Raw genomic sequence first — 57,671 nt, 5'->3', positions numbered from 1 at the left:
TAAGCGTTCTATTAGGCATAGAGGGCTTTCCGGAATTCTCATTCGTCGATATTCTGACAGATATCATCTACCCTATTTTCAGTGAGGCTACTGAATTTTATCAAATCCCAGGTGGAAACGACCAGCTTCCAAGGGCTTTTTTGCCTGAACTCGGTGATCGTATCTACCTGAACCAGGAAATAACTAAAATTATTCAGAAAGATAAGGAGATACTGTTTCAAACCAAAGACAGGATGACAGGAGAGTCCCATTGTTTTCACGGCGATTTCGGAATCACTACCATTCCATTTACAGCTTTCCAGTTCATCAAGGTAGAGCCCTATGATTCCATTTCTTTTGAAAAATGGTCAGTCATTAAAGAATTGCCCAATATCCCTTCTGTAAAAATAGCCCTTGAGTTCAAGAGCCGTTTTTGGGAGCAACAAAAACTCGGGAATATCATATCCGATACTCCGCTGCGATTTGCTTATGTACCCAGTCAGAATATTGGAAAACCAGGCCCCGCCGTCCTGCTGGCCAGCTATAACTGGGGACATAATGCTCTCTTATGGAACAGCCGTCCCAAAGAAGAGCATATCCGGCTGGCATTAGATGGACTTGCGGAAGTTTACGGTCCGCAAGTGTACAACGAATTTATTCAGGGAGTCACTTTTAATTGGAGTCAAAATCCCTTTTCGTCTGGATGCTTTACCCTGTTTACCCCTAACCAGGAAGTTAACTATGCGGATATCATCCCTCTACCTGAACAGCGACTGCACTTCGCGGGTGAACACACTTCCTCTTTTCATGGATGGATCGAAGGAGCGATTGAATCTGGAATTCGTGCGGCTTTTGAAATACATAATCGTGACTAAGCTGCTCATAATTCTAAAGTAGCTCCTCCGGTTCGCTTCACGCCTCTCATAGCTGCCATTTCCTCGACCAGCTGAAGCAGTGCCCGATCCTTTGCTTTTGCTTCGACCATAACGTCAACAGATCGGCCGTTACGTTTCAAGTCTGTGATCAACGGCTGCAAAAAATCGAGACTCACATAATCCGCATGGCTTCGAAACGCCTGTTCAGACTTAGGAGAGGAAACATGAATTTTCGGGCGATGGGGAGAATGATCCCATGTCTTCATAAAGCGTGGAAGAATAGTCTCCAGGCTCTCCCCCTCCTCATGATTAGCTATATAATGATGGTAATCAAACATTAGCGGAATCGATTCTTGTTCACAGATACCCAAAGTTTCGCCAGCAGTATAGGTTTTATCATCGTTTTCTAAAGTCATCTGTTTTTTTATGTGGCCTGGAAGCTGAAGCAGGTTGTCATGAAACCTGCCGACGGCTTCTTTTTTATTTCCATAGGCACCGCCTACATGAATATTAATGGATAATTCTTTTGCCAGCCCCATTGCTTCAGCTACACTATAATGATATTCCATATCCCGCACGGCATTACGCGTCACATGCGGTTTGTCACTTGTAAATAACGTAAATTGATTAGGATGGAAACTCGTTCGGATTTCATGTTTTTTCACCAACGCTCCAATTTCCTCATAAAGCTCCCGGAATGGTGATATGTAATCCCAGTTCACATCCTCGTGTGTGGCTAATGGCACAATGGAGGATGATAATCGATACAGCTTGATTTCATGAGCAATATTATAATGGAGTGCCCGTAACGTATGATGGAGGTTTTTCCTCGTGATTTCATGTAATTTGTTAGTTCTTTCCTCTTCCCCTAACTGCTTCCAGCGGGAAAATGTCATGGTTTTCTGCGGAGAAGCATCCCACAGGTTCAAAGCATGAGCGACATAACCGAACCGAATGATCAACACATTCACCTTCTCTATAGGATAGTACTTGCTCCATGTAAGTTTTCCACTATGAATCCTTTCTAAACCAAAACATCTCCTCTTACAGTTCTCCTCAAAGGGCAGTTCTGGGCTGGTTTTTCATTATTCAATTAAAGGACTGAAAAGTCGAAGACTTGATTTCGAGATATTGGTTGGAGGAGCGGGGCGTGGGGGAACGAGTCGCTTTCCACGGGAGTTCGGTGAGACTCCTCGAAAATGCTACGCATTTCCTTCGTGCGGTGTCGTTTCAAAGAAGTATTTCAAAATCCTGTGGGATGAAAATGAGCGGTGAGATCCGCAAGGCTAATCCTAGAAAGTTCACAACATGCCCACGGAAAGCGATCCGTTTTCCCGGCCACCATAACCGCAATCAAAAGTCTCGAAATTGAGTCTTCAGCAACTGGGAGCTTTTCTGTAAAACCAACAGAGAAAATAATAAATATGTTAGGAACAAATACTTATTTATGCAGGCTTATTTTACTGAAAATTCATAATTTATTGTTAATAACACCCAGCTAGGATATACTGAATTTGGAAAAACCCTCCAACCCGGGAATGGAGAATAATACAGATCATTCAGGAGGTTTCCATTTTGAAAAAGAAACGGATATTGAACTTGACCTTAGCTGGAGCGTTGACATTTTCCCTGGTTCCCGCCACAGCGTTCGCCCATGATGAACTGGGCGGTGGAGGAGAAAAAGGTGAAAACCTGGAAGGTGAGGAACTTTCGGTTCCACTCTTAGAAGGAACTAAAAATGTCGGCCACTGGAAAGAAGTTGCTGCTGTAGAGCTGCAGGAAGTGAAGGATGGAGTGAAAAATTCTACAGCTGACGTTTACAGCTACAAAGGCTATGCTTATCTTGGAACCCACACTCGCAATGGCGGAGAAGGCGGTGTGCGGGTCTTTGATATGAAGGATCCTGCCAATCCGAAAGAAGTCACTTCTTTTGGCCATCATGAAGGTACCTGGCAGGAAAAAGTGATCGTAAAATCCGTAAACACACCAAACTTTAAAGGCGATCTGGCTGCTGTCAGTGTGCAAAAGCTCGACCGTGATTCTGATGCCACCGGTGGTTTCCTTTTATATGATGTAACCGATCCTGAAAATCCTGAAAAACTAGGATTTTGGGAAGATACATCCGGAGCCCGCGGCACACACGAACTATACTTATTCGTCCAGAATGGAAAGCCATATGTGATGACAGCCAATAACTATGCTGACTACTATTCCCATGGCGAACAGATGGACGTTCATTTAGTCGATGTCAGTGACCCGGCGAACCCTGAGTCTATATATCAATTCGATCCAAGGGATCACATCGATGAAGTCAGTGATGACAACTATGATGGCTATAATTGGACGGATGAAGACGGTTTAAGCCGTGCCGCTTTCGCCCATAGTGTTATGACAGATAATAATGGCGACACCGCTTACCTCTCTTATTGGGATTTAGGAACGATTATTCTCGATATCAAAGATCCTGAAAACCCTGTATATATGGGAAGAACAGACTTCGCTCCGACTGTTCAGGGAGCAGCGCACTCTTCCACACTTGCTAAAGGCGGAAATGTTCTGATTGAGACGAGAGAAGTATTCGGTCCTGTTCGTGAAGGCTTTGAGTCAGCCTATGGTTACACAATGATTTATGACATAAAAGATAAGACAAAACCTACCTTGCTAAGTTCTTTTAAAACGGATTTTACTGAAACAATACCAGGCGGCGCTACCGTCCACGACCCGAAAGTAAGAGGCAATACGCTTTACTTGTCCCACTATTCCGGGGGTGTACGGGCAGTGGATATCACCGATCCGGCAAATCCAGTTGAAACGGGAGCTTATATACCTAGTCGTTCTAATATCTGGGGTGTTTATGTAGACCGTAACTACGTCCTCGCTTCTGATATGGGCCAAGGTTTGAAAGTATTACAAAAGACACCTGATAATGACGCTCCGACTGAAAGTGAATAATGTAAAAAGGCGGCCGTTTGGGCCGCCTTTATTTGTTGTCCTGATTTTCCTTTATCATCGCTTTCAGTTCGGCAATTTCTTTTAATAGCATCTCGTGATCCACTTCTTTTTTTCCTTCTTTTTCTTTCTCCTTCGCTTCATACATCTCATTAACCTTCTGGACATTATTGACAATTTCTCCGACAAACAAATTAAGAACGATGAAGGTGCCGATCAAGATGAAAGAAATAAAATAAATCCACGACCATGGATCCTCTTCAAATATTGGCCGGAACACACCACTCGCCCAGGATTCCAGTGTAACTACCTGGAACAATGTCACCATGGATAAATGAAGAGAACCGAAGTACTCAGGTGCCAGATCACGATATAAAATGACACCAATCACAGCAAACACATAAAACACAATTGCTAATAGCAAAAGGATGTTGGCCATAGCAGGCACAGTTCGTAACAATGCAGTGGTCAGACGCTGCAGTGACGGGCTGACGGAAACAGTGCGCATGACTCGCAAAACACGAAGAATCCGTAAAGCAGAAATATAATGAGTACCACTGAAAATCAGTACCCCGCCGATAATAATGAAATCGAAGATATTCCAGCCATTTTTAAAGAAATGCAGCACAGGCCGGTGGGCAATTATTCTTAAAATGATTTCTATAGTGAAAAACCAAAGAAAAAAACCTTCTATTACAACAAACCAGTTTTGATATTCCTTAAAAATCCCCGGATAAGTTTCCAAACCGATGGTGATTGAATTGATAAAAATTAAGAATAGTACGGTGTTAGTAAAGTAAGGATGGTGAACTAAGCCATATAGTTTTGAGCGGACACCTGATCCTGAATTTCTCTTCATCACGTCTACTGAAACCTCCAATAAATAGGCTTGCTAGCTTTCTAGTTTATCACATATTCCTTACGCAGGTCATGATTTGTTACCTCTATGTAACTTTACGATTACTATTTTGTAATAAAGGGGAAGATACAAATAGTAGCAGTTATTCTTTTTACAGGAGGGTATGTTTTTTTATGGAAAAGAAGACGGAAGACATTATTGGCAGATCATTGAACGCACTACTGGAAGACGAAACGTTTTTACCGGACTTACAAGGCGACTCTAGACGCCAGGCATTCAAATCCTTGGTATCCATACTTTCGACTCCAAACCATATCAATAAATCGTTTCTGAGGATCGCCCTGGAAAATGGGACCGTCGTCCGCATCCCCGCTTTCCGGGTTCAACATAACAATACATTAGGACCTTACAAAGGAGGCATCCGTTTTCACGAATCTGTAAATGAAGATGAGGTTTCCAACCTTGCTAAACTGATGACTTTAAAGAACGCGCTTCATGAAGTACCTTTCGGTGGAGGAAAAGGCGGAGTTATTATCAACCCGCGGGAATATTCGCCTAAAGAACTAAATTTGATTTGTAAAAAGTATGTGCAATATTTCAGTGATATTTTAGGTACGGAAAAGGATATACCAGCCCCCGACGTCGGGACAAGCGAACGGGAAATGGATTGGATGATGGCCGAATACAAAACCATCCACCCAGGCCAGACTTACCGCGGCAGCTTTACGGGAAAAAGTGTCATCAACGGAGGTTCTTTAGGCAGACGGGAAGCTACTGGTAAAGGGGTATATTTTACTTTCCGATATATGATGCACAACTTTATCAAAAATAACGAAACCTGGATGGAAGACAGTGACAACCGGTTTGCCAGAACAGCCATGGCCCATTATGGCCGTCCGCTGACAATAGCCATCCAGGGATTTGGAAATGTGGGCTCTGTGGCTGCTCTTCAAGCTTATCAATGTGACTACCTGCAAAATAAAGTTGTGGCCGTCAGCGACCACAACGTCATGCTCTATAATTCAGATGGCTTAGATATTCCAGCTTTGATTGAGTATACGATGGACCATGAAGGGGACCTCCCTGCCGATGAAGAAGCGTTGGCCGAACATGCTATTAAAGCTACTGTCCACGATCGTGATGATTTACTCGAACAGGAGGTAGATGCTCTGTTTCTGGCAGCCTTAGAAGATCAGATTCACCCGGGTAATATGAAAAATATAAAAGCCCGTTTGATTGTGGAAGGCGCCAATGCCCCGGTTACAGAAGATGCAGATGAGTATTTAAGTGAAGATGGAGTGCTTATCGTTCCTGATATACTCGCTAATGCCGGTGGTGTCATCGTTTCTTACTTTGAATGGATGCAAGGAAGGGAAACACAATTCTATACAGAAGATCAGATTTTTGAGTTGTTATACGATAAAATGCAGCATACGTTAGACACGATCTTTCCGCAATTTTTTAAAGATCCATTCCCATTACGGCAGAATTGCTATATCCATGCTGTAACTAAACTATCGACTATTCTATACCGACAAGGAAAGCTGTTTTAAAATCTCAGTAAAGACCATCGACCTATCCCCGGTGGTCTTTTTTTCCTTAATTAAAGACTGGTCTCTAGGTAAATTGTCGAAATTTTATATGTATTTAAATAATCAGCTGATGATTTATGTTATTGTGGTAAATACCAATTATACTGACCAAGGAGGTAAAGAAATGAATCTGATGAATAGCGCAACTGCTGTGTGGAAGCGGATGTGGGTTTTGCATCATGAAGCAAAAAACCTGATGAAGTTTTCTGTAAGCGGAAACAACTCCCAGTGGGATACAGAATCCGCTGAAAGCACACGCCATAAGCAGGAAGGGGATGAACCCCCTTCCGGATTCGATCCCAGACAAAAAATTGGTCTATGGCTGGGACCACTCTTATTTTTATTAACTTTACTATTCGTGAAACCAGAATCCCTCTCTGCAGAAGGGGTGGCTATTTTAGCCTCTACCCTTTGGATTGCCACCTGGTGGATCACAGAAGCAATACCTATTCCCGCCACATCCCTGCTTCCCATTGTCTTGTTTCCATTGACTGGCGGACTCGACATGGATGCAACAGCTTCTTCCTATGGATCAGATACTATATTCCTGTTCATGGGTGGTTTCATCATCGCATTGGCAATGCAGCGCTGGAATTTACATAAACGAATAGCGCTGTGGATCATTTCTTTGATCGGAACCAGTACAGAAAAAATCATACTCGGATTCATGGTCGCAACTGGCGGGTTATCCATGTGGATTTCAAACACAGCCACAGCCATGATGATGGTTCCGATCGGTCTTGCAATCATTTATCAAGTTTCCGATTTATTAAAGGATGACGACTCCATTGATACAAGCCCTGAAAATTTCAATTTCGGTAAAGCGCTGATGCTGGGTATCGCCTACTCCGCTTCCATCGGGGGGCTGGGAACATTAATTGGGACCCCACCGAACACAATATTCGCCGGGGTAGTATCGGAATTATATGGGGTTGAAATTTCCTTTGCCCGCTGGTTGTTATTTGGAGTGCCAATCTCCGCGGTATTCTTAATTATCGCCTGGATCTACCTGGTGAAGGTCGCTTATAAAATGAAGTTCGACCAGCTGCCTGGAGGACAAAAAGTCATTCGTGATGAACAGTCAGCCTTAGGTAAGATGGTGCCAGAAGAAAAGGCAGTAATGACTGTCTTTACATTTGCAGCACTAGCGTGGATCACCCGATCATTCCTATTGGCCGAATTTATTCCGGGCATCGATGACGCCATTATTGCTATTTCTGCTTCCTTAATTCTTTTTGTTATTCCTTCCAAACGCTACCGAGGGGAAGCGTTAATAGATTGGGATACTGCCAAACAATTGCCATGGGGGATCCTTTTGCTATTCGGTGGAGGGCTCGCAATCGCTGCCGGGTTTAGTCAGTCCGGTCTAGCCGAATGGTTTGGGGAACAATTGACTGTACTTGCCAATGTAAATTTCTTTATTATTCTGATCGCTGTTATCGGTCTCGTCATTTTCCTGACTGAGATCACCTCCAACACAGCTACCGGAACGATGATGTTTCCGATTATGGCTTCTCTCGCAGCAGCAATCAATGTTCATCCATATAGTCTGATGATAGGTGCTGGACTGGCTGCTTCGTGTGCTTTTATGCTTCCGGTTGCCACCCCACCGAACGCTGTTGTCTTCGGGTCCGGGTATCTAAGGATTCCTGACATGGCAAAAGCCGGTTTCTTATTAAACATACTGGCGATATTCATCATTGCGATATTCATCTATTTACTGATGCCATTAGTCTGGGGCATTGATATTACAAGTTTTCCGGAGCAATATAGATAACCCCTTAAACAGGTGACCTTTCTTATTATTGGGTCTCCTGTTTTTTCTTTTTCCAATATGTTTCAAATATAGCCGATGGGGTAAAGGTATTAATAATGTGACCGGCCAAGTCCAGTTCTCCCCTTTTACAGATAAGTTGTAATTTTATGAAGATTATATGTAGAATTCCCATTTGCTCCATTTCCAAGCTAAATAGCTTTTAAAATGGGGGTAATAGTAGTTGTAACAACTAGACGAGTTATCATGAACGAAAACTAGCTCCTTACTCGTAAAATCGTAGGTTAATCTGGTTAGAATGATTACTGCTAAACAAAAACCAAACCAGAGCTACATTACGGAAGGAGCTAGTTATTATGAAGGATACCATTAAATACGTTGGTTTAGACGTATCAAAGGAAAAAATTGCAGTCGCTATCGCTGAAGAAGGGCGCGAAGCGCCCAGGTACTGGGGGATGATACCTCATACACCAGAAGCAATTAAGAAATTGGTGAAAAAACTTGGGGATCCAAAAGCCTTACGGTTTTGTTACGAGGCTGGCCCCACAGGATATGCATTATATAGGCTTTTCCTTACCCTGGATGTTCATTGTGAGGTTATCGCGCCGTCCTTAATTCCCCAAAGACCTGGTGAGCGTATCAAAACAGATCGCAGGGATTCTATTCGTCTCGCTCAATTATATCGAGCTGGGGAATTAACGTCTATTTATGTTCCCACCCCTGAGGATGAAGCACTTCGCGATCTAGTCAGGGCACGTGAAGACGCTAAAGAAGATGAGCTAAGGGCGAAGCATCGTTTAACTAAATTTCTCCTGCGCAATAATATTCAAGCACCCCCAGGAGTTAATAGGTGGACCAGAAAGTATCGAGATTGGCTGGATGCACTAAAGTTTGAACGCTCTTCCTTACAAGTAGTTTTTCAGGAGTATTATCATCAAATACAAGAGTTAGAACAACGAATTTTAAGACTGGAAGAAGAAATAAGAGTTCAGGCAACCGAAGGTGTGCACGCGCCAACCATTCAAGCTCTTCAATCATTAAGAGGGGTGGCGCTGATTACAGCAGCAAGTCTTGTAGCTGAAATTGGTTCTTTCAAGCGTTTTCCTTCTCCTAGACAGTTTATGTCTTATCTTGGATTGATTCCAAGTGAATCTTCAAGTGGGGAGAGTAGGCGACAAGGTGATATTACGAAAACAGGAAATCGCCACGCACGACGTTTATTAGTAGAAGCGGCCTGGAGTTATCGTTATCGACCTGCAGTAAAAGGAGAATTAAAAAAGAGACAACATGGTCAAGCCCCCAATATCCAATCAATATCCTGGAAGGCACAAAACAGGCTTCACAAGAAGTATTATCGATTATTATCCAGAGGTAAAGAAAGCGGTAAAGCTATTACTGCAGTGGCTAGAGAATTAGCTGGTTTTGTTTGGGCGATCACTCAAGAGTTAGAAGATGTTTCAAACATTTGAAATGTAGAGGTTTAACTGAATTCATTATAAGCTTCATTTAAATTAGATAGATGGATGAGAATAGGGCTCGAAGGCAAAGAGGTAATACCGGAAAGGAAAACCCACGTGCCTCCTCTGTGCTATTTCTATAAGAATAACGCACGTCTCGAGTTAGTGGATTAGTCCTTTATACGGAAAGATAAATTGTGAAAACCCACGGATATCAGAATGCAAACCGCAGTAGAGATTTTTGCCTTCGTGCCGTGTTCTTACCCTCTATTCAACTGTTTAAAAGGAATAAAAGGAGGGACGAACCGACGTTATCTTTAGCTTTAAAGTAGGGTCTCACCTCGCAGAAGACCAGTCAAGGAATACACTTGACAGCCCTTCTGCGAGGTGAGAGGTAATTGGTAAGCTAAAGGTAAGAGATAATTTAGCCAGAATGGCTAATAAGAGTAACCAAAGAAAGAAGCCAAAACAGCTTCTCTTCTTAAAATTGCCCAAAAATAATTTAAAAAACCTTGGAGAGTGGGAGCCTTGACAGTTTCGTTCATATCAGGAGGTTGGTAATAATGTTCAAAAACAAATGGTTATTTTGGATGCTGCTTTTGATCATTGTCAGCATTGCAGCTTGTTCAAACAATGATACATCTACTCCATCCGCACCTTTTGACCAGACACCAGAAGAACCAGAATATGATCCTCCTTCTACCGATGATTTGGATCCGGATGACCCAATGACCGAATACATCAAATTAGGAGAAAAAGCCTTTAATGAGACAAATACTGTCTTATCTGATGAGGTCGGTAATGAGCTTTCCTGTCAAAGCTGCCATGCTGATGGTGGTGTTGGCCAAGGTTCATCCATGGTCGGTGTTTCTACCCAATTCCCACAATACCGTCCAAGGGAAGGAGCCGTTTTCACCTTATCTGACCGGATCAATGGCTGCATGGTCCGAAGCATGAATGGGGAAAAACTCGATCGTGAAAGTGACGAATTGCGAGGAATGGTCGCTTACTTAACCTACATATCCGAAGGTATCGATCATGGCGCAGATATTCCTTGGCGTATGCAAAACACAATGGAAGAAGTACCGGAACCAGATGTTGCCAGTGGTGAGGAGTTGTACGAAACCAAGAACTGCATGTCCTGCCACGCCCAGGATGGTTCAGGTACAGGAGCAAACTCTGGACCGGCACTATGGGGAGAAGATTCTTTTAACGACGGAGCCGGTATGTCTCGATTATCGAAAATGGCAGGTTTCCTCAAACGAAATATGCCACCTGGTGATGATGAGGAATTGACTGACCAGGAAGCTGCCGACCTGGCTGCCTATATCCTTTCACAGGATCGCCCCGAATGGGAAGGACATGAGGATGATTGGCCAAATGGCGGTCGCCCGTCTGATATCATCGACCAGGAACGTCGCGAACAAATTCAAAATGGAGAATTTGACTGGACAGAAATTGAAAATGTTGTCCCGGCAGACTAATGTACGAAGTTAACAAGAAAAGGAGGCAGTTGCATGTGGAAAAACAAATGGCTGATCGCTCTATTACTTTTAATTATTGCAGCATTTGCAGCTTGCTCTAATAATTCTGAGTCCGAGTTTGACACACCAAACCATTATGAAAGTACACTAGGCGAACTGGATCCAGATGATCCAATGACAGAAGAAATCCGTTATGGCGAGAAGTTAATGTATAATACGAACACGATGCTTGCTGACGAGGTTGGCAACGAACTTTCCTGTACAAGTTGTCACGCAAATGGCGGTATCTCTAATACGAATTCATTTATGGGAGTTGCAGGACAATTCCCAGTTTACCGTCCACGCTCAGACACCATTTTCACCCTGGAAGATCGTGTGAACGGATGTATGCAACGAAGCATGAATGGTAAAAAACTGGATCATGACAGCAGGGAAATGCGTGCTATGGTCGCCTATATGACATACTTATCCGAAGGGGCAGAACAGCATGGAGACGATATGGAAGGCCTTCAAACACCGACTTTCGATAAAACACCAGAGCCTGATGTAGCCCGTGGAGAAGAGTTATATGAAACGAAAGGCTGTATCACCTGTCATGGGGCTGATGGAGCTGGAAGAAGCCCTAACTCAGGACCTGCGTTATGGGGAGATGGTTCCTTTAATGATGGCGCCGGTATGGGCCGCCTCAGCAAAGCAGCCGGCTATATCCAGGCCAACATGCCTAAAGGAGACGAAAATACACTGACGAAACAGGAAGCAGCAGACTTAGCTGCCTATGTCCTGTCCCATGACCGCCCAGTCTGGGATGATCACGAAAATGACTGGCCAAATGGTGATGGTCCACCGGACATCATTACTCAGGAACGCCGTGAGCAAATCCGTGCCGGCACATTTGACTGGTCAGAAATTGAAAACGTGGTACCGAAAGATTAATTGCAAAGCCCCTGGCAGTATTGCCAGGGGCTTTTTAGTAATGTCGTATCGTTGTGTTCTTTCTCTCAATAACGAGCCTACCTTTATTTAAACGCATCCAGAAACTGGAGAATGGCTGGCCCCAGCAGAATAATAAACAGCGTAGGAAAAATGAACAACACCAAGGGAAACATCATTTTGATCGGGGCTTTCATGGCAGCCTCTTCCGCTCTTTGCTTCCGCTGTTCCCGGATGTCTTCGGTCTGGACTCTTAGTACAGAAACCATTCCTATTCCGAGCTTCTCCGCCTGGACAATATTATAAATCAATGACTTCAGCTCTTCTGCATCAAGCCGTTGATTAATGCCGTTTAAAGCTTCTTTTCTTGTCTTTCCTAACCGGATTTCTTCCAGACACACTTTGAATTCATCCGATAACACCCCACGCTTTCTTGCTACCACTTTACTTAGTGCGGCATCAAAACCAAGCCCTCCCTCTAAACTGATGGTCAATAAATCGAGGGTATCTGGTAATTCTTTCACAGCTGTTTTACTTCGCTTCAAGGCTCTCGCTTTTAAAAAATGGTTGAGTAGCACAGTGATAATCCCCGCACCAAGTACAGCGAATAAAATGATGAATGCCAAACTTGTACCAGCCAGCATACCTGCTGCTGCCCCAATCAGGAAGAAAAAGCTGACAAGTACGAGCTGGAATATTTTAAATTCTACAGGAGTAAACCCAAATGGCTCCCCTGCCTGTAAAAGTTTAAGTTCTAATTTGGAGGCTTTTTCTCTCCCTAGCCGTCTCTGGTAACGCCGCTTCAGCTTTTTCCACTCCGGTGCTACTATCCGTTTATAAAAGGAAGGATCTTCTGTTTCCATCTCCCCACCCACACCTGCAGGGGCTGTTATAAAATCATCGATTCGCCTTTTCACCAACCATTTCTTTTCTGCGCGTAATGCTGCCAGTGCATAGGTAAGCAGGAACGAAAATAGGAAAAAGCTTATATAGATAAACAGCATAATTTACACCTCGATGGTCGTTATTTTCCGAATCAACATAAAACCGATGATCCCCCCAATGCCTGCAGCGACGAGCATCCCCTGACCGATTGGATTGGTGAAGAGTGTACCGATATAATCAGGATTCATCATATAAATGATAATACCAAGCACTACCGGGAGCAGGCTTATGATGATGCCCGACAGCCTTCCCTGGGCAGTCAGTGTTTTAATCTGGTTTTCAATTTTTGTCCGTTCCCGGGTCGTTTCTACAATTTTATCAAGCAGATAAGCAAGGTTTCCGCCGACCTGCCGCTGAATGAGGATGGCTTCGACTAATAAGGATAAATCATCGCTCGGCATTCGCTTTTTCCAGTCAACCAGAGCGTCCTCGATACTTGTCCCGTATTGCATCGCCTTCAATACATGCTGAACTTCTTCTTTTATCGGCGAATAAGACTCTTCTCCCACCATTTGCAGAGACTGAGGAAAGCTGAATCCGGCACGAAGCGAACCGATAATCGAGGTCAGCATTCCTGGCAGACCAGCATTGAATTCCTTCAGCCGCTTTGTCTGCTTTCTCTTAAGCCAAAGTCCCGGCAGTAGCAGTCCGATAATTGCGCCTACCAATACCAGGAATAAATCGTTAAAAATCAAATGGAAAATGCCCCCGGTGATAATGACGGCGAACCATTTGAATATAAGGAATTCCTCCACTTTCATCGAAAGACCGGCTGCACTGATCTGCAGTTCCAGGCGCCCTTTTTTCCTGGTTGTTTTCTTTTTCCTGAGCAGCAGGAGCTTCAGCTGCTGGTTCGCTTTTTTCAACGTATCCTTGAATGTCAGTGGGTTATTTTCTGCATGAGTATCCGTGTCTGATGGATTCCGCATCGTAATTGCCAGCATGATGAGAAAGATCGTAAAGAATAGGGAGATAAGTAAAATCCACTGCATCTGTCATTCTCCTTTTTCCATAAAAATAGAGGCAGGGAGATGGATGCCTTCATGTTCCATGCGTTCATAAAATTTAGGACGGACTCCTGTTGGCACCAGCTTTCCAATAATCTTTCCATTATCATCGACGCCAAACTGTTTGAACGTAAAAATGTCCTGTAATACGATAATATCTCCTTCTAACCCCTGCACCTCTGTAATATTGGTGATTCTTCGCGAGCCATCCTTCAGGCGGGATTGCTGAATGATAACATCCAGAGCCCCGGCAATTTGTTCCCGGATTGCTTTAACAGGGAGTTCCATACCGGCCATCAATACCATCGTTTCCAGTCGGGCGACCATGTCACGAGGGCTGTTCGAATGGCCTGTCGCCAGTGATCCATCATGTCCGGTGTTCATCGCCTGCAGCATATCAAGCGCTTCCCCGCTTCGCACCTCACCGATGACAATTCTGTCCGGTCGCATCCGAAGCGAATTCCGGACAAGGTCACGTATCGTAATGGCGCCTCTTCCTTCAATATTAGGGGGCCGTGTTTCCAGCGATACGACATGCTCCTGTCCCAGCTGAAGCTCGGCGGCATCCTCAATTGTCACAATCCGGTCTTTGTTGGAGATGAACGAGGATAATACATTAAGGGTTGTCGTTTTTCCGGAACCTGTTCCCCCACTGACAAATATATTCAGCTTCGCTTCGACACAGGCTTTGGTGAAGGCTGCCATTTCTTCCGTCAACGTACCAAACCTGATTAAATCATGGATGGTGAAAGGATCTTTAGAGAATTTTCGAATCGTAATCGTCGGACCGCCCAACGCCAGCGGTGGTATAATCGCGTTTACCCGCGATCCGTCTTTAAGCCGTGCGTCTACCATCGGGCTGCTTTCATCCACTCTTCGTCCAAGCGGTGCCACGATTTTTTCCAGTACAGCCATGACATGGTCGTTATCACGGAAAGTAATATCTGTCAGCTCTAACCTCCCGCCCCGCTCGGCATATACTTGTTGGGGGCCGTTCACCATCACCTCTGTTACTTCCTCATCAAGGAGCAGTGGGTTGATCGGGCCGTACCCGGTCAAATCATTGGTGATTTCTGCTTTTAATTGGTCAAGGTCGTTGACTACATTCAAGTCTTCATTTTCATTAAAAATTTCTTCTATAATATCATCCAAATCAGAAATGATTTCTTCCACATCTTCATTCTGACGTTCCTTCAAAATGTACTTAAAAATCAGGTCTTTCAGCTCTTTATGCTCATCTGCTACTTTTTCTGCTTTCACTTGTTTTCTTTCTTTCTTCTTCGGCTTGATGGGATCAAGGGCAGGCGCAGCTTCTGTTGTTGCCACAGGCTGATGACCTTTTTCTTCAGGTACTTCTGCAATCACCGTTGTACGTTCCGTCGTTTCAGCTTCCCCTTGATGTTTTGATTGCAGTTTTGCTAATAAACTCATCATCTTTCCCCCTCAAACCTAAGCTTTTTGGTAAGTCGCCTGGCCAGTGTTTTATGTCCAGGCGTATCCGATAATGCAGGTGGAAACAAGTGCCCATTGATTTTAGCTAATTCTTTAGAAAACGGAAGCTTGGGGTGGCTGATCACCACTGGTATTCCTCGTTCCATAGCAAGCGGAACATGCTTATCTTCATCCGGTAAATAAAAGGCTTCTTCCACTTGTAACAGCTCAGTAATGTCATGGACATCCATTAACGTCATACCGGTTGATTTATTGACAATTACGCTCGCCTTATCTTTCCATCCGAGAGCATCCAGCGTTTCTATCATTAATTTTGTATTTTTCAATGCAGCCATACCTGGCGTCGTCACAACCAGAATACGGTCCACTTGTTCTAAAAGCTGGATATTATGTTCTGTCAGACCAGCCTGAACATCCACCAGTAACAATTGCGCATGTAAAGCCGTCGCTTCCAGTACTCTGACAAGGCTGGCCGGTGTAATTAAATCCGCATACTCTGGACGTGTTGGCGCAGCCAGTAACTGAACTCCACTCTCATGCTTCAGGCAATAGTCCTGACTATTGGCAAAATCATTCCTCTCTACGATGTGCTGGATGGTATTTTCACCTTTCAAATCCAATGCCATCGCCGCATCTCCAAATTGCAGGTCACCATCGAGAATAGTGACCTTCTTTTTGTTTTTGGCAGCCAGGGCTGCCAGATTGACTGCGATGGTTGTTCTTCCCATGCCGCCGGTAGCACTGCAAACGGCAACTACCTTATTTTCAAAACCGGAATCGATAGCTTGTTGATGCTCCATCGTACCTGTCAGCCCCTTCTCCATTTATTCACCCTTATACTTGATGATTCTTGAGCTGATCCAGCCTTCCTGCTGATCAGGTGTTTCTACCTTCAACCAAATCCGCCCATCTCCATCGGTTTCTTCCTTCTCTAAATCAAGCAAGACGGTACCTTGATCGACGACTGTGATGACTCCTTGATCAAGCCCTGGGCCCGAACGAATGACTGACCTGGAAGGCAGCGGATCCAATTCCGCACTTGTTTCTTCCTGCTCTTTTTCCTCTGCTGCTTCCTTTTCCTGTCCTGTCACTTTACTGTGAAGCGCTAAATGCAGCCTGCCTCGCTCGCTGGCATTGATTACTTTCACCGTATCTTCCTGAGTCAGCTCCAGCGTAACGGCGTGATACTCTTCATCTGGTGCATCTGGTTTCTTTTCCACCATCCGCTTTCCGACCGCTAGCACCCTGACTTTTTCCTGAATAAGTTCCGAGGTAGTTGCTTCTTCTTTTCCAACGCTAACTACGATATCAACATAATCCTCTGGCTCTATCATATTGGAGACGGATTTCACGTAGTCAACCTCGATAGAAAAACCCCTGTTTCCTTCCGTCACTTTTCTGGCGATGACTTCTTCCTCATCTTTCCCGCTTTGCACCCGATGCTTCATCAACGGCTCCCCTGCCTTGATTTCCGTAATAGCAAGTTTACCGGTTATTTCAGCTGTATCTTTGATTGCCTCAGGGTGAACTTCGCTTTCTTCTACTTCTCTGGTAACAAGCTGTTCCTCTGTGATTGTCTGATTCTTCTCTATGTCCTCACCAGCGACAACAATCTCTACCATTGCTGCTTCCTTTTCGACTGAACTAGAACTAGCCTGGTTCATAAATAGATAAAAGATGCCTGTTGTAATAAGACCTGATAACAGCGCGAGCATTAATATTCTTTTCGGTTTCATGTCTGTTCACCTACTCCATTAATCGTATCGCATACGCCCCGCGATCAGGCGTACCTTCTCCGCCTGCCGTGCCATCTCCTGCGCGCCGGATGAAGACCCCTTGGATGGAATCAACATTTTGCCCCATCCGCTCCGTTACATAAAAATAAGCAAAACCGGTTATCCGAACACTTTTCAGCTGATTGGTCGCCTGTTCTTCGGGCTTGTACACGATGACTTTCATGATTCGCTCACAATCCCGCATTTGCAGGTTCCCTTCTGGATTCGGACATTCGTTGATTCGAAAATCAATCCCTCTTCTTGTAGCTCCTGCGATATTACCTGTCTGGGTGTTAATCACATCCCCGACTTTCAAGTTTTCGTCAAACCCGTGCGTCAAACTGTCTTCATACGATTTCGCACCCGGACCTTCGAGAGCAAGTACGCCAAAATTACCGGCTTCCGAATCGCCGGCATCTACTTTCAATTCATAAGTGTTGCCATAAATAAGCTCAACAGACTCATCGATTCCAAGCGGGACAGCACCCTTCGTTTCTCCCATTGGGTTTATGCCTGCTTTCGCTTCTGCAGATACAGGTAAGTGCTCGACTCCGAACAATGACGAAAAAAATAATGGTACATCCCGTTTTAATTCCACCAGTAACAAACGGTCACTATCAATGGTTGCATGCAGTAAACTTTCTGCTTCCCCATGGGCATCGAGCACCTCATCAACAACTGTAGTGACTGCTGTCTCCTCATTCACAAGTTCCTGGGCACCGGACAATGCTGCTGCATTAGCTGTCTTTTGCAAGTGGCTTTTATTCATGAATAAATGGCCGCCATCGATGACCAGCCCTGTTAGTGCAATCATCCCTCCCATTGCCAGAGCAACAAGAACGATCGCATTGCCATTTTCCTTTTTTATCATGCGGTTCCAAAATCTTTTCATAGTCTTTTCCCTCATTCGACTCGTATCGTTGAACTGGTGGTAACGGTATAAGGAATTGATGCATTGCCAAGCGGCTGTAAAAGTGTTTCCGGATAGGTTAACGTCACCTTCACATAGTCACCGGAACTGCGCTCGGCAGCTGAAGGTGTCACCGTGACATTCAATTTCTCCACATCTCCAGCGTGAAAGCGCTCGGCTGCATAAGATTTGATTGCTTCATCTCCCAGACCAAGCCCGCCCAGACGGACTGCTTCCTGAGCGACAAGCTCCATTTGCAGGTGGGTATACAGCACCCGCCCAAAATCAAAGATTCCCACCACCAATAAGAGAAGTAACGGGAGGACAAGCGCAAATTCTACGAGCGACTGCCCGTCCTCTTTCCTTACCATGGCAGCAGCTTCCCTTCTAAAGCCATTCCCACTACCGCTCCGAGAGCAATTGCCACGCCATATGGATACGTTGCCGTCAGCGACCCTCTGGCTATACCGCCAGGAAGCTTGACACCGCCTCGTAAACTGGCAACATAGTAAAGAATCGATTTAAATATTCCCCGCCGAAAGACGAGTATCAACACTGCCATCAAAGCGCCAATTAAAGCGATATAGAGGAACGACTGGAACACAAAAGCGCCACCTTTGATCGCTCCGATCAATCCAAGCAGTTTCACATCCCCCGCCCCCATTCCTCCCAGGAAATATGGGATCAGTAAAATGCTGAAGCCAATCAAAAAACCAAGGAAAGAATGGCTGAGTCCTGTCCATCCGCTGACTGCGAAATGAAAGATGAATGTAAACAGTAAGGCAGGGTAAATCACCTTGTTGTAGATTTTTCTGTTTTTAAAATCTGTGATGACACAGATTAATAGAATGATAAGCAGGAAAACATCCAGCATAACGGCCATCCTTTCATTCGTTTTTTGATAAATTTTTTTAAATAGGTTAGACCCCCTACAGAAGGTCTAACCCATTTAATTTATTCAAGTTCAGTGTTTATTTTAGTAAAGAATTCACTAATCTTATCACCCAAAATCGCTAAAGCACCAATTACGCCAACAGCGATAAGACCCAAAATCAAACCGTATTCTGTCATCCCTTGACCTTCTTCTTCAACTAGCAACCCTTTGAACATTTCTAACATGTAAACCTCTCCTTTTTATATAAATGTATAATGACTAACCTACTTTACAGCACGCCTGCTCAACTTTCCTTCAACAAATACTACTGTTTGGCCCACAGCGACCTCCGTCTGGGCCACTTTCCCTGCTGGCAGCTCGATAACTGAGTGTCCACCAGAGAATCGCTTTCCCAATTTTCCCGGCTGAAGGTTTTCTTCGATGCCAATGACCTGATTGTTCTGGTCCAGGTACAGGACATCGATTGGAAACTTCATGAAGAAGGTATGGATCGATGGACAAGGGACGATATGAAGAGCGAAATCATCCGGGATGCTTTTCCTTCCCATCAACCCCTTGAATCTCGTCCAAAACTTATCCGCTCTTGTTACTTCTTCAACGATTATCTGGTTCGTATCGAGATTGATAACTGCCATGCCAGTTCACCTCCAGCTTGTATCCGGCGTTGAGCTTGTAAGCGACAACTTACGAGTTTTATTATGCAATGTTTCGACAGGAAAACCTATCCCCCGCCATTCCTGTTATCAAGATTCCTGCCTAATAAGAATCCATTCCTATTCCTATCCTGTTTCCGCCCTCCTTCCTATAGGAAGTCCTAGTAATAGAAAAAACCTCCCGAAATGGGAGGTTCATCGATTACTGTGCTGGTATTTCAATTGGTAGACCTTCGATATGGCATGTGCACGGTCAGGCACGTCGAGTTTCTGGAAGATTTTTGTCACGTGATTTTTTACCGTATGGCCGCTGATATACAATTCTTCTGCAATCTCTTTGTTATTCAACCCCTGGATGACTAATTCCAACACTTCCTGCTCCCGGGGCGACAGGCTCATTTGTTCTTTCACCGCATGGTCCGCGACCATCAATTCCGGTGTGCTACTACCCTCTTCCTGGAGAGTGAATTCCTGCTCCGATACTTGTCTTTCTTTTACAAAGGAATGAAATTCTTCCACGATCCCTTGTTCGCTCGTCAAGTCAGCATGCCATGCACCCTCATTTGTTTCCTGTGCAATTGCCAATGCGACTACCTGGCTGCCGATACTTGCGTCATCCCATGCGATATTTCCACCGGATTGCAATAAGTTTTTCCCTTCTTCCACTATATCCGGTACTTTGCTATCCGGAAGCATGTCCTTCAAAAAGCCCGGAGAGTAGCAGGAGAGCTGGCAGGCGGCAATAATATCTTTCACCAGCGGGGCTGGCAGCCCAATTTTATGAGAAAAGTCTCCGGCCAGTGCGGCGGTTGTTTCTGCCTTCGCAAACGCTTCTGCATCAAACTGACCAATCGCTCGATATAACGCCTCCGCCTGCCCTGCAGCTGTTTCTGAGGCCTGTTCTTGTTTTGCCAGTTGCAGGGAAGTAGCCCCTATTATCGCCAATGTATCTAAGAAAGTCTGGTGCTCTTTTAATTGCTGCTCCGTCGTGTCTCCCGCTCCGACACATAAGACACCAAGCAGTTCTTCTTTATAGTAAAGGGGACATTCTATCACAGTCGTCCGCCATTTCGCATCATACAATTGAGCTGCTGTAACAGTCCTGGATTTATAATGCCGTTTGATGACCTCCTGGACATAGTCTTCCATGCTCGCAGGAATTTCTCCACGGGAGACCAGCTGGACCCGGTCATTATCCGGATCTTTTAAAATGACCGTTGTAAATGGTCCCTCGACAAGATTCAAACTGATGTCAACTAGAATATATAGAATTCGCTTCACATCGGGAGTGGCAGCCATCAGTTTGCATATTTCAATCAAGGAGGAAAGACGATTTACCTGATGCATATTTTCTTGTTGCAAGTCATCCGTATATAAACCGGCTTCCAGCATGGATGCCATGAATTGTCCTGTTTCCATCATCTGCTTAGACACTTTTGTATCAGACAGGCTCCCTCCAAACAGGACAGCCGTTGTCCCATCATAACGCTGAATTGGAAAACAGCTCATTGTTTTTGGATAGGAGTGTCTCCGGTGAAAGAAAAAAGCCCGGGGATTTTTTTCAATGTCTTCCCAATAGGCAGCCTCTTTCGTTATGGCGATTCTGCCAAGGAATCCTTCCCCTGGTGCGAATAAGGCCCCACGCAAACCCTCCATTTCTCTTCCCGCTACGTGTGTGATGCTGTATTGCTCTTCTTCCTGCGCTTCTGCTAATCCAATAAATTCGTAATCATCCCGTTTTTCAAGAAAAAGATGAAAAAGTTCCTCCATGTCAGTGACCCCAGTTCCTATTCCTTGTTGCAATAAAGGGTACTGCCAGGCTAAGCTGTCTTCCTCACTTGCCCCTTGAAGTAAAGCCTGGCCAAGTCTGGAAAGCTTGGCACTTCTATGTATCCACCAGTCTTTATTCTCTGGTTGGATGACAGGAATGGCTGTTAGCAGCTTTTCCCAGTCAGCATCAGGACCATAACGCTTTTTTAATTGTTCTTTCGTAAGCGCATGCGTTCCTTCCTCAACCATTACTCCTGCCCAAATTAAATAATCGCTGCCATTCCTATCGTTTATAGGAATGATTAAAAAATAAATCCCAGGAAGAATATCATAAAATGCTGGTTTTGTTATTTCCCAATCCCATACAGCTGCCTCCTGGATATGGCACCATAAATCCCCATGCTCCAGGAGGTGGCCGCACAATGCATTGTCACCAGTAATAGTAGAAACCCGTTCGCCATTTTCATCTGTGATCAAAATGGTAAGTCCGAATCGCTCCGCATAAACGTGCTGCAACTCTTCTAAAAGCTCGGCGTTTTTCATCATGGACTCTCCAACTTATCAGGAATAGTCATTTCGGTAATGATATCGGGCTCTTTATAACGGTATAAGTATTTTGAATCCTTCCCTATTTGGCGGATGATCCCTTGTTGGACTAAAATCTCCAGGATTGGTTGAAGGTCTTCTTTTCTTCTTCCTAATTTGTTTTCCAATCCAGCTAATGATTCAATCATGTATGGATTAGACTGGAAGAACATCGTACATTCCATCTGAAGCGGCAAAGCCTCTTTTTTCTCCATCGTTTTCCCCCCTAAATCAAGCGGATAAACGGGTGCTCTTTCATACTCTCAAGTAGATAAGGTTCGGACAGCTGCCCATTAGATGCCTTGGTAACCTGCAGGTATTGATTCGACCCATCAACCCATGTCTTAAATACACCATTTGTGGTACGTTCCAGGAACGAAGCCACTTGTTCTCCTACTTCTTTGAAATTACATAATACCAGTACCGTCATTCCAAGCGACCTCGCAAAAGCCGCTTCTTTCGCAAATGAACTTAGTACATAATCAGTACCCCGCTCCGTGATAATCGTGTTCAAATCATAATAAACAAACCATTCCTTTTCTCCATTATGGAGCAAGGGATAACACTGATTCTTTAAAAATTGATTGTAATCATCGTTAGACAATTGATCCACATAGAATACGGAGTTCTCCCAGCCATCAGGTACAGAACGACGATAATGCTCGATAAAGTGAATCCGTTGCTTTCTGACCACTTCTTCTACATCAATATGGTGGTGAGAAAGCAGCTTATTTAAGTCGTCTATCGTCTGAGTGCTTGAAAGTACCGTCAACACATTGTCGCCGATTCTTAACCGCTCAGAAAGAATGGAGCCAATGACAGGCATATAATTGGCACGGCTGTTGGTATCAAGCATGTAAACGGCTCCCCGGTCCATTCCACCATAAAGCTGGCGGTCAAGTCCCTGGATCCCTGTAGAAACCTTTTCTGATTCAGCGCCCTGATAATCCATTACAGTTTGAGCAGCAATCATTGGATAGAGCCCACGATCTGTAATCTTGTAGGTGTGTTCTCCTTCAATCACTCGTGTTCCTCGCATTTTGACCACTTCAAGTGTCCGCTTCCGAAATACATCTAAATGAGCACGGACGTTTAAGCGTATCACACCATCCACAATGAAATAAGAATCCGGAACATGACTGATATTCAAGTCAGATCTTTCCTGAATCAACAAGGAAACCAAACCGAATTTCCGTAAAATATTACGAAGCTGATACAATAAACGTCGTTCATCAAAACTATCTTCCTTAGCTAAATATCGGAATAAGCTGATGCTGTCAATTACGATTCGCTTGCACTCTATTTCCCTGATCATTTGTTCCATCAACCCATCAGGTTCCAACAACTGCTCCATAAAAATATCGGGCGACATCCCTATGACTCTCAACTTCCCTGCTTTCTCCTGCTTCATTAAATCCCATCCGAACGATGATTTCATATCATCATAGATTTGATCTGGAAATTCTTCAAATGTAATCAATATCCCCGCTTCATCCTTTTGCGCAATTCCTTCATATAGGAATTGTACGCCCAAAGTCGTTTTTCCTGTTCCTGGTGCTCCATCAATAATGACGGTAGATTGTGCGGGAATTCCCCCGGATAATATAGTATCCAGTCCATGAATACCTGTAGTGATCTGTTTTTGCATCCGTTCACCTACTCCATCTATCTTTATATTTCTGCTCTTTGGATTATATGGAAAGGTGTCAACCTCATCTTAACTGACCCCCGTTAAGATACATATCCCCTACCATTCTTATTTGTTATATCTAGGAGCAGATTTTTATGTAAGAAGACAACATTTTGTTCTGACTGCCATCCTCATCCCTCTCTCTTCCTCACTATTAAAACTTTACCCTTCTCTTTTCCTATAAATCGGTCCTTTCGCTTCAAATAAACCAATACTTTCGACCTATTTTTTGCGTCGATTCGACATTAACTGACTTAGAAAATACAGGTTTATTTATCTTTAAATACACAAAAGGACTCCTCCCTTTTGAATAGGAATGGAGTCCTTTTGCCGCTAAGTATCAATACTCTGGATGATCTTCATCGGAGAAGTTAGGAGTCTCAGGGGTATAGGCTGCGCTGTCATTCATTGGAGTACCATAAACCGCTGCTGTGCTGACGATTAGGAGTAATAACACTTTCAATAGTCCTTTTTTCAACTGATTTCACCTCCTTGATTTAATATCAATTTGTAAAACTCATTCGCTTTTTTATAATGAAAATTTTCTTCATAATATAGTGCAGCTTTTTGGCCATAGCGACTAATACTTTTTTTATCATTTACTTTCAAAAAGTAAGGAAGTGCGATGTCGTTGATATATTGATAGTAATCATCGCTTTCTCCCGCCAACTCCAGTTTCTTGAGCTTAAATTGGATGGTCGTATCCGGCTCATGATCATCATTTTCAAGCACTTCGTCGACCCATGCCATGGCCTGTCCGGTTTCTCCGCGCTGTTGATGGGCATGGATGACGCGTAGCACGGTGCTATAGTACCCTTTGCTGTATTCCTTCTTAATTTCCAGCGCTTTGTAATAGTAACTTAGCGCTGCCTCCAGTTCCCCCTTTTCAGCATAGAGAAAACCGAGATTATGATATGTCTTTCCGACCAGCTGTGTATCGTTGATCGATTGACTGATACGGAGAATATCTTTGAAAACTTTCTCCGCACTGTCATACCTTTTTATTCTCAAAAAGTTGATTCCCAGGATAACCTGACAGTCTACTCCCCGGTGGATGTTCATCGTCTGATCAAAATATCGTTTGGCAGATTGACTGTAGTAGATAGCAAGCGAGGAATGGCTGATGTGACTATAGGTAAGCGCAAGGTGATAGAGTAGCTCCGATTCATGGATACCTTGTTCTTTAGCGAATTCTTCAGCCTCATGAAGTTTCAGCAGTCCATCCTTGTAATGCTGCTTCAAGCAATCTATTAATCCTGAAAAGTAAAGATAGTAGAAAGTCTGGTAACGATCCAGCTTATTTTCTTTTGCAACAAGCTTTTGGAGGGACATTTCAGCCTGTAACGTGTCGTGTTTACGTATGAAATAACGAATAGCAATCAATTGGAACCAGATTGTCAAATCAGGATAATAGTGCAAAGGAAGAGATTCCAGTTTCTGATAATAACTTTCCATTTGGCTGTCATTTTTACTTGTTATACAACTGTACCAATGTTCCATATCTTCCAAAACTTCCTGGACCCGTGATACCTGAGACCGATAATCAACTTTCAGTTTTTCAAGGAGAAGGGAAACTGTCTCAGGATTGGGATCAGAAATCCGCTGATTCTCCAGCTTGCTCAAATATGGTACGGAACATACGCCGCGAGAAAGCTCGTTTTGGGTCAATCGTTGTTTCACACGCTCCAGATAAATAAGCTTTCCATAATCTACTTTTTGGTATTTATCTGTTAACTCCACGATACCCCTCCGATTATTCAATTGGTAGAAAAATGTCGATTTTTCCTTACTATCATTGTACCGGAACCCCACAGATAAAAAATCAGAAGGTAGACTTATGTATGTAGGTATATAGGACTATTAATGGATTAAATCACTTTCGAAAATCGGCTTCATTCCCCCTTTTGAGGCCCACGATTCTGCCGGTTTTTCTCAACAAGAATCAGCAGGATTCTCCCTCGTTCTGCGTGAAGTTGTATAGTAACCCAAACAAAGGAGGAAGTAGTATGAAATTAAAGAAAGTTGCTGGTTTGTCCCTGTCACTTGCACTGTCACTTGCTGTATTACCTGCCGTAGGAGAAGCATCACCTAAGGTGGACCTTACAGAATCCAACGCCTCTCCAATGAAACAGGTTGAAAAAGGCACAGTAGATTATGTAAAAGGGGAAGTGGTCGTAAAATTTAAGGATAATGTGAAGCAGTCAGCCAAAAAAGAAGCGATCGCTCAGGCGAATGCCAAGGTGAAGCCTGATGTGGATGCGGTGGAATCGGAATTCGATGTTTTGGAAGTAGGGAATGTCGAAGCTGTTGTGAAAGCATTGAACAATAATCCTAACGTGGAATATGCAGAACCAAATTATAAATTCAACGTCACTTGGACGCCTAATGATACTTACTATAGCGGCTATCAGTATGGTCCGCAAAATACAAATACGGAACAAGCCTGGAACGTCACCCGGGGAAGCAGCAGCCAGGAAATTGCCATTATCGATTCAGGCGTCGATTATAACCATCCTGATTTAGACGGAAAAACTATTCGTGGCTATGATTTTGTTGATAACGATTATTACCCGATGGATGAAAACGACCACGGCACACATGTCGCCGGTACTGCTGCTGCTGAAACAAATAACTCCCAGGGTGTTGCCGGGATGGCACCAAACACCAGAATCCTGGCGGTACGTGCACTCGATGCCAATGGTGGCGGATCCCTCGCTAACATAGCTGATGCCATTACTTATTCTGCTGACCAGGGAGCAGAAGTCATCAACCTGTCCCTTGGCTGTAACTGTGATACCACTACATTAGAAAATGCGGTGAACTATGCCTGGAATAAAGGTTCCGTTATTATCGCTGCCGCTGGTAATGATGGGGTATCCACAACATTTGAACCGGCTTCCTACGCTAATGTCATTGCTGTTGGTGCAGTCGATCGTTATGATCGTAAGGCTTCTTTCTCCAATTATGGCACGTGGGTAGATGTCACAGCCCCTGGTGTTGATATTGCCTCCACAGTTCCTGGTGGCGGTTACGCCTATATGTCCGGTACATCCATGGCTTCTCCTCATGTAGCCGGCCTGGCTGGACTGTTGGCCGCACAAGGCAAGAGCAACTGGCAAATCCGCCAGGACATTGAACAATCCGCAGATGCCATCAGCGGAACCGGCTACTACTTTGAGCATGGTCGTATCGATTCTTACGGCGCTGTTTTAAGATAATTTGAAAAATCACAAGCCTCCTTGCGTACAAGGAGGCTTGTTTTTGAAAGAAAATGCAAAAGCCATAATTACTCCCCGATTGTCCGGACAATCTTTTCCGCAATCAAGTGAGGCTGCAAATCGCGGTCATAGTTTTCAGGAGCTGTTGACCCCTTCTCAACAGCTTCTAAAAATGCAGCGGTCACACTGTGGAACCCTCGCTTTAACAGGGTCGGCTCCCAGTCATCGCTTCCATGGTTTAAAATACTTTTATCCTTATGGGTGGTAATATCACTTACATTCATGACGGTACGTGTCTCACTCACACTCATAACCTCCACTTTTTCCTCCGTGGTCCCTGCTTCCCGGTTCATAATTCCGATGGCTATGCCCTCTTTCGCTAACAGCTGAATGACGACATGATGAAGCTTTCCATCCTTCTTTTTTCCTTGTATGTTAATATCCTGGATTGCGTATGGAAAAAGGTAAAGCAGCGTATCGATCACATGAATGAAATCATCAAAGACAAATGTGCGGACATCAGTCGCCTGGCGGCCACGATTTTTCTGCATGACAATCATATTCGGGTCCGCCAACTCTTTCAGCTTTTGATATGGCGGTGCAAATCTTCTGTTAAAGCCTGTCATCAATATCAAACCTTTATTCTTCGCCTTTTCCACTAATCGCGAAGAAACTTCTCCATGATAACTGATAGGCTTATCGATATATACATGAATGCCATGATCAAGCAATTGGTCTACTATCATTTCATGGGAGTCCGTGGAAGAATGGACAAAAGCTGCTTCCATGCCACTAGCCAGCCAGTCATCCATGCTATGATATGTATGGTTGAGATGATATTTAGCCGCGACTTCCTCCAGTACTTTCTCATTTCTTGTACACACATGGAGTTCAATACCTGGGACCTGGCTCAACACTGGCAGGTACGCCTTTTGCGCAATATCCCCAATTCCTATCATTCCAATCTTCACGTTAACACCCCTCACTTTTGATACTACCATTCTAACGCTGTTTCCCATGGTTATCCAATAAAGGGCTGTCTAGTAAATGACGAATCCGTCGAGTAAAAACCAAATAATGTCTAGTAATATTCCCATTATGTCGAATAAAAACTTCAAAGTGTCTAGTTAGTCTCCATAATTGTCTAGTAACCACATGGTGGAGTCTAGTATGGAAACTTTATTGCTAGTAAGAGCCAGCTTTTCGTATGCAAAAGAGGACAGCCCCATGGCTGCCCCCCTATCATTATTTCTTTCCAGCAGTTTTATCCAGTCCAATGGCGGTCCCTTCCCGGGTAGAATCCGCGGCTCCGATAAAGCTGCCGTCCTCCAGTATTTTTATAGCCTGGACGTTCCCAATGTTCACAGGCGAGCGCTGCCATTCATGACCCCATGCTTCCATGGTTTCTCTTGTGCTCGCTGGTATCCCTTCTTCCCACCTGATTTGTGGGTAGGAGGAGCTGTAAATTCTCGGTTCTTCAATAGCATCCTGCAATCCCATGTCGTAGTCGATGACATTGATAATTGTCTGCAATACCGAGGTGATGATTGTCGGGCCGCCCGGTGATCCCACCGTCATGAACGGTTCGCCATCTTTAAACACAATCGTCGGGCTCATACTGCTCATCGGACGCTTATTTGGCTCTACCTGATTAGGTCCACCAGGAACCGCATCAAAGTCAGTCAGTTCATTGTTCAACATAAAACCATAGCCTGGCACCATGATACCCGTTCCGAATACCTGTTCAATCGTAGTCGTGTAAGAAACAAGATTTCCCCATTTATCCGCTACAGTAAAATGAGTCGTTTCTCCAATTTCACGATCATCCGGCTGAGCTGCTGCCTCAGCTGGCTCGCCATCCTGATAAGCCCATGGATCCCCTGGCTCGACATTGTCATTCGCTTCCCAAAGTTCAATCAGTGACCTTCTTTCAGCCAGGTAGTCTTCGTTCAACATGCCTTCCATCGGCACATCAACAAACTGTGTATCGCCTATATACGTGTTGCGGTCAGCATAAGCAAGGTGCATAGCTTCCGCAAGCAGGTGGTACTTTTCCGGGGATTTCACGTCATAGTCGGAAAGATCGAATCCCTCTAATATTTTCAACATCTGCAGGATAGTTAATCCACCTGAGCTTGGCGGCGACATAGAAGCTATTTCATAGCCACGATAAGTTCCTGTAACAGGCTCATCGATAGTAAGTTCATAATTTTCAAGGTCCTGGCTTGTCATACTGCCGTCAAAATCCTGGACCGTATCTGCAAGGGCCTGGCCGATTTCTCCGCCGTAGAATGCATCTACCCCATCTTTACGTATCTTCTTAAATGTATCAGCTAAATCCCTTTGTACTAAAATATCACCTTCCTGAAGCGGTTCTCCATCTGGCATGAACACTTCCGCAGCGGCACTCCTGGCCAGTTTATCCTGGTTGTCGGCAATCGCATCGGCAAGTACGCCATTCACTTCTACACCACTGTGAGCAAGCTTAATCGCAGGGTTAATCAATTGATTGAACGGCTTTATGCCCCATCGTTCATGGGCTTCCATCAAACCTTTCAATGTACCAGGGACACCCACAGCGTCACCGCTGATGTGACGTTCAGAGAAAGGGATGACATTGCCGTCTTCGTCTAGAAACATATCAGGCGTTGCACCAGCAGGAGCTCGTTCACGGCTGTCAATGATCGATACATCATCTGCTTCTGCATCGTAGACCATCATAAACCCGCCACCGCCAATTCCTGACATCATCGGCTCGGTTACATTAAGTGCAAACTGGATGGCTATGGCTGCATCCATTGCTGTTCCACCTTTTTTCAGCACATCTGCCCCAATTTTTGACGCATCAGGATGTGCAGTGGCCACCATACCTTCTGATCCATAGGCCACCTTGTCACCGGTTCGGTCCGGAGCCTTGGCAAACAAATCAGCAGGAAAAGACATCGAGAACACTAATGCTAATAGGACAAAAATGGATAAAAAGCGAGTAATCTTCTGATTCACTTTACTTTCCTCCTTTCTAGTCTACCTTTAATTTTACTGAAAATTCTGAACTAAATACTACTACGTTAAGACCTATTTTGTTAGTGCTAAAGACACAATTTTCTCCAGTACAACTGATTTTTCTGCAAAAAAAGAGAAGTCCCGACAACGGAACTTCTCTCTTCACTACTTATTTTTCTTTATACGTGTTCGGTTTTCTCTCCCAGGCTTCTAAATTCTTGATCCCTGGAATGCTATTTTTATAGAAGACAGGTGTTTGGCCGAGCTTCCGTTGTCTTTGATAATCATCAAGGGCAGCGACTGCTATCTTAGTCAATAGAGCAATAGCGATCAAGTTGACGAGCGCCATGGAGCCCATGAATAGGTCTGCCAGTCCCCAGATGATTTCAATTTCACTCATAGACCCGACCAGTACCATGATCAAAAATGCAATCCGGAAAACATGAATATACATTTTATTTTCTGAGATGAACTGGAGATTAGTCTCACCATAATAGTAGTTGCCCAACAGAGAACTGAAGGCGAAAAAGAAAATAGTGATAGCTACAAGGGCATCCGCCCAGCTGCCAAGGTGAGTGTTCAAGGCCAGCTGTGTCAATTGGATACCATCCATCTCACCAACGGTATGAACATCTGCTAATAGAATGATAAATGCCGTAGAACTACAGATAATCAATGTATCTGTAAATACTCCAAGCGTCTGGACAAGCCCTTGTTCGACCGGGTGTTTTACATAGGAAGTAGCAGCCGCGTTCGGCGCACTACCCATACCTGCTTCGTTCGAGAATAACCCACGCTGAATCCCATTCATCAGAGCTGCCCCGATACCACCGCCGGCAATTTCCCTGATACCTAATGCATTACTTACGATAAGAGAAATGATACCTGGCAACTGATCAATATTGAGCATCATAATAATGAAGGCTACGATAATATAAGCTACCGCAAATACAGGGACGATTACCTCGGCAACTACGGCAATACGTCTGATCCCTCCATACACAACAATTCCGATCATTGCCGCTATAATAAAGCCGATAATAAGCGGGTGAATATTATAAGCGCCTGTAAATGCCTGAGAAATCGTATTGGCTTGCACCGCGTTAAAAATCAGCCCAAAACAAAGAGTAATCAGGATAGCGAATAAAACACCCATCCACCGTTTTCCAAGCGCCCTTTCCATATAATAGGCGGGACCGCCGCGGAAACCGTCTTTATCTTTCACTTTATACATTTGGGCAAGTGTACTCTCAACAAACCCTGTCGCAGCTCCGACTAAGGCAATCATCCACATCCAGAATACTGCTCCCGGACCTCCGACAGAGATTGCGATGGCGACACCTGCAAGGTTTCCTGTTCCGACACGGGCAGCAGTACTAATCGCAAACGCCTGAAATGGTGTCGTACCTTTTCTCTCTTTGAAACCTGTATGGTCTGTTCCCTTGATTAAGAGGAGGACCATTTCTTTTAGCATCCGAAACTGGACAAAACGTGACCGAACAGTGAACCAGACACCTAATGCGAGCAATAAACCAATAAGAATATAAGTCCACAGCAGGTTGTTTCCGGCATTGACAAGATCACCGAGCCACGTATCCATTGTCAGCCATTTTTCCATAAAATCGCTCCTTTAAAAATTTTGAGAAAATTTCACACAATATTCATAATAACAAAAATGAGGCCACAGATGAAGCGATTACACCAATGGTAATTGATTACACCGACTCCTCAATGATTTATTTTTACCCTTCGTTCGTTAGATTCAACCCTTTTTCTTACATTTTAATAGAGAGAATGAGCACTTCATTTGCCATTTAAGAACCCTGGATTTAAGATTGTTTTCAAAACTTCCACGAAAAGGAGAAGTCATCTATGAATAAAGAACTCTTTAATCCAATAAACATCAAAAATCAATCACTGAAAAACCGATTGGCGGTCGCTCCAATGACACGTGTCAGCGCAGAAGATGACGGCAGGGCTTCCAACCGGATGAAGTATTATTACTCTCGCTTTGCAAAAGGCGGCTTTGGGACAGTAATATCTGAGGGGATCTATCTGGATGAAAGCTATAGCCAGGGATATAATAATCAGCCGGGGCTTGCCAATGACAAGCATGTCCAAAGCTGGAAGCCCGTTGTTGACGCCGTTCACAATTATGATGCTGTTTTCATTGCCCAATTAATGCATGCAGGCGGACAGGGACAAGGGAATGCATATGTAACGGAGTCCATCGCTCCATCTGAGGTGCCGCCAAAGGGCGAGCAGCTCGAGTTTTATGGAGGGTCAGGTCCTTTTCCAAAACCTAGAAAGATGACAGAGCAGGATATCACATCTGCCAAACAAGCTTTTGTAGATGGGGCTCTCAACGCAAAGCAATCCGGCTTTGATGGGGTTGAAATTCACGGGGCTAATGGTTATCTGCTCGATCAATTTTTAACAGATTATTTGAATCAGCGAGAAGATCAATATGGCGGTTCTCTCAAAAATCGGCTTCGGATCATGCTAGAGATCATTGAAGAAGTTCGTAAAGAAGTTGGGGAGGAATTCATTATCGGAATCCGAATTTCCCAAATTAAAGTAGCCGATCCCGACCATAAGTGGGCTGGCGGTGAAGACGATGCCTCGTTTATTTTCTCGGAGTTAAGCAAAACTTCCCTTGATTATATTCATGTGACAGATTCCGATGCGACTGCCCCAGCCTTTGGCGAGGGGTCTAGAACATTAGCAAAAGCTGCCAGGGATTTTGGGAGCCTCCCAGTAATAGCTAATGGTAATCTCGGGAATCCCGAGAAAGCTGCCAAAATGATTAAGAAAGAAGAAGCGGACATCATTTCCCTTGGTACCAGTGCTCTCGCTAATCCTGACTTTCCTAATCGAGTCAAACAAGGTATAGAACTAACAGACTTCGATTTTGAGAATACACTACTTCCACACGCCCACATTAAAGATAGCGAATTGAATGTGAAAATTACAGAATGATCATACAGCCAGGCAGACAAGCTGCCTGGCTTTTTTATGCCTTTTCCTTCCTAGTCCTTTTATCATATATAAGTAAACAATTTAAGGAATTTCGGCCTTATTTTTGTAACATTAGCTAAACAAAACCAAAACACCAGGTTTATCCATGCTAAATATTTCTTCGCTACAGTTAAACTTGAACATTGCGAAGGGAGAGAAGAAAAAATGAAACAATGGGTATCTGCTTTATCTGCAGGAGCATTAGCTATTATGGTGTTCTTTGCTCCGGGAGGAAGTGCTTTTGCAAACGAGGGCATAGCGACGAAAGATCAAAAACAAGTACTTAACATCGCTCACCGCGGGGCTTCTGGCTATGCGCCGGAAAACACGATGGCTGCTTTTGAAAAAAGTGTAGAAATGAAAGCAGACATGTTTGAATTGGACGTACAAATGAGTAAAGATGGAGAATTGGTAGTTATCCATGACACGACGGTTGACCGTACAACAGACGGTACAGGAAGTGTAAAAGATTTAACCCTGGAAGAGTTAAAAAGCCTGGATGCCGGAAGCTGGTTCGGTGAATCCTTTACCGGTGAAACCATTCCCACCCTTAGCGAAGTCCTTGATGAATACAGAGGAAGGACTGGGATTTTGATCGAGCTGAAATCTCCTTCCCTCTACCCGGGCATCGAACAAAAAGTTGCCGAGGAGCTAACAGCCCGTAATTTAGACAAGCCGGAAAACGAAAAAATCATTGTCCAATCATTCAACCATGAATCCATGCAAAAATTCCATGAGCTTCTTCCACAAGTTCCAGTAGGTGTTCTGCTTGGTTACAGTCCAGAAGGAATTTCAGATGAGCAGTTGGATAGGTATAAAGCATACGCAGACTATGTTAACCCTAGTAAAAGCATGGTTGATGCCTCGCTTGTAGAACGAATCCATGACTACAATATGAAAACGCACCCTTGGACAGTAAGAGACCGTGAATCTGCTAATTTTTTATTAGAAGCTGGCGCTGACGGCATCATTACAGACTATCCAGATTACGTAGCTCCACACCCACCGAAATAATAGACACTTCCCTTTATTGACCGGCTCACTATGAGCCGGTCATTTATTTATTTGTAAGCATCAACTAAAGGTTTATAGGTAAAACTTAATATAAAAGAGACCAAGTTTTTCTCAATCAAACGTTTGAACAAGGGAAGCTTTTTTGTCGATTACAACCTTTGCAGATAAAAGCTTCTGTCGAATAAGAAAATTTCCACTCCTCCCCCACTGCGAGGGAACTCTTAAGGGTTGCTTACCGGGTTTTTACTGATTCCTGCGCTGAAAGTTTCAAAACATATCTCCCAGGGAAAATGATTTAACACTATTTGTATTATTTTTATGGGATTTTTCTAGTCTTTCGACATGTTTTTTGATAATCTTTAGGATGGACAGTAAGAAAGCGTTTTAACATAGAAGGTCATGTTCTTCCATCTAATAATCAGTACAATCTTAAAAGGGGTATAAATATGAAGAGATTAGTCATTTTAGGAGGCGGCTATGGCGGTGTCAAAATACTATTGAACCTGCTTGATAAAGGGCTGCCGAAAGACACCCATATCACTATGATAGACAGAAACCCGTACCACTCCTTGAAAACAGAATTTTATGCAATTGCCGCCGGAACGGAATCAGATAAAAATGTCCGTATTGAGTTTCCTGAACATGATCGAGTCGATTATGTATACGGGGAAATAGAAAAAATCGATACGGATCAAGAGCACATTATCGTCCGTGATAATCGAGAACCGGTGGAGTATGATTATTTGGTCATCGGTCTTGGGTGTGAAGATAACTACCATGGCATAACAGGTGCCAAAGAATTCACCGAAAGTGTCCAAACATTTTCAAAAGCGAGACATACCGGCTATGTTATCAATAATCTTAAAGCTTATGGCATGGTTTCCGTTGTCGGAGCCGGCTTGAGCGGAATCGAGGTCGCTTCTGAAATAAGGGAAAGCAGACCAGACTTGAATATCCGTTTGTTAGATCGTGGCGAAACTGTTTTAAGAGCTTTCGATAAAAAAATTCAGGACTATGTAGAAGAATGGTTCGAAAAAAATGATGTAGAAGTGATCCATAATGCTAATGTTGAATACGTAGAAAAAGACGGCGTATGCAATAACGGCATCTGTTACGTCAATGATGTAACCATTTGGACTGCTGGTGTACGACCAAACTTCCTGGTCCGGGAACTGCCATTCGAAAAAGATTCGCAGGAAAAAATCATCCTGAACGATTTCTATCAGGTACCGGAGAAACCGAATGTATACGTAGTCGGTGACTGTGCCGCTTCTGAATATTCTCCAAGTGCTCAGTTGGCTGGGCAGCAAGGCGAACAAATTGCCGAGGTCTTATCCGCTGTATTGAGAGAAAAAGAACCGGAAAAACCAGGAGAAATCAAATTGAAAGGTGCACTAGGCTCGCTTGGAAAATCCGATGGTTTTGGAAACATGCTCCAAAAACCAGTGACCGGATTGCTTCCACGTCTTGCTAAATCCGGTGTGTTATGGTTGAACAAACGGCATTAACCAACTCAAAAAGGCTGCCCATAAGTCTGCAACCGACTTACTTGGGCAACCTTTTTTATTTGCTCTGTTGAATAGAATTTGAACTTTCCTTATGCTCTTTCCAGCATACGTGCTAAAGCTTTCTTTGCGTTACCAGCAATAGCTTCCGGCACTTCAATGTTATTATGGGGTTCACCTTTTTCTATTGTTTCGAGACACCAGGCCAGGTGAGGAAGGTCTATCCGGTTCATCGTCAGGCAAGGACACATATTCGGGTTTAAGGAAATGATATGCTTATCGGGATGGTCTGCAATGATGCGGTTGACAAGGTTCATTTCTGTACCGATGGCCCAGGCACTACCCGCAGGAGCTGCCTGGATCTTCTGGATAATATAATTGGTCGACCCAGCCTCATCAGCAAGTGCTACCACTTCCCTCCGGCACTCAGGGTGGACGATGACCTTCATGTCCGGATATTGGTCACGAACCTGTCTCACATTGGCTATCGTAAAGTTTTCATGTACGGAACAATGCCCTTTCCATAGGATCACTTTGACTTCTTCCAGCGGACATTCATGGATTAATTCCTCCATCAGCGGATCCCACACCGCCATGTATTCCAAGGGTATTCCTAAATTAAATGCAGTATTTCTGCCTAAATGCTGATCAGGCAAAAATAATATCCGTTCTTTTTGTGTAAAAGCCCAGCGTACCATCTTCTCCGCATTAGAGGAAGTGACGGTAGCACCGGAATGTTTCCCAACGAATGCTTTAATAGCCGCCGTCGAATTGACATACGTAAGCGGTAATATCGTATCATCGAACCTATCCATTAAAGCTTCCCATGCCCTTTCTGTCTGCTGCAAGTCTGCCATGTCCGCCATGGAACACCCCGCACGCATATCCGGCAGATAAACGGTTTGATCCTGCTTCGTTAAAATATCAGCGGTTTCTGCCATAAAATGTACTCCACAAAAAACGATGGCTTCAGCCTCCTGGTTTTCCGCTGATAATTGGGCAAGTTTTAAAGAGTCACCTCGTGCATCAGCGAACTGGATGACTTCATCCTTCTGATAATGATGACCGGGAAGGAAAAGCCGCTTCCCCATCCGCTCTTTTACACCCTGTACTCGCGCTTCTAGTTCACTTTTGCTCATTTGCCTATAATTGTCAGGCAGCATCGGACTTTTCTTCTCTAAAGCTTCTAATAGATTCATGATGAAAGACTCCTTTCCATGATGGGAACTTTCGCACTGATATCAAGAGCAGGCGCTGAATGAGTCAGGCAGCCAAGAGATATATAATCGACACCGCAATCACGAAAACTTGCCAGCTGATCCATCGCTATTCCTCCTGACGCCTCTGTCTTTATCGAACCAGGGACCAGCTGGACGAGTCCTTTGATTTCTTCCGGACTCCGGTTATCAAACATAATGCAATCTACTTCTGCTTTCACAGCTGCTGCAACTTGTTCTTCATTTTCTGTTTCTACTTCAATTTTCACCATATGTCCCAGTCTGTCCCGCAGTTTACGCACCGCCTCATCTAATGACCCGGCAAAAGCGATATGATTATCTTTAAGCATGACGGCATCATAGAGACCATTCCGGTGGTTGTACCCGCCGCCAGTACGGACCGCATATTTTTCTAACATTCGGAGTCCGGGAGTTGTTTTTCGTGTATCACAAATTCTTGTATGGTCACTGGCAAGATTCTGCACAGCCTGCCTGGTCAGCGTCGCAATACCGCTCATCCGCTGGAGAAGGTTGAGAATAACACGCTCTCCTTTCAGCAGGCTGGCCATATTTCCATAGACTCTTGCAATCTCATCACCTGCCTGCAGTTGATGTCCATCCTGTTGCCATACCTCTATTTCCACCTCAGGATCGATTATGCCGTAGCCAGTGGTAATAACATCCGTGCCACATAATATTCCTACCTGTTTGGCCTGGAAGCGAATTTCCCCTTTCGTATCCCGGTCAAATAACACATCACTGGTAAGGTCCTGATCGCCGATATCCTCTATAAAGAATTCCTCAAGTGAACGCCGGAGCTTCAGTAGATTCATAGATTTCACCCTTCTTTCTATTTTTTTGTAACTGGATATGTCTTTGCTGCCATTCACTGTTTTCGTTCGGAAAATCTTCTCGGAAGTGACCGCCCCTGCTTTCTGTCCTGACAAGCGCGGATGTAGTGACCAGCCAGGAAGTGATGAGCATAAACACACGGCTTATCTGGCTGGTAGATAGTGCGTCCAGGTTTTCAGGTATGAAAAAGGATTCTATCCATTCTTTTTGCTTCCGCAGTTCGTTCCCTGTCCGCATGATACCGACACGCTCTATCATCGATTGCTGAATTTCCATAACGGCAGGAAGCATTATTTCTCGCTGTTCCAGGTTTCCTGATAACGCATGGTATCGGGGAACCTCCCAAGCCTGTTGGTTGAGATGGGCTGCCAGTCGTTTTCCATAGACCAGCCCTTCTAATAGCGAATTACTAGCCAGACGGTTTGCTCCATGAACCCCCGTACAAGCTACTTCACCAATCGCATAAAGTCCATCTACAGTTGTTCTGCCTGCTTCATCTGTTTTGACTCCCCCCATTAGAAAATGAGCTCCTGGTGCAACAGGTATTTTTCCTTTTTCCAAATCCACCCCGTTTGCTTTACAAAGCTGTGCGACCGTAGGGAATTTCTTTGAGAAATGAGTGATGTTTGTCATATTTAAAAAAACACTTCTTCCCTGGCTGATGCAGTCAAAGATCGCCTGGGCTACAATATGACGTGCAGCTAAGTCCTCCTGCGGGTGCACCCCTTTCATGATCCTTCTCCCGCTTTCATCGACGAGTACTGCCCCTTCTCCCCTTACCGCTTCCGTAACCAAACCTTTGATATCTCCGTTGATAGAAAGCATCGTAGGGTGGAATTGCACAAATTCCATATCGACAAGCTCTGCGCCCGCAAGGTAGGCAAGTGCAAGCCCATCTCCAGTCACGGTTTCGGCATTGGAAGTGGCAGCGTAAAGCTGTCCGCATCCTCCAGTCGCTAATACGACATGGGGAGCCATATAAGTACTGATGGTTCCATCTCGTCCCTTGCTTTTCACCCCATAGCATTTACCTTGTTCATCAGTGAGCAATTGAAAGACAAATTCATGCTCTTTAACGGACACATTGGCTCCAATCTTCCCCAAAAGGCAGTTGACAAGACGTTTTCCGGTCTGATCCCCGCCCCCATGGACAATTCGATTCCAACGATGGGACCCTTCTCTCCCCAAAACTATTTCTCCTCGCTCATCTCGATCAAACGCACAGCCTGCTTCTAACAATTCGCGGATAACAGAAGGAGCCTGTCGGGTCAATTGGCTGACTGCTTCCGGATCATTGAGTCCTCTGCCTGCTTCTATCGTATCTATGTAATGCGCATACGGATCATCTTCGGGCGCTAATGCTGCTGCCACACCTCCTTGGGCATGAAAAGAATTACTCGTCTTTACTTCTGACTTTGTGAGTACAATCACATTCATATCCCAGCGTAAGTTTGCCAGCAGTTGTAAGGCCGCAATGCCACTTCCCACAATAATTACTTCTGACTGTTCCATCATGCTGGGCACTCCTTTGATTTTACATGTGTCTTGACACTTATATTTACATAGAATTAAACTTATGGCAAGTGCTTTTTTCTGGTACGAATAAGAGGGAGTGATACCTATGAGATACTTTGATTATGCAGCAACTTGTCCCATAGACGATACAGCCTTGAACATATACCACGATGTTTCCAGGGACTACTTTGGTAATACAGAAAGCCTCCATGATGAAGGAACAAAAGCTGGCACACTGCTGGAGCACTGTCGGGAAATTCTGGCAGATGCCATAGGGGTTGAAAGTGAAGGGTTATATTTTACAAGCGGTGGAACAGAAAGTAACCATTTGGGAATACACTCGTTAGCAAAAGCTGGGAGTGGAAAGCATATTATTTCGTCGCAAGCCGAACACTCCTCCGTTCACCACGCGTTGGAAATGATGGAGAAAGAGGGTTTTGAGGTTACGAAAATCCCATTTACCAAAGAGGGTTTTGTCGATATGGATAACTTAGAAAAAGCTATCCGAAAAGATACGGTCCTCGTAACTGTCCAAATGATGAACGGGGAAATCGGTACATTTCAGCCAATAGAAGAAATCTCTTCTATTTGCCGGAAAAATAGGATTTATTTTCATAGCGATTGTGTCCAGGCATTAGGAAAAGTCGATATGAAAGCCTACACCCCCCTCCTCGATAGTTTTTCCCTATCAAGCCATAAAATTTATGGTCCTAAGGGTGTCGGAGCTGTTTACCTTTCCCCTTCTGTACCACTACCATCTGAGGTAAGGCACGGGTCACACGAAAAGGGGATACGGTCAGGTACCGTAAACCTCCCGGGAGTTGCCGCCTTTACAGCCGCTTCCCAGGAAAATATCCATCAGTTATGTAAACACCAGGAACACTTCCGACATTTGAGAAACCTATTCAGACACACTCTATTGCCTGTAGAGAACCAAATAAAAATCGTCGGGAAAACGGCAGTCGAATCGACGATCATAGGAATGCTGGTACCGGGATTGGAGGGGCAATGGACCATGCTTGAAGCCAACCGCAGGGGCTGTGCCATCTCCACAGGAAGCGCCTGCTCCATTCATCAGCAAACTCCTTCGAAAACTTTACTAGCCATGGGGTATTCAGAGGAAGAGGCGAAAACATTTATCCGTATTTCATTTGGTAAACATACCACCGCTGACGATGTAACAGCCTTGGGAGGTTGCCTGAAGGAAGTGATCGACGTCCGCCACTATGTCACAAGGGTAAAAGTCTGAATAGATGCCCCCCTTTCTGCTAGAATGATAGTAATTGAATCAGAAAGGAGCATCCTGATGATTACTGTTCAAGATATTCATGCAGCTAAGGCAGCTATTTCCAAGATCATCCATACAACTCCCATCCTGCAATCTGAACAACTATCCAGACTGTGTAATAACCAGATTTTTCTAAAGTCCGAACACCTTCAAAAAACAGGTTCTTTTAAAATCCGGGGCGCTACTAATAAAGTAAAGCATGCCGTGCAGGAAGGGGCAAAATCGATCACAGCCGCTTCTTCCGGAAACCACGGACAGGCAGTTGCTTACATCGCCAATCAACTCGGTGTTCCTGCTACCATCGTCGTGCCGACAGATGCCAGTCAATGCAAAGTGGAAGCCATCCAGGCTTATAAAGGAAAAATTGAAACATGCGGCACCACGTCAGCCGAACGGATTCCCAGAGCAAAACAGCTCGCCGAAGACCAGACAGGTGTTTATATCCCTCCTTACGACGATCCTTATATCATGGCGGGTCAGGGGACTGTCGGACTGGAGATTTTAGAGCAAGTAAAAGATGCAGACGCCATAGTGGTACCAGTTGGCGGTGGAGGCCTCATCTCCGGAATTTTAACGGCTATCAAAGAAACCAACCCAAGCATCAAAGTCTACGGAGCAGAGCCGAAAATCGCTAATGACACGTACCTGTCGCTAAACAATAATAAAATTACAGCCATTCCAGCCACCAGCACGATTGCTGACGGGCTGCGTACTTCTCAGCCTGGTGATTTAACCTTTCCGGTACTGCAAAAGTACCTCGATGACCTTGTTTTAGTTTCAGAAGCAGAAATCCGCTTCGCTTTCAGTTTTGTTATGGAACGGATGAAGCAGTTGATTGAACCCTCGAGCGCTGTTGCAATCGCCGCACTGATCCACAGCAGACTGCCCTTGGAAAACAAAAAAGTAGTGACCGTCGTTTCAGGCGGCAATGTAGATATAAGCAGAGTAGGGGAACTGATCGTTCCTACGAATCGTCAATGAAAATGCCCCCAGTTACTAGTTGTAACTGGGGGCATCGTGATGCACACATTTTATTTTTCAATAGACTCATCAAATAGATCTGTCATTTTAGCTACGTGTTCGTATGTGAACTCAAAGGCCATCCTGATCTCACCATATCCTGGCTGATAGACATAGCCTTGAACCTCATAGCTGCCTTCGTTTTCTCTAACTTTTGTGAGGTGGAAGTAACGCTGGATATACTGCGCCATTTCTTCCAATTTCCTATTGCGGACTTTGATCCATTGATCCCTTAGTTCCTCTGTCGGAAAATCCGATTCCTTTAGCATGTGTACACTCCTTTTGAGAGTTATTTATTCCACTGTAACACTTTTGGCAAGGTTACGTGGCTTATCTACGTCACAATCACGGTGAAGCGCTGCGTAATAGGAAATCAACTGTAATGGAAGGACAGAAACAATCGGTGTCAGCAGCTCATGTACTTTCGGCAGTACGAAGCTGTCACCGTCTTTTTCCAGACCTTTCATACTGATTACGCAAGCATTTGCTCCACGAGCAATGACTTCCTGTACATTGCCGCGGATCGAGTCATTGACGCCTTCCTGTGTAGCAAGGGCGATGACTGGTGTTCCTTCTTCGATCAATGCAATAGTACCATGCTTCAACTCACCGCCGGCAAAACCTTCTGCCTGGATGTAAGAAATCTCTTTCAGCTTCAAGGCCCCTTCCACACCAACATAGTAATCGATGCTGCGGCCGATAAAGAAGCAGTTGCGTGTTGTTGCTAAGAAGTCACGAGCCAAGTCCTCGAATACTTCTTTCTGGTCAGCTAAGGCTTCCATAGCATTCGCTACGATGGCGAGTTCCTGCATTGGATCGAATTCAAGCTCGATGCCTTTCGCTTTTGCTGTATCTACAGCTAAGATAGCCAGAACAGCCATTTGAGCTGTATAGGCTTTGGTAGAAGCTACTGCGATTTCTGGTCCTGCATGCAAGTGCAAGGTGTAATCTGCTTCACGAGAAAGGGTGGACCCTGGCACATTCGTAATCGTCAATGCCGGATGTCCTAATTGCTTTGTTTGGACCAGTACGGCACGGCTGTCTGCCGTTTCCCCACTTTGAGAAATATAGACGAAAAGCGGCTTCTCTGACAACAATGGCATGTTGTAGGAGAATTCACTTGCTACGTGTACTTCTACAGGGATTTTGGCAAACTTTTCGATGAATTGCTTCCCGATCAAACCTGCATGGTAACTGGTACCTGCAGCGATGATATAAATACGGTCACAATCCTTCATCGCCTGGCGTACATCCGGGTCCAGTTTGATTTCATTGTCTTCATTTTGATATTCCTGGATGATTCGACGGAGCACTAACGGCTGTTCGTCAATTTCTTTCAGCATAAAGTGAGGGTAGGTCCCCTTTTCAATATCTGACTCATTCAGTTCAGCTGTAAAAGGCTCGCGCTCTTCTACCTTAGAACCATCAAGCTTCAGGATTTCTACAGAGTCACGGCGCAACAGGACAGTTTCTTTATCCATCAATTCAAGAAATTGATCTGTCACTTGAAGCATTGCCATGGAGTCACTGGCAACGACATTGAAGCCGTCTCCCAACCCTACAAGAAGCGGACTCTTGTTTTTTGCGATATAAATCGTATCCTTATCTTCTGCATCAATTAAAGCAATCGCATAAGAGCCTTTCAACAGTTCTACAGCTTTACGGAATGCAGCCGCTACGTCCTTCATTTCATTATACAGTACTTCAATCAACTGTACGATAATTTCTGTATCGGTCTGACTCTTTAATTCCATATCCCCAAGGTATTCCTTGCGTACTTCCAGATAGTTTTCAATGACACCATTATGAACGATGGTAAAACGCCCGGATGTACTTTGATGCGGATGAGCATTTTCCTGGCTTGGCGGTCCATGTGTCGCCCAGCGCGTATGTCCAATTCCAAGCGTTGCCTCTACGTTATCGTCAACAGCCTCACGAAGCTGTGCAATCCGTCCCTTAACTTTTGCAATGTACGCATCTTCATCATTCAACGTTGCGATACCTGCGGAGTCATAACCACGGTATTCCAGCTTTTCCAGCCCTTTTAATAAAATCTCTTTCGAATCATCATATCCAATATATCCTACAATTCCACACATGTCGGTATTTCCTCCTTAAATCTCCTCAGAAGGGGCAGAGACCGGCACCCGTGAGGGGCAAGTTCTGCCCCTTTCTCGTGTTTACTATGATTGGTCTGCACTTTATTCAGCTTTGTTGTCCGAAAGAGTCGCCTCTTTGTTTTAAAAGCTGAACAGACGGTTGAAGTGCAACAACCGGGAGGCATCCGCCGAAAGCTCGATGAACCTCCTCCTCGTCAACTATTTTCATGCCGAACGAAAATAGTCCTGGCGCTTTAAATGATTGTTCTTGAAAAACTATCCTCCTTACCTTCCTTGAATGCACCCCTACTCCATTACCTTAGTAAGCCATCTTTAAACCTGCAGGCAAAAAAGCAAGGCTACTAACCATTTTACTCGAGAAAGATTTTAAAGGTCAATCATTATTTTTTTACCTTTACACAAATGACTTCCCATTGTAACAATCTTATAAACTCGACTATAACAAAATATGCGCAGCCAGCTGTGATGTGCCGGCTGCGCATTCTGAAACATTACTCCGTCATACCCAATTCTTCTTGTACAACTTCCACTACTTGATCAACATATTTCTCGCAATCTTCTTCTGTTGGTGCTTCTACCATGATGCGTACAAGTGGTTCCGTACCGGAAGGCCGTACAAGAACACGTCCTTGCGTTCCCATCTCTTCTTCTACCGCTTTAATTGTATCCTGAATACGCGGGTGAGTCTGAACCGCAGCTTTATCGGTTACTTTCACATTTTTCAAGACCTGTGGGAATTTCTTCATTTCAGCAGCAAGTTCCGATAACGGCTTGCCTGTATCTTTCATGACATTGATGAGCTGCAATGCACTAAGCATTCCATCCCCTGTCGTATTGTAATCTAAGAAGATGATATGACCGGATTGCTCTCCGCCCAGATTGTAACCGCCCTGTCTCATTTCTTCCATTACATATCGGTCGCCTACCGCTGTTTTATCGCTCTTCATCCCATTAGCTTCAATCGCTTTATAGAAACCAAGGTTGCTCATAACCGTAGAGACGACGGTAGAATGATTCAACATGCCGGAATTGTTCATATGCTTCCCGCATATGTACATGATATGGTCTCCGTCAACAATATTACCTTTTTCGTCCACAGCAATCAGTCGATCTCCATCACCATCAAACGCAAGTCCGATATCGGCTCCTTTATCAAGAACAAGCTTCCTGACTGCCTCCGGATGCGTGGATCCTACACCATCGTTGATGTTCAATCCATCCGGAGATGAACCGATAGAAGAAATATCGGCTTCCAGATCAGCAAACATATGGGATGCAAGTGCGGAAGTGGCGCCGTGAGCACAATCTAATGCAAGATGAAGACCATCGAAGTCATGATCGACCGTCTGTTTCAGATATTGCATATAGCGTTGAGCTCCTTCGAAATAATCGTTTACCTGACCGAGGTCTCCTCCCGTAGGACGAGGAAGGTCATCGCTATCTTTATCGAGTAATGCCTCAATTTCTTCTTCCTGCTCATCGGAAAGTTTGAAACCATCCGGTCCAAAGAATTTAATCCCGTTATCTTCCACCGGGTTGTGGGAAGCAGAAATCATGACACCTGCTTCAGCACCAAGCGCTTTTGTCAAATAGGCTACTCCTGGTGTAGAAATGACACCGACCCTCATGACCTCGGCTCCGATTGAGAGCAGACCAGCTGTTAAAGCTCCCTCCAGCATATGGCAGGAAATCCTCGTATCCCGACCTATCAGAACTTTTGGTCTTTCTACTCCTTTTGTTACTGCATAACCGCCGAATCGTCCTAATTTAAAAGCAAGTTCCGGAGTCAAATCTTTATTTGCTACTCCTCTGACTCCATCTGTACCAAAATATTTACCCATGATGTCTAATCTCTCCTTCATTCGTTACAAACATTCTATTTTTATCCGATTCGTATCATTGCATTGGGGTCGTTCAGCTCATATGCTGCATTATCCGGCCCGGTTATTTCAATAGGCACTTCGTGCTCCCCAGCCTCTAAACCGGACACATCAATTTCTGCCTGAAAATCTTCCGCTTGCAGATTTTCAATGTCTTCTTCTTTACCAAGAACAGTCAATGATATTTGTTGATCTTCCGGATCCAGAAAACTTACGGAACCTTCTTCAGGAGGGTTTGCTACCCCAATTTCTATCGAGTCGATTACTTGTTCTGCCTGATCTTTAGATTCCATCACTTCAATGTCCACTTCTATTGTTTCAGGCTCTACTTTCCGGATACCATCAGGTACTGGTACCACCACTTCCTGGGTTTCCGATTCAGATAAATCCGTGGTGTCTACATTGATGTTAGCGATTCGGCCTATTTGACTGATTGCTTCCAAAGGCCCGTAAATCGTTACCTCCTCTACATCCGGTGTAACGGATTGGATGGCATAGCCTTCTGCCGGCTCTCCTTCCGTTTGAACCTCTATCGGTACCTGTTTACTTGGTACATCTATAGGAACAGTAACGTCCACCACATTCGGTTCTACCAGCACGTCCAATTCGTTTCCTTGCATATCATATACTTTTACAGGAGCCTGGACGTTTTCTATCGTCTCCGTAGTGTCCCGGACATCGACCATCGCCTTCACAAGCGCTACACTATCCACAAGTTCTTTCCCGCCGGTAATGGTCACTTTCCCAGGAGTAATTTTGGCATCACCGATTTCATAATTTTCCACCAGTTCCTGGTCATTGATCAGATCCACACCAACATCAAACTCTCGCTCCACTTTTTCCTCAATGGTGACCTGAACGGTTCTAGGCTCAATATTGACGTGAAGTCGATTGGAAATACCACTATGCTGGACATTCACCGTATGAACTCCTGGACCATAACCTTCTAAGTTTACATAGACTTCAAAATTTTTCTGTCTAACTAGTGGTGTCATTACGCTGTTCGGGCCCTCCAATGTCATCGAAACATTTTGAGGCGCTCCACTGACTGTATACTTATCATCATCATAGATCAAGTCCAATGGAATGTTATTCAACACTTCAAATTCACTCGACCCATCATTAATCAATAATGCATCGCTTTGAGAGTTATCATCCAGGTTGACAGTCGTCCACAGCAAGATAGCAAGCAGTAACGAAATGACACGAATAAACCAGGGGCTGTTAAACCATTTATCCATCTTTCTTCCCCCTCCAGTTCCATGTCTTCACAGGAACTTTGGTCGGTACATTCAATTCTTTATGAAGGATTTCACTCAGCTTTTCCTGACTCAATTCTCGATGTAACTCACCATTTTTGGTGCATGATATGTTTCCTGTTTCTTCAGATACAATGATCGTCAGCGCATCAGTTACTTCACTGATTCCCATAGCTGCGCGATGCCGTGTACCCAATTCCTTGGAGATGAATGGACTTTCCGACAATGGCAGGTAGCATGCAGCAGCGACAATTTCATCGCCACGTATGATTACTGCGCCATCGTGTAAAGGCGTATTGGGAATGAAGATATTTGTCAGCAACTCGCTCGTCAACCGGCCTTCGATATTGATTCCGGTTTCCACATAATCTCCCATCCCTGTTTCTCTTTCAATCGTAATCAATGCACCAATCCGGCGCTTAGCCATATAATTACAAGATTTTATGATGGCTTGGATGGATTTTTCCACCCCTTGATCCTCAGAAGTCGTTCTGCTGAAAAAGCTGCCGCGCCCTAACTGTTCTAACGCACGTCTGAACTCAGGCTGGAAAAGAATGATGATTGCAAGAAAACCCCAGGTGATTGCCTGTGAAGTCAGCCACCTTAAGGTAGTCAGCCCGAATAAGTTGCTAAACAGCCATATCGCCAGGACAACGAATATCCCTTTTAACAGCTGGACTGCCTTCGTTCCCCTGATCAACATGATCAATTTATATACAACAAACCAGACGAGGGCGATATCAATAGCTATAAGTAAGTAATCCAATAAGTCTAGTCCCCCATCAAGCATGCCTACACTTCCTTTTATAAGTAATTACAAGATAAAAACAAAGTACATATAATTATAGCATACTTACCAGTCACAGTGATAATGCTCTCCCATGCCAAGCTTATAAAAAGACAGAATCGTCGGCGTCCTTGAAAGTTCTTAGTGCCTCTTATATCTTAACTACTAACGCTATAAAAAAAGACTGCCCTGCCTGACAGTCTTTCTCATTATTACTCTTTAGCTAAAGAAAATACACTCTCCCATGTATTTTTGATATGATACCACATCCACTCAAACACTTGATTCACTTCATTGACTTCCCCGCTGACATAAGCCATATATTTCTCTCCATCGAGAGGGGAATCTTCCCTGTTGTCCTGGTTTAAGAGATCTCCGTTTATAATGGTGACATCTCCATTGACTGCTCCCTCAATTCGTAAATCCCCATTTCGAACGACCAGATCCCCGTTAACCGTCACATCTTCCGGTACGATGACCACCTGGTTTTTTATTACTAAGTTTTCTTGTTTAGAAACTGTCACCTGCTGATCTTCTGTCCATGCAGAAAAAATACCGCCGAACATCATCAGGAAAAACACCGCCGCAGCCGTAAAGAACGGATGGTTTCTGAACCACTTCGTATAATGATTACGTTTCTTCTGCTTTGGAAGATTAGCCATCACGTTTGAGGTGAAGTCCTGGGGTGCCGATATGGGACTTGAACTCTTCACCAGACTGATCGTCCGCTTCAGCTCATGAAAGTGGGTCTGGCACTCCTGGCATGCCTGGAGATGCATGCGCAATTTCTTTTCTTCGGCTTGCGTTAAATGGTCGTCTAAATATTTATGCATTAAAGCGATAGCTTCTTCTTTACAATTCATTCCCTCTCACTCCTTTACACGTGGCGAAGCCTTTTTCGCAACGTTTCCCTCCCCCGGTGAATCCGGGTTTTCACGGTACCTACAGGAATTTCCAACACTTCTGCTATTTCCTGCAGGGACAGTTCATCTAAAAACCTTAGTACAATTACACTACGGTATTTAGGAGGTAATGCTAATATCTCTTTGTGAATATAAGTCTGTAATTCCAGACTTTCCACTTCTTCTTCGGGCAAAGCTTGATCTGCCGCTATTTGGGAGTACATGCTCAATCCTTCCGTCCCCTTTACTTCCGCATCCAGAAAATAATCCGGTTTCTTTTTACGTATGCGGTCGATGGTAAGGTTGGTGGCAATTCGATAGAGCCAGGTTGAAAACTTCCTCCGTTCATCAAAGCGGTCAATGTTGGTATAAGCCCGAATAAAGGCTTCCTGTGCAAGATCCTCTGCTTCATGAGCGTTTCCTATCATCCGGAAACAAATTTGATACACTTTATTTTGATAAAAAGAAACTACATCTTCAAATGCAGCCTGATTTCCTTTTTTTATTTGTTTGATTTTCTCTTTTATCACGGTTTCCATTCTTTTATACCTCCGCTATACTTGCGGTATTACCTGTACGAATGAGCAGCTCGTAAGGTTTCAAAAAATATCTAAGAAAATTTTCCCATTTAAAGTTTAACATTTTTCATAGCAGGGTATGGACATTCAAATAAAAAAATAATTACATTTTATTATTGGAGGGCGTCATGGAACAAAAAAAGTTGATTTTAGTGGAAATTGAAAGATGCAGAAAAGAAATGAATGATTTGAGCAAACATTTAGATTTATCTTCCGAAGAGGTAGTAAGTATAAGCAGACAATTAGATGAATTGCTTAACCAATTTGAAAAAGCGAGATAATAATAACAGCAACCTATCCTTAAAGATAAGCTGCTGTTATTTTTTTACTTTAAATTTAACTTTGTTAAAATCTATGGCTTCCACCATAAGTACTTAGCGATAAGCCAGGTTTCTCTAATGGCTTTATAATAATTTCTCACCGAATAAAGACCCCATCAAACCTACAGCCACACTTGCTGTCTTATTTTTTTCGTCAAGAATCGGATTTACTTCAACAAATTCAGCCGAAGTCACCAGACCAGACTCATGCAGCATTTCCATAGCTAAGTGACTCTCCCGATAGCTCAATCCACCCATGACTGGCGTTCCTACTCCTGGAGCAGTATCCGGATCTAAACCATCCAGGTCCAGACTCAAATGAAGCCCATCGGTACGATCTTTCAAGTATTCGATGGTTTCCTGCATCACAGCGGACATGCCAAGCCGGTCGACTTCATGCATCGTAAAGACCTTGATTCCTTTTTCTTTAATCAGCTCTCGCTCCCCTGCATCCAAAGAACGTGCACCAATAATGACGATGTTCTCTGGCTTCACTTTCGGCTGGTAACCATGGATGTTAACCAGCCTCTGGTGGCCGATACCCAGACTAACGGCAAGCGGCATTCCATGAATGTTGCCAGACGGCGATGTTTCATTGTTATTCAAATCACCATGAGCATCATACCAAATGACACCGAGATTTTCATAATGCTTGGACACACCTGCAAGGGTTCCTATTGCAATACTATGGTCACCGCCAAGAATAAGCGGAAAACTTCCCTCTTCGATTATGTCATCTACTCGTTGTGCGAGCTTTTCGTTACCTTCCATCACTTCATTCAAGTTGCGTAGGTTATCAACAAGTTCCTTTTGTTCACCCTTCTGCTGCGCAATTTCAACATTGCCCAGGTCTTCGATCGCAAGCTCCAACTTTTCTAACCGCTCGAGAACCCCTGCATAGCGAATCGCGCTCGGTCCCATATCTACGCCACGTCGGTTTTGTCCCAGATCCATCGGTACTCCCAAAATCGATAGCTTCTTCATCATTTCATCCTCCTTCTTCTACTCTCCATTATTGTAGACGCTTTCAGACAAATGACTCAACCGGACATGATTGTGTATATATATACGGTAGCTCCCGCAGCTACTCGCCTCGTGCAGAGGTATGTATGACGTTTGTAATAAACGAAAAAAAGCTGACATGGTAGTAGCATGTCAGCTTTTTTCTCGTCTGAATTTATGAAGTCGCTAGTAATGGTACAAGAAATGGTGGAGCCTAGCGGGATCGAACCGCTGACCTCCTGCGTGCAAAGCAGGCGCTCTCCCAGCTGAGCTAAGGCCCCGATATAAGAAGGTTATTCGACGTAGTAAAAGATTAAATGGAGCACTTTTCAGTACACGACTAATCTTTAGCAAGGATGTTTACTCGACGTAGTAAAAGATTAAATGGAGCACTTCCAGTACACGATTGATTTTTAACAAAGAGGTTCACTCGACGTAGTCAAAAATCTTTATGGAGCGGGAGACGGGATTCGAACCCGCGACCCCCACCTTGGCAAGGTGGTGTTCTACCACTGAACTACTCCCGCTTAACAGTGATACAAGTGAGCCATGAAGGATTCGAACCTTCGACCCTCTGATTAAAAGTCAGATGCTCTACCAACTGAGCTAATGGCTCATTATTTAATGAAGTATTACAACCTGATTGAGCAATGTGCTCGTCTCGTTGCTAGCTTATGCTCATTAATAAAAATGGCTGGCCCAGCTGGATTCGAACCAGCGCATGACGGAATCAAAATCCGCTGCCTTACCGCTTGGCTATGGGCCATTAAAAAAATAGTACAAGTATTAAGTACTATTTGCTTTTTTTATAAAGTTAATTCATAGATAAATAAAATAAATGGTGGAGGGAGTAGGACTCGAACCTACGAACCCGATGGGAGCGGATTTACAGTCCGCCGCGTTTGGCCAACTTCGCTATCCCTCCAAGAAAGTCACTTGAAAAGTATAACAGAAATACCTACTATAATTCAACAGTTTTCTACAAGAAATTATTGGTACTACTGTTTTCTTTAAGGATGCACTGTCCAGTACTACGATCGTTTTCCTGCAAGAAGGTTATTCGACGTTGTAGGAAAACATAGTAAGATGCACTTTTCAGTACTACTATCGTTCCTTATCATAGAAGATTATTCGACGTAGTCAAGGAACAATTTAATGGTGCACTTTTCAGCACTACTATCGTTTTCCAGCAGGAAGTCTATTCGACGTTGTAGGAAAACATAGTAAGATGCACTTTTCAGTACTACTATCGTTCCTTATCATAGAAGATTATTCGACGTAGTCAAGGAACAATTTAATGGTGCACTTTGCAGCACTACTATTGTTTTCCAGCAAGAAGTCTATTCGACGTTGTAGGAAAACATAGTAAGATGCCGGCCAGAGGACTTGAACCCCCAACCTACTGATTACAAGTCAGTTGCTCTACCAATTGAGCTAGACCGGCATAGTTTAAGTGTAAACAGGATTTTTATAGAATTGTGCTCGTCTCGTTGTCAGTTTATTCGGTGAAGCCTACGCTCCTCGCAAAGCCTACAATGGTGTAATTCGAGGAAGTTTACGGCTTCTCTACCAATTGAGCTAGACCGGCAAAATTCAATGGTGGAGGATGCAGGGTTCGAACCTGCGACCCCTTGCTTGTAAGGCAAGTGCTCTCCCAGCTGAGCTAATCCTCCAAAGTGGTGACCCGTACGGGATTCGAACCCGTGTTACCGCCGTGAAAGGGCGGTGTCTTAACCACTTGACCAACGGGCCATTGAAGCAGTTGACAGCCTGTTGAAAGGTTGTCCTCTCAAACTGACAAATATTATTATATACAGCCGCTTAGTACTTTGTAAAGAGAAATTTTAAATTTTTTTCTTATTGCTTTCTCTCTCCACTTTCTATTGAAAAAAGCTGCCCTTGAATCTCCAATCATCTACATTGATATTAGCCCCTGGTACTGTCTCATACATGACTGTGGACTCTCTCTTACCATGGACTTTTTCTCTTTTATTTTTAAATCCGTCTCTCATAATTTCGAAATTGTCTCTCAATAGTTAAAAATTTGCTCTCTTCTAATGTATTTATCTTATATACGGGGCGCTTGTCTCACTTATTGATTAAAAATAAGCAAAAAGTTAATCGACTGCACAACCTAAAAAAGAGCCGCCCCGAACTGGGGCAGCTCCTTAAACCGGCCTTATTCTTCTGTGTTAATATAAAGTTTTCCTTCTGCAGCTTCTTCAGCCACATTACCATAATCATCGGCAGCTTTTACAACAATCTCGGCACCTTCTGCTACTAGGTTAGAGGTTGCTGTCCAGTAGCCAACATAATGCCCTTCTTCCGTCTCCATCATTGGCAGCTCTGTAGCCTGATCAGAGAAGTTAGTAAGTGGCATTCTGATATAGAAAGTTGCGTCAAGTCCAGGACCGGCATCGAACTCGATCTTGACAGACTCACCAGCCTGCATATACTTATCTTCTGTTGGTTGTAGATTTTCAATATCAGTTGCATTAAATTTAGCATCCACAGTGACTGACTCTTCCGCACTGTTACCCGCTAAATCTGTTGCAGTGACTACTATTTCGTTTTCACCTTCTGATAGCATGATGCGTTTGGAGTATGCACCGTCCTCATCCACATCAGCAGTTTGACCATTAACTTCGACACGATCAAGGTTTTCTTCTTCTACTTGACCTGCAACTGTAATGACTTCTTTATTTGTTTTATCGCCATTAGTTGGAGTGTCAATTGTCAAGACAGGGTTGTCTTGATCCAATGTCACTACTACAGGGGCAGATGGTTCAGTGGAACCGTTATCCATGGAAGATATCGCTGTCAGCTCATTTTCTCCTGTTTCCAGGGTGATATCAACAGCAAAGCTTCCATCTTCAGTAGCTCCTGTAGTGCCTGCCTCCTCACCATCGTTGTAGACAGTGACTGTTGTCGTTGGTGCAGCACTACCTTCTACTGTAATGGATTCCTGATTGGTATAGGACCCATCAGCTGGAGATTCAATTACAGGAGCCTCCGCCGCATAATCGACTAGTGCTCTAATCATGTAATTGCCTTCCGCTTCTGGAGATTTGCTCCAGCTGCCGCCTACAAGCTGCCAGCTGCGGTCAGCATAATCTCCGTCTTCATCCGTAGCCAGACCAGGAGAGTACGGGTTAGGTTGTGTCTGGATATACACCATATAGAAATCACCATTCGCGACAATTCCCTTATCGGAAAGGTCTACATGTGTCCATTCTCCATTTCTTAATGCTTCCGCTTCATAAGGACCACCGATTTTTTCACCTGGCGCCCCATCTGTTCCTGTAGCATCATAAACTTCTACCTGGAACTCATTGCCGCCCGGTACTGGCCATTCCTCTGTCCAGAAGCGGAACAGTCCACCAGTAACCATAGCGGATTCCTGTCCTTCTTCCAGGGACATTTTAACAGCCCAGCCATTACCAGCATCATAGAATGCACGAGCGTTTTCGGCAGTACCGTCATCATATCCGATTTCACCTGGATAACCGATGAATGGTGCCAATTCTACTTCCACTGTATTGGTAGCACCACCCTCGATGGTAACAGGGACATCTTCACCATGATAGGACGGAGCCATCACTCTTAAAGTATAATCGCCTTCATAGGCTTCTAGAGTGAATGTACCATTTTCTCCTGTTTCAACCGGGGCTACTGCGGCATCTTCGATAAGCATCAAGGTAGCGCCCTCGATTGGTTCACCAGTCTGTTCGTTTGTTACGGTGCCTTCCAGTGTACCTGTCGCAATAGGATTCAGCGTGAAATTAGCACTTACTGATCCATCTTCTGGAACAGATACGGATTGCTCACTTGGATGGAAACCATAAGCATCAGCCACCACCGTAAAGTCACCTGCAGCATGCATTAATCTGTAACTTCCATCGGCAGGATTAGTACTGACCGAACGATCAGATTCTACCACAGTAACAGTTGCATCCAACGGTAATACATTTGGCTGTACTTCCTTCTTTTTCTTTCCTTTTTCTTTATATTGAGGGACTTGTACCTCAATAACTTCTCCTGGAAGCAGCTTCTTAGCGTTAACCGGTTTTTTCATTTTCGCTGAGCCCTTATCTACTACTCCTAATTCAGACTTTTTAGTCGATTGCTTATTAGTTGTAGCAGAAGACCCAGATGATTGATCAGTTAAAGCTACATCGTCGATAAACAAGCCTTCTCTGGTCACACTATAGTCTGTGTCCACATGGAAACCGACAAAAACATTCTGACCCGCATAACTGGAAAGGTTTACTTCCGAGGTTATCCAGCCATCCGTAGTTCCATTATACTCGGCCAGTTGCTCCCAGTTTTCCATATCGGTAGAAACAACCACATGACCATAGTCATAATTGTTTTCAAGGTTATACCAGGTTTGGAATTGTAGGTAGGTTTCACCTTCAGGGACTTCAACTGGCGGCATGATTAATGTCATATCACTATTGTTATCATAGTCGCCTGTCAAATTGGTTCCATAAACTTTTTCACCTGAGCCAGCACTTTCCGGCCCATCTTCAGGCACACCCCATTCCCAGCTGTTATTCTCGCCAAATGATAACCAGCCACTTGGGATAGTTTCAAAGTCCTGTTCATAGCCAATGGTAATGGCATCTTTGATGGCAACTTCATAAGTATCTGACTCTACTTCATTACCCCCAAAGTCACTTACTACCCATTTATAATGGAGTTGGCTTCCGCTAATATCTTCACCATTAAGGATTGTTTGATAGGTTCCCTGCAGATAATCTCCATCTACCAGGTCAGCCGGGAATGTCTCCCACGTACCTCTTTGGTCGATTCGGTAAGAAAGCTCAACGGTGCTTACGCTGACATTATCACTTACATCTGCAACTAACGTTAACGGAACACCTTCATAAGTTTCACTTGGAGATTCATGTTCAATGGAAGGAGCTTCATCATCTTCTCCTTCTTCATATACATAACCTTTAATTTCGCCAATACCGCTGACAACTGCTGATACAGCAGTATAAGCATTCACAATACCATGGCCATAACCTTCATTTGGATCTTCAGGATATTGGTCATTAGTAGTTGTATCTGCTGTTTCAAGCATCAACTCTTCCAGGTCATCTACTGACAAAGAGTTATCTGCCTGTAATAGCAATGCAGCTGTACCCGCTACGTGAGGGCCAGCCATTGATGTTCCATTCCATCCGCCTTCATAGCCGCCGCCCGGAACAGAAGAGCGAACGTTGGCCCCGGGTGCTGAAATATCCGGCTTGATTTCTCCATCATATGGAGATGGACCTCTGGAAGAAAAGCTGGCCAAGCCGTCAGTAGCAGTAGTTGCACCTACTGCAATAGATTCCGGATAGTTGGATGGTGCGGCAATTGTTCCATCACCAGGTCCATCGTTACCAGCAGAGAATACTGGTACAATACCAGACTCACGCCAGTTTTGAACCATCGGGCGATACCACTCATCAAGCCCGGGACCGCCGCCCCATGAGTTGTTAACAACATCAGGCGCCTGCTCGGGATGAGGGTTACCATCGTCATCTTTTGGAGCTAATATCCATTCACCAGCTTCTAAAAGATCGACATCTGTGCCGCCAGCTGCAGTAAATGCTTTAACACCAATCCATTTTGATCCAGGTGCCACACCTACCTGGTTAGAACCATCTTCTTCAGCACCTACCATTGTTCCCATGGTGTGGGTACCGTGACCATGGTCATCGTACGGAGCGCCTTGCCCTGCAGTAGCATCAAACCAATTGAATTCATGATCAGCAGTGTCAGGGTTTGCTGGGTCAAATCCGCGGTATTTCTCCTTTAGAGCAGGGTGGTCCCACTCTACCCCTGTATCAATGTTAGCCACCACAACCCCTGAACCATCGATTCCAGTTTCAGACCATACTTGCGGGGCTCCAACACGGTCGATGTTCCATTCCGTATTATTGGTTTCTGCTTTGTCAGTCGCTTTAGTAAGAGACGCTTTCGTTTCTTCCACTGCTCCTTCTACCTGAGGATTCAGCTGTCGTGTACGGTTAGGAAGAATTTTTTCTACTTCAGGTAAAACAGCTATCTTTTTCATGACTTCTTCATTACTAGTAACTGCCATCGCATTTACGATATAATAAGATTGAAACGAGGAGACACTGCCTTGTTTTTCAGCTTCGGTCAGCAGCTTCTTCAATTGTTGCTGCGTTTCGATGGCCGTCGAACGAAGTTCTGTCACAACTGCAGATGCCTTTACTCGTTTCATTTGCTGCGCTGTAAGAGAAGCCTTACTATCCTCTGCCTTGGATAACGCTTCTTGTGCAGCTTTTTTTGTGTCACCCTGCTCTTTCATTTTCACAAGGTAAGTAACTTCCTTCTGATCAGCAAACAAATCGATCAGGTCTTGATTCACCTTATTATTCACTTGTTGTTTATTATCTTTGATGGATACATTTGGGGAATTCTCAGCTGCGGCACTGGTGTAATTGAAGAAAGGTACAATTAAGGCTAGTACTAATGTTAGACTGAGCCATTTTAAAAACCTTTTCTTTCTTTGGGTGCCCAATACAAAAACCCCTTTCTATTTTTTATTCCAACAAAGACTTACTTTTTACCCACTATCCTCCTTCCTTTATTTTTTGAATCTTCCGATATTCTTAAGATGTTGATATAAATTTACTAAAAATTTACATGATTTGCTAGCTTCTATCCCGAAAACAGTAAAAAACACATAGGAAAAATAGTTAAATAGACACAAAAAAGCGATTTCCTATAAAAGGAAATCGCTTTTCATTTAAGAGCTTCCAGCCGGATTTGAACCGGCGACCCCTTCCTTACCATGGAAGTGCTCTACCACTGAGCTATGGAAGCAAATGGCTCCACCGGTAGGATTCGAACCTACGACCAATCGGTTAACAGCCGATTGCTCTACCACTGAGCTACGGTGGAATAATATAATTATGTATGTCATGGAGCTTCAATCCAAGTTTTATGCTCGTCGTTCAACTCTATTGTTCATCTTGCTGGCTGAATGAGTAATGTTGAACTTCTCGCAAAGCTTGCTTCGTAGTTTATTCGAAGAGGTTGGCTTCGCTACGGTGGAATAATATAATTATGTATGTCATGGAGCTTCAATCCAAGTTTTATGCTCGTCGTTCAACTCTATTGTTCATCTTGCTGGCTGAATGAGTAATGTTGAGCTCCTCGCAAAGCCTACATTGTAGTGTTTCCAAGATGTTTACGGCTTCGCTACGGTGGAATAATCAACTTTTACTATTATCATTGGATATAAAGAAAAAGCCTAGCGGCGTCCTACTCTCACGGGGATAAACCCGACTACCATCGGCGCTGGAGAGCTTAACTGCTGTGTTCGGCATGGGAACAGGTGTGACCTCTCCGCTATCGCCACTAGACCTTGACTATTTAATTGAGGTGAACCCTCAAAACTAGATAAGCAACATTCAACCACAAACATCTTTCACGAAATTAGGTTAGTTAAGTCCTCGATCGATTAGTATCCGTCAGCTCCACGTGTCACCACGCTTCCACCTCGGACCTATCTACCTCATCGTCTCTGAGGGATCTTACTCACTCGAAGTGATGGGAAATCTCATCTA

At 44.2% G+C, this 57,671-nt stretch carries 46 protein-coding genes, 10 tRNA genes and 2 rRNA genes (1 of these 58 running past the window's edge); 14 read left to right on the top strand and 44 right to left on the bottom strand.

Features of this window, described 5'->3' with window-relative positions; genetic code table 11:
* Positions 1-854 carry the 3' portion of a flavin monoamine oxidase family protein gene (locus B9Y67_RS00950; protein ID WP_085504933.1) on the top strand. The gene continues 616 nt to the left of window position 1, outside the view, so 854 of the gene's 1,470 nt are visible here — the last part of the coding sequence; its start codon lies off the left edge, out of view; its stop codon occupies positions 852-854.
* Between the two features lie 5 nt (positions 855-859).
* Here B9Y67_RS00950 and uvsE read toward each other — a convergent pair whose 3' ends face one another.
* Entirely contained in the window at positions 860-1,816 is a 957-nt protein-coding gene (gene uvsE, locus B9Y67_RS00945; protein ID WP_085504932.1) for a UV DNA damage repair endonuclease UvsE, read from the bottom strand.
* Positions 1,817-2,429: 613 nt separating this feature from the next.
* Here uvsE and B9Y67_RS00940 point away from each other — a divergent pair.
* Positions 2,430-3,806 carry an LVIVD repeat-containing protein gene (locus B9Y67_RS00940; protein WP_085504931.1) on the top strand — a complete coding sequence of 459 codons (1,377 nt, stop codon included), beginning with the start codon at positions 2,430-2,432 and terminating at the stop codon, positions 3,804-3,806.
* A 28-nt stretch (positions 3,807-3,834) separates the two neighbouring features.
* On the opposite strand, the gene B9Y67_RS00935 is transcribed toward B9Y67_RS00940, so the two are convergent.
* Positions 3,835-4,662, bottom strand: coding sequence for an ion transporter (locus tag B9Y67_RS00935; protein ID WP_085505098.1), 828 nt, complete (start codon positions 4,660-4,662; stop codon positions 3,835-3,837).
* A 173-nt stretch (positions 4,663-4,835) separates the two neighbouring features.
* Between B9Y67_RS00935 and B9Y67_RS00930 the strand changes: the two genes are divergently transcribed.
* The 5 genes from B9Y67_RS00930 (at position 4,836) to B9Y67_RS00910 (ending at position 11,902) form a co-directional block, all read left to right on the top strand.
* The gene (locus tag B9Y67_RS00930; protein ID WP_085504930.1) at positions 4,836-6,215 is read left to right on the top strand and encodes a Glu/Leu/Phe/Val family dehydrogenase; all 1,380 of its coding nucleotides are present in this window, start codon (positions 4,836-4,838) and stop codon (positions 6,213-6,215) included.
* A 163-nt stretch (positions 6,216-6,378) separates the two neighbouring features.
* Positions 6,379-8,031 (top strand): SLC13 family permease, encoded by a 1,653-nt coding sequence (locus tag B9Y67_RS00925; RefSeq protein ID WP_441007542.1) that lies wholly within the window; start codon positions 6,379-6,381, stop codon positions 8,029-8,031.
* Between the two features lie 353 nt (positions 8,032-8,384).
* On the top strand, positions 8,385-9,497 hold the full coding sequence (locus B9Y67_RS00920) for an IS110 family RNA-guided transposase (RefSeq protein WP_085504929.1): 1,113 nt from the start codon (positions 8,385-8,387) through the stop codon (positions 9,495-9,497).
* Positions 9,498-10,048: 551 nt separating this feature from the next.
* The gene (locus tag B9Y67_RS00915) at positions 10,049-10,969 is read left to right on the top strand and encodes a c-type cytochrome (RefSeq protein WP_085504928.1); all 921 of its coding nucleotides are present in this window, start codon (positions 10,049-10,051) and stop codon (positions 10,967-10,969) included.
* Positions 10,970-11,002: 33 nt separating this feature from the next.
* Entirely contained in the window at positions 11,003-11,902 is a 900-nt protein-coding gene (locus B9Y67_RS00910; RefSeq protein ID WP_085504927.1) for a c-type cytochrome, read from the top strand.
* A gap of 83 nt (positions 11,903-11,985) precedes the next feature.
* Here B9Y67_RS00910 and B9Y67_RS00905 read toward each other — a convergent pair whose 3' ends face one another.
* From B9Y67_RS00905 to B9Y67_RS00840, 15 genes are all read right to left on the bottom strand, one after another.
* Entirely contained in the window at positions 11,986-12,903 is a 918-nt protein-coding gene (locus B9Y67_RS00905; protein ID WP_085504926.1) for a type II secretion system F family protein, read from the bottom strand.
* A gap of 3 nt (positions 12,904-12,906) precedes the next feature.
* Positions 12,907-13,836 (bottom strand): type II secretion system F family protein, encoded by a 930-nt coding sequence (locus B9Y67_RS00900; protein ID WP_176223876.1) that lies wholly within the window; start codon positions 13,834-13,836, stop codon positions 12,907-12,909.
* A 3-nt stretch (positions 13,837-13,839) separates the two neighbouring features.
* Complete coding sequence (locus B9Y67_RS00895; protein WP_139823693.1) at positions 13,840-15,282, bottom strand: CpaF family protein; 1,443 nt, start codon at positions 15,280-15,282, stop codon at positions 13,840-13,842.
* On the bottom strand, positions 15,282-16,127 hold the full coding sequence (locus B9Y67_RS00890) for an AAA family ATPase (protein WP_085504925.1): 846 nt from the start codon (positions 16,125-16,127) through the stop codon (positions 15,282-15,284). Before B9Y67_RS00890 ends, B9Y67_RS00895 begins: the two co-directional genes overlap by 1 nt.
* Positions 16,128-17,039: a Flp pilus assembly protein CpaB gene (cpaB, locus tag B9Y67_RS00885; protein WP_085504924.1), complete on the bottom strand. Its 912-nt coding sequence runs from the start codon at positions 17,037-17,039 to the stop codon at positions 16,128-16,130. It abuts the gene before it with no gap.
* 10 nt (positions 17,040-17,049) lie between these two features.
* Positions 17,050-17,970, bottom strand: a complete 921-nt coding sequence (locus tag B9Y67_RS00880) for a TadE/TadG family type IV pilus assembly protein (RefSeq protein ID WP_254901655.1) — start codon at positions 17,968-17,970, stop codon at positions 17,050-17,052.
* Positions 17,971-17,981: 11 nt separating this feature from the next.
* Positions 17,982-18,359: a TadE/TadG family type IV pilus assembly protein gene (locus tag B9Y67_RS00875; RefSeq protein WP_085504922.1), complete on the bottom strand. Its 378-nt coding sequence runs from the start codon at positions 18,357-18,359 to the stop codon at positions 17,982-17,984.
* Positions 18,353-18,862, bottom strand: coding sequence for an A24 family peptidase (locus B9Y67_RS00870; RefSeq protein WP_085504921.1), 510 nt, complete (start codon positions 18,860-18,862; stop codon positions 18,353-18,355). Before B9Y67_RS00870 ends, B9Y67_RS00875 begins: the two co-directional genes overlap by 7 nt.
* Before the next feature lie 80 nt (positions 18,863-18,942).
* Positions 18,943-19,107 (bottom strand): Flp family type IVb pilin, encoded by a 165-nt coding sequence (locus B9Y67_RS00865; protein WP_085504920.1) that lies wholly within the window; start codon positions 19,105-19,107, stop codon positions 18,943-18,945.
* A 39-nt stretch (positions 19,108-19,146) separates the two neighbouring features.
* The gene (locus B9Y67_RS00860) at positions 19,147-19,518 is read right to left on the bottom strand and encodes a DUF192 domain-containing protein (protein WP_085504919.1); all 372 of its coding nucleotides are present in this window, start codon (positions 19,516-19,518) and stop codon (positions 19,147-19,149) included.
* Positions 19,519-19,731: 213 nt separating this feature from the next.
* The gene (locus B9Y67_RS20860; protein ID WP_217807559.1) at positions 19,732-21,849 is read right to left on the bottom strand and encodes a LuxR C-terminal-related transcriptional regulator; all 2,118 of its coding nucleotides are present in this window, start codon (positions 21,847-21,849) and stop codon (positions 19,732-19,734) included.
* Positions 21,849-22,106, bottom strand: a complete 258-nt coding sequence (locus tag B9Y67_RS00850) for a hypothetical protein (protein WP_085504918.1) — start codon at positions 22,104-22,106, stop codon at positions 21,849-21,851. The genes B9Y67_RS20860 and B9Y67_RS00850 overlap by 1 nt, the downstream gene beginning before the upstream one ends.
* 11 nt (positions 22,107-22,117) lie before the next feature.
* Complete coding sequence (locus B9Y67_RS00845; RefSeq protein ID WP_085504917.1) at positions 22,118-23,539, bottom strand: ATPase domain-containing protein; 1,422 nt, start codon at positions 23,537-23,539, stop codon at positions 22,118-22,120.
* Positions 23,540-23,921: 382 nt separating this feature from the next.
* On the bottom strand, positions 23,922-24,059 hold the full coding sequence (locus tag B9Y67_RS20515; RefSeq protein ID WP_176223875.1) for a hypothetical protein: 138 nt from the start codon (positions 24,057-24,059) through the stop codon (positions 23,922-23,924).
* Entirely contained in the window at positions 24,056-25,321 is a 1,266-nt protein-coding gene (locus B9Y67_RS00840) for a helix-turn-helix domain-containing protein (protein WP_139823692.1), read from the bottom strand. Before B9Y67_RS00840 ends, B9Y67_RS20515 begins: the two co-directional genes overlap by 4 nt.
* Positions 25,322-25,587: 266 nt before the next feature.
* Between B9Y67_RS00840 and B9Y67_RS00835 the strand changes: the two genes are divergently transcribed.
* On the top strand, positions 25,588-26,799 hold the full coding sequence (locus B9Y67_RS00835) for a S8 family peptidase (protein ID WP_085504915.1): 1,212 nt from the start codon (positions 25,588-25,590) through the stop codon (positions 26,797-26,799).
* Between the two features lie 68 nt (positions 26,800-26,867).
* Here the strand turns inward: B9Y67_RS00835 and B9Y67_RS00830 are convergent, their stop codons facing one another.
* The 3 genes from B9Y67_RS00830 to B9Y67_RS00820 all read right to left on the bottom strand — a co-directional run bounded on the left by B9Y67_RS00830 (position 26,868) and on the right by B9Y67_RS00820 (position 31,420).
* Positions 26,868-27,770: a Gfo/Idh/MocA family protein gene (locus tag B9Y67_RS00830; RefSeq protein ID WP_176223874.1), complete on the bottom strand. Its 903-nt coding sequence runs from the start codon at positions 27,768-27,770 to the stop codon at positions 26,868-26,870.
* A 274-nt stretch (positions 27,771-28,044) separates the two neighbouring features.
* Positions 28,045-29,742, bottom strand: coding sequence for a gamma-glutamyltransferase (gene ggt / locus B9Y67_RS00825; RefSeq protein WP_085505093.1), 1,698 nt, complete (start codon positions 29,740-29,742; stop codon positions 28,045-28,047).
* Between the two features lie 229 nt (positions 29,743-29,971).
* Positions 29,972-31,420, bottom strand: a complete 1,449-nt coding sequence (locus B9Y67_RS00820; protein ID WP_139823690.1) for an alanine/glycine:cation symporter family protein — start codon at positions 31,418-31,420, stop codon at positions 29,972-29,974.
* 254 nt (positions 31,421-31,674) lie between these two features.
* Between B9Y67_RS00820 and B9Y67_RS00815 the strand changes: the two genes are divergently transcribed.
* The 3 genes from B9Y67_RS00815 to B9Y67_RS00805 all read left to right on the top strand — a co-directional run bounded on the left by B9Y67_RS00815 (position 31,675) and on the right by B9Y67_RS00805 (position 35,342).
* Positions 31,675-32,781, top strand: a complete 1,107-nt coding sequence (locus tag B9Y67_RS00815; RefSeq protein ID WP_085504913.1) for an oxidoreductase — start codon at positions 31,675-31,677, stop codon at positions 32,779-32,781.
* Positions 32,782-32,985: 204 nt separating this feature from the next.
* A complete protein-coding gene (locus B9Y67_RS00810) occupies positions 32,986-33,834 on the top strand; it encodes a glycerophosphodiester phosphodiesterase (protein WP_085504912.1) in 849 nt (282 codons plus the stop codon).
* 446 nt (positions 33,835-34,280) lie between these two features.
* Positions 34,281-35,342 carry an NAD(P)/FAD-dependent oxidoreductase gene (locus B9Y67_RS00805; protein WP_085504911.1) on the top strand — a complete coding sequence of 354 codons (1,062 nt, stop codon included), beginning with the start codon at positions 34,281-34,283 and terminating at the stop codon, positions 35,340-35,342.
* Between the two features lie 89 nt (positions 35,343-35,431).
* Here B9Y67_RS00805 and nadA read toward each other — a convergent pair whose 3' ends face one another.
* Genes nadA through nadB form a run of 3 tightly spaced genes read right to left on the bottom strand, consistent with a single transcriptional unit; the run spans position 35,432 to position 38,923 of the window.
* On the bottom strand, positions 35,432-36,538 hold the full coding sequence (gene nadA / locus B9Y67_RS00800) for a quinolinate synthase NadA (RefSeq protein ID WP_085504910.1): 1,107 nt from the start codon (positions 36,536-36,538) through the stop codon (positions 35,432-35,434).
* Positions 36,535-37,389: a carboxylating nicotinate-nucleotide diphosphorylase gene (gene nadC, locus B9Y67_RS00795; protein ID WP_085504909.1), complete on the bottom strand. Its 855-nt coding sequence runs from the start codon at positions 37,387-37,389 to the stop codon at positions 36,535-36,537. The genes nadA and nadC overlap by 4 nt, the downstream gene beginning before the upstream one ends.
* Complete coding sequence (gene nadB / locus B9Y67_RS00790; protein ID WP_254901654.1) at positions 37,358-38,923, bottom strand: L-aspartate oxidase; 1,566 nt, start codon at positions 38,921-38,923, stop codon at positions 37,358-37,360. The genes nadC and nadB overlap by 32 nt, the downstream gene beginning before the upstream one ends.
* Positions 38,924-39,029: 106 nt before the next feature.
* Between nadB and B9Y67_RS00785 the strand changes: the two genes are divergently transcribed.
* Both B9Y67_RS00785 and B9Y67_RS00780 read left to right on the top strand, forming a co-directional pair.
* The gene (locus B9Y67_RS00785) at positions 39,030-40,172 is read left to right on the top strand and encodes an IscS subfamily cysteine desulfurase (protein ID WP_085504908.1); all 1,143 of its coding nucleotides are present in this window, start codon (positions 39,030-39,032) and stop codon (positions 40,170-40,172) included.
* A gap of 57 nt (positions 40,173-40,229) precedes the next feature.
* Positions 40,230-41,192 carry a threonine ammonia-lyase gene (locus B9Y67_RS00780; protein WP_085504907.1) on the top strand — a complete coding sequence of 321 codons (963 nt, stop codon included), beginning with the start codon at positions 40,230-40,232 and terminating at the stop codon, positions 41,190-41,192.
* A 50-nt stretch (positions 41,193-41,242) separates the two neighbouring features.
* Here the strand turns inward: B9Y67_RS00780 and B9Y67_RS00775 are convergent, their stop codons facing one another.
* From B9Y67_RS00775 to sigW, 7 genes are all read right to left on the bottom strand, one after another.
* Positions 41,243-41,500 (bottom strand): hypothetical protein, encoded by a 258-nt coding sequence (locus B9Y67_RS00775; RefSeq protein ID WP_062438563.1) that lies wholly within the window; start codon positions 41,498-41,500, stop codon positions 41,243-41,245.
* A gap of 24 nt (positions 41,501-41,524) precedes the next feature.
* Positions 41,525-43,330 (bottom strand): glutamine--fructose-6-phosphate transaminase (isomerizing), encoded by a 1,806-nt coding sequence (gene glmS / locus B9Y67_RS00770; RefSeq protein WP_085504906.1) that lies wholly within the window; start codon positions 43,328-43,330, stop codon positions 41,525-41,527.
* Between the two features lie 512 nt (positions 43,331-43,842).
* Complete coding sequence (glmM, locus tag B9Y67_RS00760; protein ID WP_085504904.1) at positions 43,843-45,192, bottom strand: phosphoglucosamine mutase; 1,350 nt, start codon at positions 45,190-45,192, stop codon at positions 43,843-43,845.
* A 41-nt stretch (positions 45,193-45,233) separates the two neighbouring features.
* Positions 45,234-46,472 (bottom strand): CdaR family protein, encoded by a 1,239-nt coding sequence (locus tag B9Y67_RS00755; RefSeq protein WP_085504903.1) that lies wholly within the window; start codon positions 46,470-46,472, stop codon positions 45,234-45,236.
* The gene (gene cdaA, locus B9Y67_RS00750) at positions 46,465-47,280 is read right to left on the bottom strand and encodes a diadenylate cyclase CdaA (RefSeq protein ID WP_085504902.1); all 816 of its coding nucleotides are present in this window, start codon (positions 47,278-47,280) and stop codon (positions 46,465-46,467) included. The genes B9Y67_RS00755 and cdaA overlap by 8 nt, the downstream gene beginning before the upstream one ends.
* Positions 47,281-47,489: 209 nt before the next feature.
* Positions 47,490-48,140 (bottom strand): anti-sigma factor family protein, encoded by a 651-nt coding sequence (locus tag B9Y67_RS00745; protein ID WP_085504901.1) that lies wholly within the window; start codon positions 48,138-48,140, stop codon positions 47,490-47,492.
* Positions 48,141-48,154: 14 nt separating this feature from the next.
* Positions 48,155-48,718, bottom strand: a complete 564-nt coding sequence (gene sigW, locus B9Y67_RS00740) for an RNA polymerase sigma factor SigW (RefSeq protein WP_062438544.1) — start codon at positions 48,716-48,718, stop codon at positions 48,155-48,157.
* A gap of 167 nt (positions 48,719-48,885) precedes the next feature.
* Between sigW and B9Y67_RS00735 the strand changes: the two genes are divergently transcribed.
* Positions 48,886-49,038, top strand: a complete 153-nt coding sequence (locus tag B9Y67_RS00735; RefSeq protein ID WP_085504900.1) for an aspartyl-phosphate phosphatase Spo0E family protein — start codon at positions 48,886-48,888, stop codon at positions 49,036-49,038.
* A 123-nt stretch (positions 49,039-49,161) separates the two neighbouring features.
* Here the strand turns inward: B9Y67_RS00735 and rocF are convergent, their stop codons facing one another.
* The 14 genes from rocF to B9Y67_RS20855 all read right to left on the bottom strand — a co-directional run.
* Positions 49,162-50,064 (bottom strand): arginase, encoded by a 903-nt coding sequence (gene rocF / locus B9Y67_RS00730; RefSeq protein WP_085504899.1) that lies wholly within the window; start codon positions 50,062-50,064, stop codon positions 49,162-49,164.
* Between the two features lie 220 nt (positions 50,065-50,284).
* A tRNA-Ala gene (locus tag B9Y67_RS00725) sits at positions 50,285-50,360 on the bottom strand.
* Between the two features lie 171 nt (positions 50,361-50,531).
* A tRNA-Gly gene (locus B9Y67_RS00720) sits at positions 50,532-50,606 on the bottom strand.
* Between the two features lie 16 nt (positions 50,607-50,622).
* Positions 50,623-50,695 (bottom strand) — tRNA-Lys (locus B9Y67_RS00715).
* Between the two features lie 75 nt (positions 50,696-50,770).
* Positions 50,771-50,845, bottom strand: a tRNA-Gln gene (locus tag B9Y67_RS00710).
* A gap of 73 nt (positions 50,846-50,918) precedes the next feature.
* A tRNA-Tyr gene (locus B9Y67_RS00705) sits at positions 50,919-51,004 on the bottom strand.
* 446 nt (positions 51,005-51,450) lie between these two features.
* A tRNA-Thr gene (locus B9Y67_RS00700) sits at positions 51,451-51,523 on the bottom strand.
* A gap of 153 nt (positions 51,524-51,676) precedes the next feature.
* Positions 51,677-51,752: transfer RNA gene (locus B9Y67_RS00695), tRNA-Val, on the bottom strand.
* Positions 51,753-51,756: 4 nt separating this feature from the next.
* Positions 51,757-51,831 (bottom strand) — tRNA-Glu (locus B9Y67_RS00690).
* 427 nt (positions 51,832-52,258) lie between these two features.
* A complete protein-coding gene (locus B9Y67_RS00685) occupies positions 52,259-56,620 on the bottom strand; it encodes a S8 family serine peptidase (RefSeq protein WP_085504898.1) in 4,362 nt (1,453 codons plus the stop codon).
* 233 nt (positions 56,621-56,853) lie between these two features.
* A tRNA-Thr gene (locus B9Y67_RS00680) sits at positions 56,854-56,925 on the bottom strand.
* A 3-nt stretch (positions 56,926-56,928) separates the two neighbouring features.
* Positions 56,929-57,003: transfer RNA gene (locus tag B9Y67_RS00675), tRNA-Asn, on the bottom strand.
* A 350-nt stretch (positions 57,004-57,353) separates the two neighbouring features.
* Positions 57,354-57,467 (bottom strand): 5S ribosomal RNA (rrf, locus tag B9Y67_RS00670).
* 78 nt (positions 57,468-57,545) lie between these two features.
* Positions 57,546-57,671 (bottom strand): 23S ribosomal RNA (locus B9Y67_RS20855); the annotation flags it as partial.

The organism is Thalassobacillus devorans (genome assembly GCF_900176565.1).
Classification (GTDB): domain Bacteria; phylum Bacillota; class Bacilli; order Bacillales; family Halobacillaceae; genus Thalassobacillus; species Thalassobacillus devorans_A.
The sequence above is the reverse complement of the archived record's forward strand: the minus strand, read 5'-3'. Positions and strand labels throughout refer to the sequence as shown.

Excerpts from the sequence above, each read along its gene's own strand:
- rocF (WP_085504899.1), bottom strand. The coding sequence starts at position 50,064 with ATGATGAAGAAGCTATCGATTTTGGGAGTACCGATGGATCTGGGACAA.
- B9Y67_RS00785 (WP_085504908.1), top strand. The coding sequence starts at position 39,030 with ATGAGATACTTTGATTATGCAGCAACTTGTCCCATAGACGATACAGCC.
- B9Y67_RS00775 (WP_062438563.1), bottom strand. The coding sequence starts at position 41,500 with ATGCTAAAGGAATCGGATTTTCCGACAGAGGAACTAAGGGATCAATGG.
- B9Y67_RS00810 (WP_085504912.1), top strand. The coding sequence starts at position 32,986 with ATGAAACAATGGGTATCTGCTTTATCTGCAGGAGCATTAGCTATTATG.
- cpaB (WP_085504924.1), bottom strand. The coding sequence starts at position 17,039 with ATGAAACCGAAAAGAATATTAATGCTCGCGCTGTTATCAGGTCTTATT.
- glmS (WP_085504906.1), bottom strand. The coding sequence starts at position 43,330 with ATGTGTGGAATTGTAGGATATATTGGATATGATGATTCGAAAGAGATT.
- glmM (WP_085504904.1), bottom strand. The coding sequence starts at position 45,192 with ATGGGTAAATATTTTGGTACAGATGGAGTCAGAGGAGTAGCAAATAAA.
- ggt (WP_085505093.1), bottom strand. The coding sequence starts at position 29,742 with ATGTCTTTTCCTGCTGATTTGTTTGCCAAGGCTCCGGACCGAACCGGT.
- nadB (WP_254901654.1), bottom strand. The coding sequence starts at position 38,923 with ATGATGGAACAGTCAGAAGTAATTATTGTGGGAAGTGGCATTGCGGCC.
- B9Y67_RS00895 (WP_139823693.1), bottom strand. The coding sequence starts at position 15,282 with ATGAGTTTATTAGCAAAACTGCAATCAAAACATCAAGGGGAAGCTGAA.
- B9Y67_RS00900 (WP_176223876.1), bottom strand. The coding sequence starts at position 13,836 with ATGCAGTGGATTTTACTTATCTCCCTATTCTTTACGATCTTTCTCATC.
- nadC (WP_085504909.1), bottom strand. The coding sequence starts at position 37,389 with ATGAATCTACTGAAGCTCCGGCGTTCACTTGAGGAATTCTTTATAGAG.
- B9Y67_RS00870 (WP_085504921.1), bottom strand. The coding sequence starts at position 18,862 with ATGCTGGATGTTTTCCTGCTTATCATTCTATTAATCTGTGTCATCACA.
- B9Y67_RS00930 (WP_085504930.1), top strand. The coding sequence starts at position 4,836 with ATGGAAAAGAAGACGGAAGACATTATTGGCAGATCATTGAACGCACTA.
- cdaA (WP_085504902.1), bottom strand. The coding sequence starts at position 47,280 with ATGCTTGATGGGGGACTAGACTTATTGGATTACTTACTTATAGCTATT.
- B9Y67_RS00850 (WP_085504918.1), bottom strand. The coding sequence starts at position 22,106 with ATGGAGAAAAAAGAGGCTTTGCCGCTTCAGATGGAATGTACGATGTTC.
- B9Y67_RS00805 (WP_085504911.1), top strand. The coding sequence starts at position 34,281 with ATGAAGAGATTAGTCATTTTAGGAGGCGGCTATGGCGGTGTCAAAATA.
- B9Y67_RS00835 (WP_085504915.1), top strand. The coding sequence starts at position 25,588 with ATGAAATTAAAGAAAGTTGCTGGTTTGTCCCTGTCACTTGCACTGTCA.
- B9Y67_RS00860 (WP_085504919.1), bottom strand. The coding sequence starts at position 19,518 with ATGGCAGTTATCAATCTCGATACGAACCAGATAATCGTTGAAGAAGTA.
- B9Y67_RS00865 (WP_085504920.1), bottom strand. The coding sequence starts at position 19,107 with ATGTTAGAAATGTTCAAAGGGTTGCTAGTTGAAGAAGAAGGTCAAGGG.
- B9Y67_RS00925 (WP_441007542.1), top strand. The coding sequence starts at position 6,379 with ATGAATCTGATGAATAGCGCAACTGCTGTGTGGAAGCGGATGTGGGTT.
- B9Y67_RS00935 (WP_085505098.1), bottom strand. The coding sequence starts at position 4,662 with ATGAAGAGAAATTCAGGATCAGGTGTCCGCTCAAAACTATATGGCTTA.
- B9Y67_RS00875 (WP_085504922.1), bottom strand. The coding sequence starts at position 18,359 with ATGGTAAGGAAAGAGGACGGGCAGTCGCTCGTAGAATTTGCGCTTGTC.
- B9Y67_RS00890 (WP_085504925.1), bottom strand. The coding sequence starts at position 16,127 with ATGGAGAAGGGGCTGACAGGTACGATGGAGCATCAACAAGCTATCGAT.
- nadA (WP_085504910.1), bottom strand. The coding sequence starts at position 36,538 with ATGAATCTATTAGAAGCTTTAGAGAAGAAAAGTCCGATGCTGCCTGAC.
- B9Y67_RS00735 (WP_085504900.1), top strand. The coding sequence starts at position 48,886 with ATGGAACAAAAAAAGTTGATTTTAGTGGAAATTGAAAGATGCAGAAAA.
- B9Y67_RS00915 (WP_085504928.1), top strand. The coding sequence starts at position 10,049 with ATGTTCAAAAACAAATGGTTATTTTGGATGCTGCTTTTGATCATTGTC.
- B9Y67_RS00755 (WP_085504903.1), bottom strand. The coding sequence starts at position 46,472 with ATGGATAAATGGTTTAACAGCCCCTGGTTTATTCGTGTCATTTCGTTA.
- B9Y67_RS00920 (WP_085504929.1), top strand. The coding sequence starts at position 8,385 with ATGAAGGATACCATTAAATACGTTGGTTTAGACGTATCAAAGGAAAAA.
- B9Y67_RS00780 (WP_085504907.1), top strand. The coding sequence starts at position 40,230 with ATGATTACTGTTCAAGATATTCATGCAGCTAAGGCAGCTATTTCCAAG.
- sigW (WP_062438544.1), bottom strand. The coding sequence starts at position 48,718 with ATGGAAACCGTGATAAAAGAGAAAATCAAACAAATAAAAAAAGGAAAT.
- B9Y67_RS00815 (WP_085504913.1), top strand. The coding sequence starts at position 31,675 with ATGAATAAAGAACTCTTTAATCCAATAAACATCAAAAATCAATCACTG.
- B9Y67_RS00845 (WP_085504917.1), bottom strand. The coding sequence starts at position 23,539 with ATGCAAAAACAGATCACTACAGGTATTCATGGACTGGATACTATATTA.
- B9Y67_RS00745 (WP_085504901.1), bottom strand. The coding sequence starts at position 48,140 with ATGAATTGTAAAGAAGAAGCTATCGCTTTAATGCATAAATATTTAGAC.
- B9Y67_RS00910 (WP_085504927.1), top strand. The coding sequence starts at position 11,003 with ATGTGGAAAAACAAATGGCTGATCGCTCTATTACTTTTAATTATTGCA.
- B9Y67_RS20860 (WP_217807559.1), bottom strand. The coding sequence starts at position 21,849 with ATGAAAAACGCCGAGCTTTTAGAAGAGTTGCAGCACGTTTATGCGGAG.
- B9Y67_RS00880 (WP_254901655.1), bottom strand. The coding sequence starts at position 17,970 with ATGAAAAGATTTTGGAACCGCATGATAAAAAAGGAAAATGGCAATGCG.
- B9Y67_RS00820 (WP_139823690.1), bottom strand. The coding sequence starts at position 31,420 with ATGGAAAAATGGCTGACAATGGATACGTGGCTCGGTGATCTTGTCAAT.
- B9Y67_RS00905 (WP_085504926.1), bottom strand. The coding sequence starts at position 12,903 with ATGCTGTTTATCTATATAAGCTTTTTCCTATTTTCGTTCCTGCTTACC.